This window comes from Enterobacter sp. Bisph1 (assembly GCF_000814905.1).
GTDB lineage: Bacteria > Pseudomonadota > Gammaproteobacteria > Enterobacterales > Enterobacteriaceae > Kosakonia.
In genome coordinates this window covers 57,194-114,864 of the sequence record NZ_JXAG01000034.1, presented here as the reverse complement: position 1 = coordinate 114,864, position 57,671 = coordinate 57,194, and the positions used below count along the sequence as shown (strand labels likewise).

The window sequence follows — 57,671 nt, the reverse complement described above, 5'->3', positions numbered from 1 at the left end:
CATAATGGTGGGAATAAAGCGACGATTAAGCAGTTGTGTTAGCGGATCTTTGCCATTTTCCAGCCCCACTAAGGCATCGAACATGGCGACCAACAGGCAGTGAATTTGCCCGCTAAGCTGGCGTATCGCCTGTAATACGGTCATCCTTTCTTCAAATGTAGGCTGCGCAACTGTCGCCAGCATGCGGGTAATATGTTCATCCGCCTGCTGGATCAGTGCATCCATATTAGCCAGCATTTGCGGATTGCCTAATAAATGCTTGCCTTTATGAGACAGCCACATACCGAATTCCGATTTCGATAAATAAATCAGATCTGCCCGCGGCAGCCCGGTGGCGATATTATAAATAAAATCGTTTTCCCAATGTATTAGCGAACTAATTTGTCGCTCGCGCTCAATACTGACATCGTCATATATTGCCAACAGACGGTACTGTTCCTGCTCCGGCGCTGACTTCTGGTAATCAGTAGAATAGGAGACGGTCATCGCTTCAATGGCGGTATCCATTGCCAGACCGCTAAAACAGAGGGTTTCGCTTAATAAGGCAGCCGGAATGCGCGCTTTTTTTTGCAACAAGCGATAAAGCGCTGTTTTTAGCTTCCGCGCTTCCCCGCGTCACAAGATCGATTGGCACCCCGATACGGGCGTGTACGATGCCGATTTCCCGCTGTTTCTCCAGCAGCTGGGATAAGTCTTCCTTTGCACTGCCAGGCACGCTGCGTAACCAGTAAAACATGCTGTGGCTGAGCCGGGTATTAACCTGCTCGCTATTAAGAAATTGCACCGTTTCGCTGTGTAAAATCATATAGTCATAAAAAATATTCACCAGATGGTGAATATCGTCATCGGAGAGCGCAGCCAAAACATCATGCACCTTTGGCGATGTCTGCTGGATTAATTCCTGCCACTCGGTAAGGAGTAACGAATGATTGCAGTGTTCGGCCTGTTCCATGGTTTTTTCATCCAGTGATTTTGGTTATGTACGTTTAATATATTAAGGCGAGAAGGAGGTGAAAGGCCAATAAAAACTATTTGCTGTCACACGTTCTGTATGTGCGATTTTTTTCAGCATCGAAAAGGGGAAGCGGCGGGATAAAGATGAGTGAGTAATACTCTGGATATATTTAAAAAAGCAAACGCAGACTATTTGTCAGCGATAAAAGCGCATTAGCGGGCATAATACAAGCGACCAGCGGTTAATTAGGTGCCATAAAGTCAACGGCACGGCGATATATTTAGGCCATTTTCCAACAGCGGGTAGAGCGGTATTCAGGAGATTGCCAGGCGTGCATCAAAAGAGAAAGGATGCTCTTTTACGGTTTTAAGCAGCGTATTAAAATCCGCATGTTGAGGATTGAGAATAGCGTTGTTCTCCAGTGGAATAATGCATGACGGCAGCAGCAGCGCCACCGCACTATTGGCTTCCAGCCACGCCGTACCTAAATCCATTGTTGACAGCGGCGCCGGATTTTCCTGCCAGTCTGGCGGCAGCCATTGCTTATCCAGGTATTCAACGTCTTTATCGGCCACTTCAATACTGAACAATCGGTATTGATTAAGTATGCGGTCGCTGTGCACATGGACCAGCATTTCAAGCGCAGCAAGCGAAACGGATGAGGCAACATACACAGCCGGATGTCCTTTATGATTCCAACGCCCGCCATAAAGATTTGCGCCGCTTCCCGTCCAGGCTTCACTGGCATAGCGATGCGTCACCAGACGGTAGAAAATCACGCAAATACTCCGTGTTCCAGCCTGCCCAACAGATCCGTCACCTCAAGAGCACCGCTCTCGGTCGCCAACAGCGAAATGGGCGCAACGTTACCGAGGCCACGAACGGGCGTTTCCAGCCAGTCCCACGCGTTTTTTTTGCTACCAAAAAACTGGACTGCGGCATCAACCACTCTGACTAATCGGGCGATGCGTTCGCTCTCCTCTGGGGTAAGTGTGTGACCGGCGCTTTTACGCCGCGCGACGTTGCGCTCATTGATGCCGGTGACGCGCAGGATGTCAGAGCGGGACATTTCCGTCCATTCGTGAATATCATCAAGAATGCTGACCGGCAATCCTTCGTTAAGCATCTGAACGAGTTTTAACCCTCTGTTGGCGGGGAAACCCGCAAACCGCCAGAGCGCGTTTTCAGCCGGTTTATGATCCGGGCTCCAGGTTCTCATATCGCCTCCTGAGCTAAGACATTTGTCATGGTTCAGTATAGACAAATGTCAGTATTGATTAAAGCGTAATCATGTTGCGGACTAAAAAAGATTAAAATATCAGCGAGGAAACGGTGCATCTTTCTATTTTTCATGCACAAGAAGGATGTTACTAATGACGGCGGAAGGATTAATCAACAGCACAATAACAAAAGGCCGGGATAACCCGGCCTTTTAAAGAAGTGCACTTAACGGTGCTTGCGAAAGATATTAGCGGCTACGGAAGACAATGCGGCCTTTGCTCAGGTCGTACGGGGTCAGTTCCACAGTCACTTTATCGCCCGTCAGAATACGGATATAGTTTTTACGCATTTTACCGGAGATATGCGCGGTAACAACGTGACCGTTTTCCAGTTCTACGCGGAACATCGTATTAGGTAACGTTTCAAGAACGGTACCCTGCATTTCAATATTGTCTTCTTTGGCCATCTAATCCTCGGGGGTATCACTACCATAATTTTTGAACCGGCAAGATAATGCCGAAGTTCGTGTGTTAAGTAAAGATTTGTGCTGATAAAACACAGCAAAACGACTTTTGCCAGTTACCCTCACGTCACAGCCAGGACGCGCTTAACGCGCATCGTAAAGGGGAGCAGTGGAATAAAACGAAGGGCATCCCTGATACGAACAATTCCCAAGAAGGGCGGGGCAACAGGCAAAAGCTGCTCTGAGCGACCATTATAACACTCTGATAAAAAATGTGCCGAAAACATTCTTCACCGCGATGAAAACAGCGTCCTGGGCACCCAAAAATGGGACGGCAGCGGTAGCAGGCGCATTTCGGCGAGGTATAACAGGTAATCCCGGCGCGGAATGTCGATAGCGCCAAGCGAAGCGGTATGGCTGTTCAGCACCTGGCAATCGATGAGTTTGCCGCCCCTGCGCGCAAACTCATCGCTGAAAACCAGCAGCGCCGTTTTGGATGCATTTTCACGACGGCTAAACATCGATTCACCGCAGAACAGCGCGCCCTGTGCAACGCCGTACATTCCACCCACCAGTTCATCCTCTTGCCATACTTCAATCGAGTGTGCGTGGCCCAGCTCATGCAGCCGGTGATAAGCCATTACAATATCGGGGGTGACCCAGGTTCCTTCCTCGCGATCCTGCGAACAGCCGTCGATAACCTGACCAAAGGCGTGGTTCAGGGTGACGCGATAGGGGGACGTTTTGTGAAAGCGTTTCATACTGCGGCTGACATGAAAATTTTCCGGCCACAGCACCGCTCGCGGATCGGGCGACCACCAGAGGATCGGATCGCCGGGTGAAAACCAGGGGAAAATACCGCGCTGGTAAGCCATCAATAAACGCGCCGGACTTAGATCGCCACCCAGCGCCAGCAGCCCATTGGGTTCACGCAACGCCGCTTCAGGCGAAGGAAAAGCAATAGAATGACGAGAGAGCTGCACCAGGCGCATGACTTCTGTGCTCCACAACGCGACAAGGGATCCTACTTGATATCGTCATTTTGGTCGTTTCACTTTAACGGTGCCAGTATGGCACCGGCAAAATGACGAATCTCTCTACAGACGCTGCTTAAACTGGTAATACCGACCCTGTTTCGCCATTAACGCTGCGTGATTACCTTGCTCAATTATTTGGCCGTTGTCCATCACAATTATGCGATCGAAGCCCGCCAGTCCACGCAGGCGATGAGTGACCATCAGCAGCGTCTTACCTTTCATTACTTCACTCAATAATTCAAGGATTTGGCTCTCGCTTGAGGCGTCAAGACCTTCGGTCGGTTCGTCCAGCAGCACCAGCGGCGCATCGTGTAATAACGCGCGGGCAATTGCCAGCCGACGAAGTTCACCCCCGGAGAGCTGACGTCCACCTTCGCCAAGCCATGCATTCAGGCCATTATCCTGCAGCAATTTCTCCAGACCGACGCGGCTGAGCATCGCGCTCAGGGTTTCGTCGCTTGCCTGCGGCGAGGCCAGTAATAAGTTGTCGCGAAGCGTAGCGCTGAACAGATGTACGCGCTGCGGAACCATGCTGATAAGTTTGCGTAGATCGGCCTGCGCGAAATGCTTAAGCGGGCGTTCGTTAAGACGAATCTCGCCTTGCTGCGGATCCCATGCACGCGTCAGTAACTGTAATAATGTTGATTTACCGCAGCCGGTGCGACCAAGGATCGCGACATGTTCTCCGGCCCCAATGGATAAGGTTATCGCCTCCAGCGCCCGTTGTGGCTGGTCTGGATAGGTAAACGCCAGCGCATCAAACTGGACGGCAACCTCTGCGGGTAACGATGTGCTTTGTTGTGGGAACGTGACGTCCGGCTGGCAATCCGTGATCTGTGTAATGCGGGTGGCAGAAGCAATCACCTGACCCAGATGCTGGAACGCGGCCGTTACTGGTGCCAGCGCTTCAAAAGCCGCCAGCGCGCAGAAGACAAACAGCGCAATCAGCGCACCGGGCTGGGTATTGCCGCCAATATCGGCGGAGGCAAACCACAGCATAACCAGCACCGCCGCGCCGCTAATAAGCAGCATTACCGCCTGCGACACGGCGCTAAGATCGGACTGTCGGCGCTGAGCGTCATGCCAGCTAAGCTCGGTTTTCTCTAGCTGCTGGCGATAACGCTGGCTGGCACCAAAGATAGTCAGCTCTGCCTGACCTTGTAGCCAGCTGGTTAACTGCTGGCGATACTGGCCGCGAAGGGCCGTCAAGCTTTCACCCGTCGGTTTGCCCGCGCGATAAAACAGCGGCGGCAGAATAATCAGCGTTACCAGCATAATGCCGCCCAACATCAGCGCCAGCGGTATATCCAGCACGCTTAACCCCAGCGTCACCACAATGATCACCACCAGTGCGCCAACCAGCGGAGAGATGACGCGCAAATAAAGGTGATCGAGGGTATCGACATCAGCCACCACGCGGTTTAGCAACTCGCCCTGGCGAAAACGCGCCAGCCCGGCGGGGGAGAGGGGCAAGAGTTTTCTAAAGGTTGAAACACGCAAATGTTCCAGCACGCGAAACGTTGCGTCATGGCTGACCAGGCGTTCAAAGTAGCGCCCGGCGGTACGGATAATGGCTGCGCCACGAACCCCTGCGGCGGGCAGCATATAGTTAAAGCTGTAAATCCCCGCGACGCCTACCACGGCACAGGCAGAAAGGAACCAGCCGGAGAGCGTCAGCAGGCCGATACTGGCAAGCAGGGTAACAATGGCGAGAATAACGCCAAGCAGCAGCATCCATTTATGGCGGCTATACAATGCAAGATAAGGCAGCAGTGCGCGCATTTAAATCTCCTCCTGACGATGGGCAAGAAGATCGGCAAACATCCCCTGTGCAGCCGCGAGTTCGCTGTAGCTGCCTTGTTCAATAATCTTGCCGTCCTGCATCACCCAGATAGCATCCCACGCGGCAAGATTCTCTAACTGGTGCGTCACCATCAGTGTCGTTTGCTGATGTGAAGCCTCGGTGAGTGCCTGCATCACCCGCTGCTCGCTGTGAGCATCAAGGCTGGCGGAGGGCTCATCTAATAACAGCAGCTTGCAGGAAGAGAGCAGGGCGCGGGCCACGGCTACGCGCTGCGCCTGGCCAACGGAGAGACGCACCGCCTGATCGCCAGGCTGCATCTCCAGCCCTTCTGGTAACAAAGGTAAAAATTCGCTCACCCAGGCTTTATCCAGCACGGCGTTCAGCTCAGCCTCGCTGGCATGGGGACGCGATAGCAGGATATTTTCCCGCAGGGTATTGGCGGGAAGCTGCGGGTTTTGCCCGACCCAACTTATCGCGTCGTGCCAGCTATTGGGCTCCAGATCGCTAAGCTCAATGCCATTGACGCGTAACGAACCTTCATAAGGGAGAAAGCCGGAGAGTGTATTAATCAACGAACTCTTACCGGAGCCGCTGCGACCAACCACCACGACGCGCTGGCCCGCAGGCAGGGTGAAATTGAGCGGCCCGGCGAGGGTTGCGCCTTCGGGGGATTTGATGAGCAGATCGCTTGCCGTTATCGTCACCCCTTCATCGGCTTTCAGCACGATGTCGCCGCGCTGAGGATGGGCTAGCGGCGCTTCCATAAAGGTTTTCAGGCTATCCGCTGCGCCAATGGCCTGCGCTTTAGCGTGATAAAAGGTGCCGAGATCGCGCAGCGGCTGGAAGAATTCCGGGGCTAAAATCAGCGCCAGAAAGCCGGCGAAAAGCGTAACACCGGTACCGTAATGGCCAAAATTGAGTTCGCCGAGATAGGAGAAACCAAAATAGACCGCCACTAGCGCAATGGATAATGAGGCGAAAAATTCCAGCACGCCGGAAGACAAGAAGGCCATGCGCAGCACTTCCATGGTGCGGCTGCGAAAATCCTGTGAAGCATGGCGAATACTGTCCGTTTCTGCCTCGCCGCGATCAAATATCCGCAGGGTTTCCATCCCGCGCAGGCGGTCAAGGAAATGGCCGCTCAGACGCGCCAGCGCCTTAAAGTTTCGGCGATTGGCATCCGCCGCGCCCATACCGACCATCGCCATAAACAGCGGAATCAGCGGCGCAGTACCCAGCAAGATTAATGCCGCCGCCCAGTTAATCGGAAATAGGGTGATAACAATCAGCAGCGGCACGCTGGCCGCCAGCGCCATTTGCGGCAGATAGCGGGCGTAGAAATCGTGCATATCGTCGATTTGCTCAAGAATCAGCGTCGCCCAGCTTCCCGCAGGCTTCCCCTGGATCCAGGCCGGTCCAGCCTGCTGCAGGCGGTCGAGCACTTTACGGCGGATCTCGAAGCGAATATGTGCCCCCGCATGGAAACCCACCCGTTCACGCAGCCACACAACCCAACTGCGGAGAATAAAAATCAGCACCAGTAAGATAAAAGGAAGTAGCAGGGCTTCGCGCGGGATATTCTCAATAATCATATGGTTGAGAATGCGCGCCAGTATCCAGGCTTGCGCAATAATCAGCACGCCGCTAACCACACCCAGCAAGCGGGAGAAGGTCAACCAACGACGGGAAATAATGCTTTGCTGTTTTAACCAGCGGGTCAGTTCTTGTTGACGGGTTTTATTCATTGCGCGCTTTGCAGGTAAAGTTATCGAATTTTAAGCTGGCGCAATGTTACATCGGAGAAAAAATAAAGGCGACTTATAGTCGCCTTTTTTACCTTTGTTACTGACTTGTAAAGATTATTTACTTTCAGCAAGGCCGTCGAGATAACGTTCCGCATCCAGCGCGGCCATACAGCCTGTACCCGCCGACGTGATCGCCTGACGATAAATGTGATCCATCACATCACCGGCGGCAAAAACGCCCGGCACGCTGGTCTGAGTGGCATTGCCGTGAATGCCGGACTGCACTTTGATATAGCCGTTTTCCAGCGCCAGTTGGCCTTCAAAGATAGCGGTATTCGGGCTATGACCGATGGCAACGAACAGACCTGCTACCTCCAGCGACTCGATATTATCCGCATTCTGCGTATCGCGCAGGCGCAGACCGCTAACACCCATTTGATCGCCGGTCACCTCTTCAAGCGTCCGGTGTGTATGCAGCACGATATTGCCGCTTTCCACTTTATCCATCAGGCGTTTGATAAGGATTTTTTCCGCGCGGAAGGTGTCACGGCGGTGAATCAGATGCACTTCAGAGGCAATATTCGCCAGATACAGCGCTTCTTCTACTGCGGTATTTCCGCCGCCAATGACCGCGACTTTTTGGTTACGGTAGAAGAAACCGTCGCAGGTGGCGCAAGCGGAAACACCACGGCCTTTATAGGCTTCTTCTGAGGCCAGGCCTAAATAACGTGCCGATGCGCCGGTGGCAATAATCAGCGCGTCACAGGTGTATTCACCGCTGTCGCCCATCAGGCGGAATGGACGGTTTTGCAAATCCACGCTGTTGATGTGATCAAAAATGATTTCAGTATCAAATTTGGTGGCATGCTCGTGCATGCGCTCCATCAGCAGCGGCCCCGTCAGATCGTGCGGGTCGCCCGGCCAGTTTTCCACTTCTGTGGTGGTGGTGAGCTGGCCGCCTTTTTCCATACCGGTAATCAGAACCGGCTGCAGGTTTGCGCGCGCAGCATAGACCGCAGCGGTGTAACCGGCAGGGCCTGAACCAAGGATAAGCAGCTTACTGTGTTTGGCCGTACCCATGAGATCCTCATTGTTGTTTGGCATACATTGGGCTGGATTGTAGGGAATTTACCGGCGAAAAAACAGAGCGCAGCGATTTTGTTAACGATATGTGTAATAGAAAACACCAATGGCTGACGGCGAAATCGGTGCTTGAACATAACCATTTCTACTGAAAATAGGCCTGGTATAAGGTGATAAAATGAGGATTAGAGAACGCCCCTGATGAATATCTGGCATGTTGTACTAAAAAAAGATGTTTTGCTTTGACAATCCCCTGCGCATTTGCGAAAACATCAAAGGAAGAAAAAAACAGTGTTTCACGCGTGGCCTTAAAGCACGCATGTAAATACCAATTTTACCGGGCTAATGAAATCCAGCTATGGCGTGGACAGGCACCATACGTGATATCGATAGCTGCCACTGGCAACGGTCTTCTTAATACTGCCCCTGGGATTACGTCACGCTAACTCAACATTATGCGCTGCGTAACGACGGGCAAAGATCCTGAACAGTGAAGTGCACAGGGTCCAGACAGGAGTAGGGAAGGAATACAGAGAGACAATAATAATGGTAGATAGCAAGAAGCGCCCTGGCAAAGATCTCGACCGCATCGATCGTAATATTCTAAACGAATTGCAAAAAGATGGGCGTATTTCCAACGTCGAGCTTTCTAAACGAGTGGGTCTTTCCCCAACGCCATGCCTTGAGCGTGTGCGCAGACTGGAAAGACAAGGGTTTATTCAGGGCTATACGGCGCTGTTAAATCCGCATTATCTGGATGCATCACTATTAGTATTTGTTGAGATCACTCTCAATCGTGGCGCGCCGGACGTGTTTGAGCAATTTAACTCGGCAGTGCAAAAACTTGAAGAAATTCAAGAGTGTCATCTTGTTTCAGGCGATTTTGACTACCTGTTAAAGACGCGCGTGCCTGATATGTCGGCTTATCGCAAACTGTTAGGGGAAACCTTATTGCGTTTGCCGGGCGTTAACGACACCCGCACCTATGTAGTTATGGAAGAAGTCAAACAGAGCAATCGTCTGGTTATTAAGACGCGCTAATACGGAACAGGTGCAAAATCACTATTTTTTGATTACACTCCTGTTAATCCATACAGCAACAGTGCCGGGGAGACCCGGCGCTGTTGTCCGTTTTAGCATTAAGGACCTGGAGAGCCTGTCTTGAGCCAGGAATATACCGAAGACAAAGAAGTCACACTGAACACATTAAGCAGCGGGCGCCGACTCCTGGAGGCGTTGCTGATCCTTGTTTCACTTTCAGCCGTTTGGCTAATGGCCGCGCTGTTAAGCTTCAATCCATCCGATCCCAGCTGGTCACAAACGGCCTGGCATGAGCCGATTCACAATCTCGGCGGCGTGCCCGGTGCGTGGCTTGCCGATACGCTGTTCTTCATTTTTGGCGTCATGGCCTACACCATCCCGGTGATCATCATCGGTGGCTGCTGGTTTGCTTACCGCCATCGAGCCAGCGAAGACTATATCGATTACTTTGCCGTATCGCTGCGCATGATTGGCGCGCTGGCGCTGATCCTCACCTCCTGCGGGCTGGCGGCGATCAATGCCGATGATATTTGGTACTTCGCCTCCGGCGGCGTTATTGGCAGTCTGCTAAGCACCACATTACAACCTTTGCTGCGCAGCAGCGGCGGCACGCTGGCATTGCTCTGCATCTGGGCCGCCGGTTTGACCCTTTTCACGGGTTGGTCATGGGTGACCATCGCCGAGAAAATCGGCAGCGTTATCCTCAATATTCTCACCTTCGCCAGTAACCGTACCCGTCGTGATGACACCTGGGTCGATGAAGACGAGTATGAAGAGGATGATGACCATGAACTCGGCGTTAGCGAGGCTCCGCATGAATCCCGTCGTGCCCGAATCCTGCGCGGCGCGCTGGCGCGGCGCAAACGCATTGCCGAAAAATTCGTTAATCCGATGGGACGTAAAACCGACGAAGCGCTGTTCTCCGGTAAACGGATGGACGATGATGAAGAAGAGATTACTTACAGCGCGCGCGGCGTGCCCGCGGACGCTGATGACGTGTTGTTCTCCGGCCATCGCGCGACCGAAGCTGAACAAGAATACGATCCGCTGTTCAATGGTCCCAGCGTAACGGCCCCTGTTGCTGTCGCTGCCGCCGCGACGACTGCCGCAGCGCAAACCTATGCCGCACCGGTTGAACCTGTCGTTCAGGCAGCGCCGGATGCAGAATGGGCGTATACGCAGCAACCCGCGCCGCAACAAGCTGCCCCTTATACGCCAGCGCAGCCTGCGACTTATCAGCCTGAACAATATCCTCAGGAAGCGGCATATCAGTCTGCGTCTCATGGCGAACCGCAGTGGCAACAGCCTGCGGCCCAGGAGGGCTGGACGCCGCATGCGCCTGTGACACCACAGCCGCACCAACAGGATGTTTATACCCAGCCGGAACACGATTTGCCATGGCAAAGCGAAACTCAGCCGCAGATTTCTCCCGCACCGGAACTACGCGCTGAGCCTGCGGCGGAACCTGTTGTTGAGGAGCCCAAACAGACTCGCCCGCCGCTTTACTACTTCGAAGAAGTGGAAGAGAAGCGTGCGCGCGAACGTGAGCAGCTTGCCGCGTGGTATCAACCCATTCCTGAACCTGCACAAGAAGAGCCCGTTGCCAAACCGATGGTTAATGCGACGCCTTCGATGCCTGCTGTTGAAACGACCATTGCGCCCGTTGCCGCTGGCGTGCAACAGGCTGCGGGTCAGGCCGCTGCAGCCGCTGCGGCGGCAGCGCCGGTATTTAGTCTTGCTGCCGGTGGTGCACCGCGTCCGCAGGTAAAAGAGGGGATTGGTCCACAGCTGCCGCGCCCGAATCGGGTTCGCGTTCCGACGCGTCGTGAACTGGCGTCCTACGGCATCAAATTGCCTTCCCAACGGATGGCCGAAGAGCGCGCCCGTGGAGATGAACCTCGTCAGGACGGGGATCATTTTACCGATGAAGATGCCGATATCCTTCAGCAGGATGAACTGGCGCGCCAGTTCGCCGCCACGCAGCAGGATCGCTATGGCGATGGCTTCCAGCATGAAACGCCGCAGTTCGAGGCGCAGCATGCCGTACAAAGCGAGGAAGACGCTGAGCAAGAGCAGCTGGCGCGTCAATTCGCGGCTTCGCAGCAGCAGCGATATGCGGGCGAGCAGCCTGCCGGGGCGCAGGCATTTACCCCTGAAGGTCATGACTTTTCGCCGATGAAGACGCGGGTGGATAACGGCCCGAGCGAGCCGCTGTTTACGCCGCACTCTCGCCAGCAGCCTCAACAGCAGTACCAGCAACCTGTTGCCCAGCCGCATCAGTACCAACAGCCGGTACAGCAGCCCGTTGCGCAGCCGCATCAGTACCAACAGCCGGTACAGCAGCCCGTAGCGCAGCCGCAGCAGTTTCAGCAGCCGGTACAGCAACCTGTTGCCCAGCCGCAGCAGTATCAGCAGCCGGTACAACAGCCCGTAGCCCAGCCGCAGCAGTACCAACAGCCGGTACAGCAGCCCGTAGCGCAGCCGCAGCAGTATCAGCAGCCGGTACAACAGCCCGTAGCCCAGCCGCAGCAATATCAGCAGCCTGTTACACAACAGCCTGCGCCGCAGCAAGAGAGCCTTATCCATCCGCTGTTAATGCGTAATGGCGATAGTCGCCCGATGCAGAAACCGACGACGCCGCTTCCGTCACTGGATCTGCTGACGCAGCCGCCCGCCGAGATTGAGCCGGTAGACACCTTTGCGCTGGAACAAATGGCGCGTCTGGTAGAAGCGCGACTGGCGGATTTCCGCATCAAAGCCGATGTAGTGAACTATTCACCGGGTCCGGTTATTACCCGCTTTGAGTTAAATCTCGCGCCGGGCGTTAAAGCTGCACGTATATCTAACCTCTCTCGCGATCTGGCGCGCTCGCTGTCGACCGTTGCTGTTCGTGTGGTAGAAGTTATTCCGGGTAAACCCTACGTTGGCCTCGAACTGCCGAATAAGAAGCGGCAAACCGTTTACCTGCGTGAAGTGCTGGACTGCGTGAAATTCCGCGAAAGCCCATCACCGCTAACGATCGTGCTGGGTAAAGATATCGCCGGCGATCCGGTGATAGCCGATTTGGCGAAGATGCCGCATCTGTTAGTCGCGGGTACGACCGGTTCCGGTAAATCCGTGGGCGTCAACGCGATGATCCTCAGCATGCTGTATAAAGCGACGCCGGAAGAGGTGCGCTTTATCATGATCGACCCGAAAATGCTTGAGCTCTCCGTATATGAAGGGATCCCGCATCTGCTCACGGAAGTCGTCACCGACATGAAAGATGCCGCCAACGCCTTGCGCTGGAGCGTCAATGAGATGGAGCGTCGTTACAAGCTGATGTCCGCGCTCGGCGTACGTAACCTCGCCGGTTACAACGAGAAGATCGCCGAAGCGGCACGGATGGGGCGTCCGATCCCGGATCCTTACTGGAAACCGGGCGACAGCATGGATGTTGAGCATCCGGTACTGGAAAAACTGCCGTACATCGTGGTGCTGGTCGATGAGTTCGCCGATCTGATGATGACCGTTGGTAAGAAAGTGGAAGAGCTGATTGCGCGACTGGCGCAAAAAGCCCGTGCCGCCGGTATTCACCTGGTGCTGGCGACGCAGCGCCCTTCCGTGGATGTCATTACCGGCCTGATTAAGGCTAACATCCCGACACGTATCGCCTTTACCGTTTCGAGCAAAATTGACTCACGTACCATTCTCGATCAGGGCGGTGCCGAATCGCTGCTCGGGATGGGGGATATGCTCTATTCCGGTCCGAACTCGACGTCAGCGCCGGTACGTGTGCATGGCGCTTTTGTTCGCGACCAGGAAGTCCATGCCGTCGTGCAGGACTGGAAAGCGCGCGGTCGTCCGCAGTACGTTGATGGCATCACCTCAGACAGTGAAAGCGAAGGTGGGGCTGGCGCAGGGTTTGAAGGGGGCGAAGAGCTGGATCCGTTATTCGATCAGGCTGTCAATTTTGTTACCGAAAAACGTAAAGCGTCTATCTCCGGCGTACAGCGCCAGTTCCGCATTGGTTATAACCGTGCGGCGCGTATTATCGAACAGATGGAAGCGCAGGGGATTGTGAGTGAGCAGGGCCATAACGGCAACCGCGAAGTGCTGGCGCCACCGCCGTTCGATTAATATCCTTCCGGCGTAAACGCATACTGCTGCCTCCGTTTCGAATGCTATCGAAACCGGAGGCAGTTTATTTTCTGACGCTTATCTTTTGTCGATTAAATAATCAACAATAAGGATTTTGCCTGGCCACGCGCCTAAAACGTTGAGCCTGTTTTTAAAACTAATACAGGGCCGTTGTGGCCGTTTAAAGCGCATTTATTGCGAATATTTAGTGCATTCAAGTCCGGGGAATAGTCACAAGAGAATAAACAGCTTATAAAGCCAGGCGGAGTGATCGGTGCCAATGATTTATTGCCTTTTAACGCTCTCTTACTGGCTCCTTTTCAGTTTTTTTACCAGGCAATCGCGCAACTGAATTGTTATAGTAGTCGCGGTTATCCATTGAGTCTGTTGACTGGCAGCTTGAAAAAATTTTAAGGAATCAAGATGAAAAAAATTGCCATCGCCTGTGCCTTACTTGCCAGCTTTGCCGCCAGCCAGGCGTGGGCTGATGCTTCTGGCGATCTGAAAAGTCGTCTCGATAAAGTCAGCAGCTTCCACGCCACCTTTAGCCAAAAAGTGACCGACGGTAGCGGCGCTGCGGTTCAGGAAGGTCAGGGCGATTTGTGGGTCAAACGACCGAATCTGTTTAACTGGCATATGACCCAGCCGGACGAAAGCGTGCTGGTCTCTGACGGGAAAACCTTGTGGTTCTATAACCCGTTTGTTGAGCAGGCCACGGCAACCTGGCTGAAAGACGCCACCGGCAATACGCCGTTTATGTTGATTGCCCGTAACCAGGCCAGCGACTGGCAGCAGTATAATATTGAGCAGAAGGGCGACGATTTTGTCCTGACACCAAAGGGCAATAACGGCAACCTGAAACAGTTCACTATCAATGTTGGCCGCGATGGCACTATCCATCAATTCAGCGCCATTGAGCAGGACGATCAGCGCAGCAGTTATCAGCTGAAATCCCAGCAAAACGGCACCGTTGATGCCTCGAAATTCACTTTTACCCCGCCGAAGGGCGTAACGGTTGACGACCAGCGTAAGTAAGAGGCGCGCATGAGTAACATGTCGCTCGACTTTTCCGATAATGCGTTTCAACCCCTGGCCGCGCGTATGCGGCCAGAAAATTTAGCGCAGTACATCGGCCAGCAGCATCTCCTGGCACCGGGCAAGCCGCTTCCGCGCGCCATTGAAGCCGGGCATCTCCATTCGATGATCCTCTGGGGACCGCCCGGCACCGGAAAAACAACGCTGGCGGAAGTGATTGCCCGCTACGCCAGTGCCGATGTAGAACGTATCTCCGCGGTCACCTCCGGCGTAAAAGAGATCCGTGAAGCTATCGAACGCGCGCGGCAGAACCGTAATGCCGGGCGACGCACCATTCTGTTTGTCGACGAAGTTCATCGCTTTAACAAAAGCCAGCAGGATGCCTTTCTGCCGCATATTGAAGATGGCACGATAACTTTTATCGGTGCGACGACGGAAAATCCCTCTTTCGAACTCAATTCAGCACTGCTGTCTCGTGCCCGCGTTTATCTGCTTAAGTCCCTTACGACTGATGATATTGAGCGGGTGTTAACGCAGGCCATGGAAGACAAAGGGCGCGGCTACGGCGGGCAGGATATTGTTCTGCCCGATGATACCCGCAAAGCGATTGCCGAACTGGTGGGCGGCGATGCGCGCCGGGCGCTCAATACGCTGGAAATGATGGCCGATATGGCGGAGCTTGATAGCGCCGGTAAACGGGTGTTGAAGCCGGAGCTGCTCACGGAAATTGCCGGGGAACGTAGCGCCCGCTTCGATAACAAAGGCGATCGTTTTTATGATTTGATCTCGGCGCTGCATAAATCCGTTCGCGGTAGCGCGCCGGATGCGGCTCTCTACTGGTATGCACGTATTATCAGCGCCGGTGGCGATCCTTTATACGTTGCGCGCCGCTGCCTGGCGATTGCCTCGGAAGATGTGGGTAACGCCGATCCGCGCGCGATGCAGGTCGCTATTGCCGCCTGGGACTGTTTTACCCGCGTAGGGCCTGCGGAAGGTGAGCGCGCCATTGCGCAGGCGATTGTCTACCTTGCCTGCGCGCCGAAAAGTAATGCGGTGTATACCGCCTTTAAAGCGGCGCTGGCCGATGCGCGCGATCGCCCGGATTATGATGTCCCGGCGCATTTACGTAATGCACCAACCAAACTGATGAAAGAGATGGGTTACGGCCAGGAGTATCGTTACGCCCATGACGAACCCAATGCCTATGCCGCCGGTGAGGACTATTTCCCGCAAGAAATGGCCCAAACGCGCTACTATCGTCCCTCTACCCGGGGCCTTGAAGGTAAGATTGGCGAAAAGCTCGCCTGGCTTACCGAACAGGATCATAAAAGCCCTATAAAACGCTATCGCTAGTGCGGACGTTGCGGTAAGGTTACTGCTTACACCATCGACCGCAGGCTGCGGTCGTACTCTTTTATTTCAATTCGATAAGCACAGGAAAAGCATGCTCGATCCCAATCTGCTGCGTACCGAGCCAGACGCAGTCGCTGAAAAACTGGCACGCCGAGGCTTTAAGCTGGATGTAGATAAATTACGCGCCCTTGAAGAGCGCCGTAAAGTCTTGCAGGTGAATACTGAAAACCTGCAGGCGGAACGCAACTCGCGATCGAAATCCATTGGCCAGGCGAAAGCACGCGGGGAAGATATCGAGCCTTTACGCCTGGAAGTGAACAAGCTGGGTGAAGAGCTGGACGCGGCAAAAGCAGAGCTTGAAACCCTGCTGGCGGAAATTCGCGATATCGCGCTGACTATTCCTAACCTGCCGGACGAGAGCGTACCGGTTGGCCGTGATGAACACGACAACGTTGAAGTCAGCCGTTGGGGCACGCCGCGTAAATTCGATTTTGAGATTCGCGATCACGTCACGCTGGGCGAAATGCAAAACGGGCTGGATTTTGCCGCTGCGGTAAAACTGACCGGCTCCCGTTTTGTGGTAATGAAAGGGCAGATTGCCCGTATGCACCGTGCGCTGGCGCAGTTCATGTTAGACCTGCACACCGAACAGCATGGTTATGCGGAAAACTACGTTCCTTACCTGGTCAACCAGGACACGCTGTACGGAACGGGTCAGTTGCCGAAATTCGCCGGCGATCTGTTCCATACGCGCCCGCTGGAAGAAGAGGCGGACAGCAGCAACTACGCGTTAATCCCGACGGCGGAAGTTCCGCTGACTAACCTGGTACGCGACGAGATTATCGACGAAGAGAATCTGCCGATCAAAATGACCGCCCATACGCCGTGCTTCCGTTCCGAAGCCGGTTCCTATGGTCGTGATACCCGTGGTCTTATCCGTATGCACCAGTTCGATAAAGTCGAAATGGTGCAGATTGTCCGCCCGGAAGATTCTATGGCGGCGCTGGAAGAGATGACCGGCCACGCAGAGAAAGTCTTGCAGCTGCTGGGCTTGCCTTACCGCAAAGTTCTGCTGTGTACCGGCGATATGGGCTTCGGTGCCTGCAAAACCTACGATCTGGAAGTGTGGGTGCCGGCGCAGGATACCTACCGTGAAATCTCCTCCTGCTCTAACGTCTGGGATTTCCAGGCGCGCCGTATGCAGGCGCGTTGCCGCAGCAAGTCCGATAAGAAAACCCGTCTGGTTCATACCCTGAACGGTTCCGGGCTGGCGGTCGGTCGTACGCTGGTGGCGGTAATGGAAAACTATCAGCAGGCTGACGGACGCATCGAAGTGCCGGAAGTGCTGCGCCCGTATATGAACGGTCTTGAATTTATCGGTTAATCTCCACGCCGACATCACTTCTAAAAGCGCCTGCGGGCGCTTTTTTATTTCCCTGGTATTCTCCTGCGTTTTATATCAAAAATGATCATGAATTTTTTCAACTGACAATTCTGCTTGTGGCGGGAAATATTCTTTGCTTTTCAATAGAGTGATTATTCTTTTTTTCTTTTTGCCCCTGCGCTGGATAAGTTTTACAAATCGTCGCGTTGCAAAACGTGTCAGCCCCTAACTGCGCGGATTGACAATGTTTTTGCCGGTGGCATGATGCGCACGCAAACTGAACTTCCTCACGGTTTTAATCCATGTCCACCTATACCCGGCCAGTGCTGTTATTGCTCTGCGGCCTCATGTTGTTGACGCTGGCGATCGCGACGCTGAACACGCTCGTGCCGCTCTGGCTGACCCACGAAAACTTACCAACCTGGCAGGTGGGTATGGTGGGTTCCTCCTATTTTACCGGTAATTTGCTGGGCACTTTACTGACCGGGCGTTTAATTCGCCGTCTGGGCTTTAACCACAGTTATTACATTGCCTCGCTGATATTTGCCGCCGGTTGTGTTGGCCTTGGGCTGACGATTGGCTTCTGGAGTTGGATGATCTGGCGCTTTATCGCTGGCGTAGGCTGCGCGATGATCTGGGTGGTAGTGGAAAGTGCTTTGATGTGCAGCGGCACCTCGCGTAACCGTGGGCGGCTGTTAGCGGCCTATATGATGGTTTACTACGTGGGCACAGTGCTGGGTCAGGTGATGGTCAGTAAATTGCCGACGGATCTGATGAGCGTACTGCCGTGGGCGACGGCGCTGGTGCTGGCGGCAATTCTGCCGCTGCTGTTTACCCGCATCGTTAACCAGCACAGTGAAGAGGTGGCAACCACGTCGATATGGCCGATGCTGCGTCTGCGTCAGGCGCGACTCGGTGTGAACGGCTGCATTATCTCCGGCATTATTCTGGGTTCGCTGTATGGCCTGATGCCGCTCTATCTTTCGCATCAGGGGATCAGCGATTCGGGAATTGGCTTCTGGATGGCGCTGATGGTCAGTGCGGGCATTGTTGGCCAGTGGCCGATTGGCCGTTTGGCTGACCGATTTGGCCGGCTGTTAGTCCTGCGAGTGCAGGTGTTTGTGGTGATCGTCGGCTGTTTTGCAATGTTGAGCAACGCGGCGATGGCGCCCGCGTTGTTTGTGCTCGGAACCGCAGGCTTTACCCTCTATCCGGTCGCGATGGCCTGGGCCTGTGAGAAAGTGGAGCATCATCAGCTGGTGGCGATGAATCAGGCGCTGCTGCTCAGTTATACCATCGGCAGCCTGTTAGGTCCGACGTTGACCGCTATGCTGATGCAAAGCTACTCAGACAGCCTGCTGTTTATCATGATTGCCGGGGTGTCGTTTATCTATCTGGTAATGCTGATGCGTAAAGCGGGCAAGCATCCGACGCCGGTGGCACATGCCTGAATGATCGTTCCAGGTACGCCATAAAACAAAGCCATAACCTTGCGTTGTGGCTTTGCTGCTTCTGCGGCGTTAGTACATCACTTTGTGACCGTACTGTTCGAGAATGCCTTTCACGCGCTCCATCGTTTCTTTCTTCGGCGGGTGAATGCCGTCCAGCTTATACTCTTCACCCATCGCCACCCATTTATGTTTACCCAGCTCATGATAGGGCAGCAGTTCGATCTTCTCGACGTTACCCATATCGCGGGTAAACTCGCCAAGACGATGCGCAGAGTCATCATCGTCGGACCAGCCAGGTACAACAACATAGCGGATCCACACGTTAATATTTTTCTTCGCTAAATATTGCGCGAACTCCAGGGTGCGATGGTTGGAAACACCCACCAGATTCTGATGGATTTCATCATTCATCTGCTTCAGATCGAGCATCACCAGATCGGTCACATCCAACAGTTCATCAATCACCGGATCGTAACGGCGAACAAAGCCGTTGGTGTCGAGGCAGGTGTGGATGCTCTCTTTTTTGCAGGCGCGGAACCAGTCACGGACGAATTCCGCCTGCAGAATAGCCTCCCCGCCGGAAGCCGTAACGCCGCCGCCGGAAGCATTCATAAAGTGGCGATAGGTCACCACCTCTTTCATAAGCTCTTCCACGGTAATCTCTTTACCGCCGTGCGTATCCCATGTATCGCGGTTGTGGCAATACAGGCAGCGCATCAGGCAGCCCTGGAAGAAGGTGATAAAACGGATGCCCGGGCCGTCGACCGTGCCGCAGGATTCAAAGGAGTGGATGCGACCAATAACTGACATTGCGGTGTTTTCTCCAGATGTGGCCCATCCGGGGCCTGTGGCTGCGCAGTTTCATTCCTTCTGCGCTAAGTCTGTTTTGGCAGACATCCAGCAAGTATAGATGGCTGACAAAGCACACTTCAGGTATTAAAAAGGCCCCACTGACGTGGAGCCTTTATTATACGCTTTTTACTTCGCGATTTCAGTCAATACCCTTCGTCTTAAAAGCTGCATCTTTCGTGGCTTCGTTCTGTTGCCGCCTGGATGCAACCCGGCAGGCGAATTACATGGTCTGAGTGAAAGTACGGGTGATAACGTCCTGCTGCTGTTCTTTCGTCAGGGAGTTAAAACGTACTGCGTAGCCGGAAACACGAATGGTCAGCTGCGGATATTTTTCCGGGTTGTCCATCGCGTCGAGCAGCATTTCGCGGTTCATCACGTTCACGTTCAGGTGCTGACCACCTTCGATGGACGCTTCGTGATGGAAGTAACCGTCCATCAGACCTGCGAGGTTAGTTTTACGCACTTCGTCGTCTTTACCCAGCGCGTTCGGAACGATAGAGAAGGTGTAAGAGATACCATCTTTAGCGTAGGCAAACGGCAGTTTAGCAACGGAAGTCAGAGAGGCAACCGCACCTTTCTGGTCACGACCGTGCATCGGGTTAGCACCCGGTCCGAACGGTGCGCCAGCGCGACGGCCATCCGGGGTATTACCGGTTTTCTTACCATATACAACGTTAGAAGTAATGGTCAGAACAGACTGCGTCGGGATAGCGTTGCGGTAGGTGGTCAGTTTCTGAATTTTCTTCATGAAACGTTCTACCAGGTCAACCGCCATGTCATCTACACGCGCGTCGTTGTTACCAAACTGCGGGTATTCGCCTTCGATTTCGAAGTCGATTGCCAGACCGTCTTCGTCACGAATCGGTTTAACTTTCGCATATTTGATAGCAGACAGGGAGTCAGCCGCAACGGACAGACCTGCGATACCGCAAGCCATAGTACGGATAACGTCACGATCGTGCAGCGCCATCAGTGAAGCTTCGTAGCTGTACTTGTCATGCATGTAGTGGATAACGTTCAGCGCGGTGACATACTGTTTAGCCAGCCAGTCCATGAAGTGATCCATACGATCCATCACTTCGTCGAACTTCAGCACGTCGCCTTTGATAGGTTCAGATTTCGGACCTACCTGGATTTTCAGTTTTTCATCAACGCCGCCGTTGATGGCATACAGCATGGTTTTCGCCAGGTTAGCGCGAGCACCGAAGAACTGCATTTGTTTACCCACAACCATCGGGCTTACGCAGCAAGCAATTGCGTAGTCGTCGTTGTTAAAGTCAGGGCGCATCAGATCATCGTTCTCATACTGCAGAGAAGAGGTATCGATGGAAACTTTAGCAGCGTATTTTTTGAAGTTCAGCGGCAGTTTTTCAGACCACAGAACGGTGATGTTCGGCTCCGGAGACGGCCCCATGGTGTACAGGGTGTTCAGGAAACGGAAGCTGTTTTTGGTTACCAGAGTACGGCCGTCAACGCCCATACCGCCGATAGATTCCGTTGCCCAAATCGGGTCACCGGAGAACAGTTCATCATACTCAGGGGTACGCAGGAAGCGAACCATACGCAGTTTCATGACCAGGTGGTCAATCATTTCCTGAGCGTCTTGTTCAGTGATTTTGCCCGCTTTCAGGTCACGTTCGATGTAGGCATCCAGGAAAGTGGACACGCGACCGAAGGACATTGCAGCGCCGTTCTGAGATTTAACCGCAGCCAGGTAACCGAAGTAGGTCCACTGGATAGCTTCCTGCGCGTTAGATGCCGGAGCGGAGATATCGCAGCCATATTTAGCCGCCATCTCTTTGATCTGGCCCAGCGCACGATGCTGTTCAGCAATCTCTTCACGCAGACGGATAGTCGCTTCCAGATTAACGCCGTTTTCCAGGTCGGACTGCAGAGACTGGAACTGAGCGTATTTGTCTTTCATCAGGAAGTCGATACCGTACAGCGCAACGCGACGGTAGTCACCGATAATACGACCACGGCCGTACGCATCCGGCAGACCGGTCAGAACGCCGGATTTACGGCAGTTCAGAATGTCTTTGGTGTAAACATCGAAGACGCCCTGGTTGTGGGTCTTACGGTAGTCGGTGAAGATTTTTTTCAGGGCCGGGTCCAGCTCGCGATTGTACGCTTTGCAGGAGCTCTCAACCATTTTAATGCCGCCGAACGGGATGATGGCGCGTTTCAGCGGAGCTTCAGTTTGCAGACCAACAATTTTCTCCAGCGCTTTGTTGATGTAGCCAGCGTCGTGAGAAGTGATGGTGGAAGCAACAGAGGTGTCAAAATCAACCGGCGCGTGAGTGCGGTTTTCCAGTTTAACGCCTTCCATGACTTTGTCCCACAGCTTGGTGGTCGCGTCAGTTGCGCCAGCCAGGAAGGACTCGTCGCCTTCGTACGGGGTGTAGTTTTTCTGGATAAAGTCACGTACGTTGACTTCTTTCTGCCAGTCGCCTTTGGCAAAACCTTCCCAGGCTGTGGCTAATTTTTCATTAAGCTCGGACATGTAACACCTACCTTCTTAAGTGGATTTTTTATTTACTGCCTGAAACAATCGTTAGTGATGATCGTTGCCACGCAGGTAAATGACCCAGTATGTCAACCCGACTAATAATCCTCCACCAATGATATTGCCGATTGTTACCGGAATCAGATTATCGGTGATGAAATTCATAATGGTCAGGTGAGAAAAATTTTCCGGGCTGGAACCAACAGCGGTCCAGAACTCCGGGCTTGCAAAGTTGCGAATCACGATACCCATCGGGATCATAAACATGTTCGCAATACTGTGCTCAAAACCGCTGGCGACAAACATCGCTACCGGTAAAACCATAATCATGGCTTTATCCATCAGGCTGCGTCCGGAGTAGCTCATCCATACGGCCATACAGACCATCAGGTTAGCCAGGATGCCCAGCGCAACGGCTTCAATAAAGGTGTGATGCACTTTATGGTCAGCGGTTTGAAGCACGTTTAAGCCCCAGCCACCGTTGGCGACCATATACTCGCCAGATAACCACATCAACAGGACAAACAGCAGCGCGCCCACCAGGTTACCGACATAGACGTTAAGCCAGTTGCGGCCCAGTTGGCCCCAGGTGATACGCCCGCTGGCTTTCGCCACAACAATCAGTACGGTGGAAGTAAACAGATCGGCACCGCAGATGATGCAAAGGATCAACCCCAGGGAGAAACAGACACCACCAATAAGTTTAGCAATACCGTAGGGCATTGCTCCGCTTCCGGTAGTGGCAGTGATATAGAACACGAAAGCAATGGAGATAAATACACCTGCGGTAATCGCAAGGTAGAAGGTCTTAAGCGGATGTTTAGTCGCTTTATAGACGCCAGCTTCTTCGGCAACTTTGGCCATCTCAGCTGGAAGAATAAGATCAAAAGGGTTGTCAGCTTTCACACTAACTCTCTCTTTATTAAGTCGGCGACGAGATACTAACAAAGCATTATAGAAGAGAATTTGATATGGATCATATCTCGCCTGGCTTATAGGACCGCAAAGTGCGTGGTTTCTCAACGACTGCGGAGTAACTTGTTGATTATCAATATAAAAATAAAGTTTAAGAATTACAAAAAGAGTTGAATATTTTTATGCGGTCTCCCGACAAACAGTTAATTAAAATGGAGTAATTGCCATAAGAAGTAACATTATTCGTTTGAACAGATAATTATATTTACCCATATTTAACTTTAATATTACATATGGCGATCATTGCCGAAAAATAAATAAAAAGGGGCAATGAAATTGCCCCGTAATATAGCGTAGACCGCGCATTAAGCCTACATATTGTCGTACTATTTGTTGCTATTTCGCCCAGTACGCACGTTTAGCGCGTTGTAATTTTTCGTAAGCGGCTAACAACGACTGATGGGCCGGGAAGGCTTTCAGCGAACCGTCAGCCGGCTGCAGATCGTAGAACGGTGCTTCACCGCTTAACGCCGCGCTGGCGGCTTCCACAGCCTGCGCGCCATACATACGTACGAAGGCATTCAGATATTGCAGCGGCTGGCGATCCTCTTCTTGCGCCAGCAGCAACAGCGTTTGCAGGCAGCGGTAGTAGTTCGCACGCTCGGCGCTAAAGATCGAAGCGTTGAATTCCATGGTCCATTCGGTCCAGGCCAGCGCCTGATCCAGATCGCCGCCCGCCAGCGCCAGCATCGCTTTCAGCTCACCAATACGCAGCGTGTACCAGCCGTTATCTTTCCCCGTGGCCAGGCCCAACAGTTCACGTACGCGGGTGAAGTCATCATGGCCTTCATCGTCGAGCTGGGCGATAAGGTTGAGATAATCCTCTTTTTCCCATTCGCTGCCGGGTAACGAGAGGATCGTTTCACGCAAATGGCTGCCCATGGTGTTGTTCGCCAGCCACAGATCTTCTGCCGGATAGATATCGGACATGCCCGGCACCAGAATACGACAGGCATAAACGCTTAAATGCTCATAATCTGCGATATAGACTTCTTTATCTTCCGCTTTGAAGATAGCCATCAGCGTGGCGAACTCTTCTTCGGTGGTGCCTGCAAAGCTCCAGTCGACAAACGGATAATCCGCGTCCTGCTTAAACAGATCCCAGGAGATCAAACCGCTGGAGTCGATAAAGTGCGTTTCGAGGTTGGCATGCTCGGCCACTTCTTCATCATCAAAGGTCGGCGGCGTAAAGACATCGAGATCTTTTAGCCCACGGCCCTGCAGTAATTCGGTCACGGTACGCTCAAGGGCCACACCGAAATCGGGATGCGCGCCAAACGAAGCGAAGCAGGTGCCATTAGCCGGGTTAAACAGCACGACACAGATAACCGGGTATTTACCACCCAGCGAACCATCGTAAGCAAAAATCGGGAAACCTTCCGCTTCGAGAGTGGCAATCGCTTCGACGACGCCCGGATAGCGCGCCAGCACCTCCTGCGGGATTTCCGGCAGGCTGATGCTTTCGGCAATAATGCGGTTCTTGATATGACGTTCAAACACTTCGGACAGCCCCTGCACGCGGGCTTCATTGCGCGTGTTACCCGCGGACATGCCGTTCGAAACATACAGGTTGCCGACGATATTCATCGGGATATAGACAGTCTGCTCGTCGGACTGCCGGGTAAACGGCAGGGCGCAGATACCGCGCTCATCGTTACCGGATTGCAGATCGACCAGCATACCGGCCGTTAATTCGCCCTGCGGATCGTAATACGCACGCAGGCGCGCATCGAGAATACCTTCCGGCAGGGTGTCGTCTTCCGGCAGCGGGAACCATTTTTCATTCGGATAATGGACGAAAGGACCCTGGGCAATGTCATCGCCCAGCCAGAAGTCAGCGAAGAAGTAGTTAGTGGAGAGACGTTCAAAGTACTCGCCCAGTGCCGAGGCCAGTGCGGCTTTTTTGGTGGCGCCTTTGCCGTTGGTAAAGCACAGCGCGCACTCTTTGTCGCGGATGTGCACGGACCAGACGTTAGGCACCGGATTTAGCCAGGAAGCCTCTTCGATGTTAAAGCCGAGATCGGTGAGCTTTTGCTGAAAGCGAGCGATGGAATCTTCCAGCGCGGCATCTTTGCCGGGAATAAAGGTTTGAGTCATGACAGTCACTTTTATCGTACGTAAAGCGCGCAATAATACGGGTTTTACGTGTCTGACGCTATCTTCCCCATCGGCACGGCGAAAATAAAACTTCTGTCTATGCTTAGAAAAATAATGGACTGTTCAGGCATAAAAAATGAAAGCGTTTGATTTGCATCGTATGGCATTCGACAAGGTACCGGTTGAATTTCTGGGGGAAGTGGCATTACGCAGTCTCTATACCTTTGTATTGGTCTTTTTATTCCTTAAAATCACCGGACGGCGCGGCGTGCGCCAAATGTCACTTTTTGAAGTGCTCATCATCCTCACTCTGGGATCGGCGGCCGGGGATGTCGCCTTCTATGACGATGTACCGATGCTGCCGGTCTTCGTCGTTTTTGTCACCCTGGCGCTGCTCTATCGGTTTGTCATGTGGCTAATGTCGCATAGCGAAAGGCTGGAAGATCTGCTGGAAGGTAAATCGGTGGTCATTGTCGAAAACGGCGAACTGGCCTGGGACAAACTGCATGCTGAAAATATGACCGAATTCGAATTCTTTATGGAGCTACGAATTAGCGGCGTTGAGCATCTGGGGCAGATTCGACTGGCAATTATGGAAACCAATGGCCAGATAAGCGTTTACTACTTTACCGACGAGGAGGTGAAGCCCGGGCTGTGCATTCTGCCTGAAGGCTGTAGCGAACGTTTCACCAGGGTTCCTGAGGCGGGAGATTATGTCTGTGTGCGCTGCAGTAAAATTGTCGCCCTCGAGAAAGACCAGAAGCTAGCCTGTCCCCGTTGTTCAAATCCGGAATGGTCGAAGGCGAGCCGGGCGCTTCGCGTGACATAACAGCGTTTTTATCGGAGCGGCGCGTGGCTGACAAAACATTCTGCTATGTGAGTAAGCGCACATTTTGCTAGTCGCACCCATTACCCGTTGCGGCGCGTAGCGCTGAATGATAAAACCGATATCACAGGAATAACTTATTGCTTTATAGCGTGGTGAGGGGAAATGACTCAGGTCTTTAATTTTAGTTCGGGTCCGGCAATGTTACCGGCGGATGTGCTCAAACAAGCGCAACAAGAGCTGTGCGACTGGCAGGGCCTTGGTACGTCGGTAATGGAAGTTAGCCATCGTGGCAAAGAGTTTATCCACGTGGCACAAGAAGCAGAAAAGGATTTTCGCGACCTGCTGAATATTCCCTCCAACTATAAGGTTCTGTTCTGTCACGGCGGTGGCCGCGGGCAGTTCGCGGGCGTTCCGCTGAACCTGCTGGGTGACAAAACCACTGCGGATTACGTTGATGCCGGCTACTGGGCAGCCAGTGCGGTAAAAGAAGCGAAAAAATACTGCACACCGAACGTTATTGACGCTAAAACCACTGTTGACGGTTTGCGCGCGGTTACACCGATGCGCGACTGGCAACTGAGCGATAACGCGGCCTATCTGCATTACTGCCCGAACGAAACTATCGACGGCATTGCGATTGATGAAACGCCGGACTTTGGCGATGTGGTGGTTACCGCTGACTTCTCATCAACCCTTCTTTCCCGCCAGATCGATGTCAGCCGCTTCGGTGTTATCTATGCCGGTGCGCAGAAAAATATCGGACCGGCGGGTTTGACGCTGGTGATCGTACGTGAAGATTTGTTGGGTAAAGCGCATCAGTCATGCCCGTCGATTCTGGACTACACCGTACTGAACGATAACGACTCAATGTTCAACACGCCGCCGACCTTTGCCTGGTATCTTTCCGGTCTGGTCTTTAAATGGCTGAAAAAACAGGGCGGCGTCACCGCCATGGACAGCATTAACCAGCAAAAAGCGGAGCTGCTGTACGGCGTGATCGACAACAGCGATTTCTACCGCAACGACGTAGCAAAAGCTAACCGTTCGCGTATGAACGTCCCGTTCCAGCTGGCGGACAGCGCGCTGGACAAACTCTTTTTAGAAGAGTCGTTCGCGGCGGGGCTGCACGCGCTGAAAGGCCACCGCGTTGTCGGCGGTATGCGCGCCTCTATCTATAATGCGATGCCGCTGGCTGGCGTGCAGGCGCTCACCGACTTTATGGTCGATTTCGAACGCCGTCACGGTTAATCCTCCCGTTTTAACGCACCCCCGGAGCAATGCTACGGGGGTTTTATCCTGTCTGTTGAGAGTGAAGTTTCATGGAATCCCTGACGTTACAACCCATCGCGCGGGTAGATGGCACCATTAATCTGCCTGGTTCAAAGAGTGTCTCCAACCGCGCCTTGTTGCTGGCTGCCTTCGCTCGTGGCACCACTGTTCTGACGAACCTTTTAGACAGTGATGATGTGCGCCATATGCTTAATGCCCTCAGCGCGCTGGGAGTTCACTACACCTTGTCCGCCGATCGTACTCGCTGTGAAGTCACCGGCGTTGGCGGCCCACTGCCGTCAGCGGAAAAGCTGGAGCTTTTTCTTGGTAACGCCGGAACCGCAATGCGTCCGCTGGCAGCAGCGCTCTGTCTGGGCGTCAACGATATTGTGCTGACCGGGGAACCGCGCATGAAAGAGCGCCCGATTGGACATTTAGTTGATGCGCTGCGTCAGGGCGGCGCAACGATTGATTATCTGGAGCAAAAAAACTACCCGCCGTTGCGCCTTAAGGGCGGCTTTACCGGTGGTGAGGTCAGCGTTGATGGTAGCGTCTCCAGTCAGTTTTTAACCGCCTTATTGATGACCGCGCCGCTGGCACCGAGCGATACGGTTATCACCATTAAGGGCGATCTGGTTTCTAAACCCTATATTGATATCACGCTGCATCTGATGAAGACCTTCGGCGTGGAGATTGAGAACCAGCAGTACCAGCGTTTTGTGGTGCGTGGCGCGCAGCAATACCAGTCGCCGGGTCACTATCTGGTTGAAGGGGATGCCTCTTCTGCTTCCTATTTTCTTGCGGCAGGCGCCATTAAAGGCGGTACGGTAAAAGTCACCGGTATTGGCCGTAATAGCGTGCAGGGCGATATTCGTTTTGCCGATGTGCTGGAAAAAATGGGCGCGACGGTTATTTGGGGCGACGACTATATCGCCTGTACCCGTGGCGAGCTGAATGCTATTGATATGGATATGAACCATATCCCCGACGCGGCAATGACCATCGCCACAGCGGCGTTATTTGCTCACGGCACGACGACGCTGCGCAATATTTATAACTGGCGCGTTAAAGAGACCGATCGCCTGTTCGCAATGGCGACGGAGCTGCGTAAAGTTGGCGCTGAGGTGGAAGAGGGCGAAGACTATATTCGCGTGACGCCGCCTGCCAGCCTGCAGTTTGCCGACATCGACACCTATAACGATCACCGTATGGCGATGTGTTTCTCGTTAGTGGCGCTTTCTGATACCCCGGTCACGATTATTGATCCGAAATGTACGGCCAAAACCTTCCCGGACTACTTCGAGCAGTTAGCCCGTATCAGCACGCTGGCCTAATCCTTTCTCTTACGGGCTGGTGTAAATCAGCCCGTCTCACGCGCAATTATTCTACACTCAGCTGCATACGTTTTGCTTATTCGCACGCAACAGTAACGATTGTGGCCATAGGCGCGTATAATGCGCGCGGTTAAGTAACGGTATGCCATGATTAAGGAGAGAAAGATGACGGCAATTGCCCCGGTAATCACCATTGATGGGCCAAGCGGCGCGGGAAAAGGCACGCTTTGCAAGGCAATGGCGGAAGCGTTGCAATGGCATCTGTTGGACTCAGGCGCAATTTATCGTGTGCTGGCGCTGGCCGCGCTGCATCATCATGTCGACGTTTCCTCTGAAGACATTCTGGTTCCGCTGGCGGCGCATCTGGATGTGCGTTTTGTTTCGACCAACGGCCATCTGGAAGTGATCCTCGAAGGCGAAGATGTGCGCGCTGAAATCCGTACCCAGGACGTTGCAAATGCGGCATCGCAAATTGCGGCTTTCCCGCGCGTACGCGAAGCATTATTGCGTCGCCAGCGCGCCTTTCGTGAAGCGCCGGGCCTTATCGCCGACGGTCGCGATATGGGCACGGTTGTCTTTCCTGATGCGCCGGTGAAAATTTTCCTTGATGCTTCTTCTGAAGAGCGTGCGCATCGTCGAATGCTACAGTTGCAGGAGAAGGGCTTTAGTGTTAACTTTGAACGCCTTTTGGCCGAGATAAAGGAACGAGACGACCGCGATCGTAATCGTCCTGTTGCACCGCTGGTTCCCGCTGCAGATGCTTTAGTACTGGATTCAACCAGCCTGAGCATTGAGCAAGTGATTGAGAAAGCGCTACAATATGCTCGCCAAAAATTGGCTCTCGCGTAAGCGACCGAATTCGAAGTACCTGCTGCAATGGATTGTGAGCAGGCATGTGAAACAACCCCATCCGGCATGAAGCCAGGTGGACGTTAAATTGAAGAATCCTGAAGATTATCAATATGACTGAATCTTTTGCTCAACTCTTTGAAGAGTCCCTGAAAGAAATCGAAACCCGCCCGGGTTCTATCGTTCGTGGTGTTGTTGTTGCTATCGACAAAGACATTGTACTGGTTGACGCCGGTCTGAAATCTGAGTCCGCCATTCCGGCAGAGCAGTTCAAAAACGCCCAGGGCGAGCTGGAAATCCAGGTTGGTGACGAAGTTGACGTTGCTCTGGATGCAGTAGAAGACGGCTTCGGTGAAACCCTGCTGTCCCGTGAAAAAGCTAAACGTCATGAAGCTTGGATCACGCTGGAAAAAGCTTACGAAGAAGCTGAAACTGTTACCGGTGTTATCAACGGCAAAGTCAAGGGCGGCTTCACTGTTGAGCTGAACGGTATTCGTGCGTTCCTGCCGGGTTCCCTGGTAGACGTTCGTCCGGTCCGTGACACCCTGCACCTGGAAGGCAAAGAGCTTGAATTCAAAGTAATCAAGCTGGACCAGAAACGTAACAACGTGGTTGTTTCCCGTCGTGCGGTTATCGAATCCGAAAACAGCGCAGAGCGCGATCAGCTGCTGGAAAACCTGCAAGAAGGCATGGAAGTTAAAGGTATCGTTAAGAACCTCACTGACTACGGTGCATTCGTTGATCTGGGTGGCGTTGACGGCCTGCTGCACATCACCGATATGGCATGGAAACGCGTTAAGCATCCGAGCGAAATCGTAAACGTTGGCGACGAAATTACTGTTAAAGTACTGAAATTCGACCGCGAACGTACTCGTGTCTCCCTGGGCCTGAAACAGCTGGGTGAAGATCCGTGGGTTGCTATCGCTAAACGTTACCCGGAAGGTACTCGCCTGACTGGTCGCGTAACCAACCTGACCGACTACGGCTGCTTCGTTGAAATCGAAGAAGGCGTTGAAGGCCTCGTTCACGTTTCCGAAATGGATTGGACCAACAAAAACATCCACCCGTCCAAAGTTGTTAACGTTGGCGACGTAGTGGAAGTGATGGTTCTGGATATCGACGAAGAACGTCGTCGTATCTCCCTGGGCCTGAAACAGTGCAAATCCAACCCGTGGCAGCAGTTCGCTGAAACCCACAACAAGGGCGACCGCGTTGAAGGTAAAATCAAGTCTATCACTGACTTCGGTATCTTCATCGGCCTGGACGGCGGCATCGACGGCCTGGTTCACCTGTCTGACATCTCCTGGAACGTTGCAGGCGAAGAAGCAGTGCGTGAATACAAAAAAGGCGACGAAATCGCAGCGGTTGTTCTGCAGGTTGACGCAGAACGTGAGCGTATCTCTCTGGGCGTTAAACAGCTCGCAGAAGATCCGTTCAACAACTACGTTGCAATGAACAAGAAAGGCGCAATCGTAAACGGTAAAGTCACTGCAGTTGACGCGAAAGGCGCTACTGTAGAACTGGCTGACGGCGTTGAAGGTTACCTGCGCGCTTCTGAAGCTTCACGTGACCGCGTTGAAGACGCAACTCTGGTGCTGAACGTTGGTGACGACGTTGAAGCTAAATTCACCGGTGTTGATCGTAAAAACCGCGTAGTTAGCCTGTCTGTTCGTGCGAAAGACGAAGCTGACGAGAAAGATGCCATCGCTTCTGTTAACAACAAACAGGAAGAAGGTAACTTCTCTAGCGCTATGGCTGAAGCTTTCAAAGCAGCGAAAGGCGAGTAAGATCGGGTACTCTGCATTATTTGCGCTGTCGCACGACGAAAGTCACACCGTTGCAGCGTGAACGATAAGGAGCGACTTGACAGATTACAGGATTCGTCCTGTAATCAATGACAAAGGGCGGCTACGGCCGCCCTTGTTCAAGCTAGTAAAGCTAATTTTGCGTTGAAGGAAACCGGAGGAATCATGACCAAGTCAGAATTGATTGAAAGACTTGCAAGCCAGCAATCGCATATTCCGGCAAAAGCCGTGGAAGATGCCGTGAAAGAGATGCTGGAGCATATGGCCTCTACTCTTGCCCAGGGTGAGCGCATTGAGATCCGCGGTTTCGGCAGTTTTTCCCTGCACTATCGTGCACCTCGCACCGGGCGTAACCCAAAAACAGGCGATAAAGTGGATCTGGAAGGCAAATACGTTCCACACTTTAAGCCGGGTAAAGAATTACGCGACCGCGCCAATATTTATGAATAAATTTTAGTGATTCACTAAAGTTCACTTCAACGAAAGAAGCACCTGATGGGTGCTTTTTTTGTTTTTCTGTAACCTCCACTACTGAAGCCGCTTCGCACCATTTTGCAATCGCCTTGCAAGTGAAGCGAAAGTCACGAGCCTGCGCCGCATATTCAGCAATCCCTCCCGCAAGCATTAACATCACCCGGCATACTTCCCGAGCTACAGGAGGTATGCATGACCTTACCCGCACTGGCTTTGTGCATAATCATCGGTATTTTGCCTTTACTCTGGCTGCCTGAATTGCCCGCTTTAGGGTTAATCCAGGCCCTGATTGCCATTGGTTGCCTGCTGGCATGTCTTAGGCCGCGGCAATGTCGTTATGGCGGCATCACGCTGCTGGCATTTGCATGGGGGATCCTTGCCGCTAAGCAGGCGTTGTGGCCCACCGAACATCTGCCCGGTGCAAATCGTCAGGTTGATGTGGTGATTACCGATACGGATCATATGACCCGGCATTGGGGGAAAATCACGCATCTGGACGGTAAGCGCCTGTTCCCGGCGGTTGGGATGACGTTTTACGGCCAGTATTTGCCTGAGCAGGTTTGCACCGGTCAGCGCTGGGCGATGACCATCCGTGCACGTGCTGTTCATGGGCAACTGAACGAGGGCGGTTTCGACTCGCAGCGCTATGCGCTAGCTGCACATCTGCCCCTCAGCGGCCGGTTTATTGACGCAAGCATTGTCGAATCACGTTGCACATGGCGTGCAAACTACCTGCAATCATTAACGGCGGTTCTGGCGCATCACCCGTGGCATCAAGTGATACTGGCGCTAGGGATGGGAGAGCGCTCAACGTTAGATACCCGGGTCAAAGACATTATGCGACAAACGGGAACGGCGCATTTAATGGCGATATCCGGGCTGCATATCGCCCTTGCGGCGATTCTCGCCGGGATCATTATTCGTGGCGGACAATTTTTCTTCCCTTGCCGCTGGATTGATTGGCGTTTGCCGTTGCTGATTGGCGTCGGATGTGCGGTAGGGTACGCCTGGCTGACCGGACTGCAACCGCCGGCGTTTCGCACGGCGATTTCTCTAAGCGTATGGGCCGCATTACGGCTCTCCGGTCGGTTATGGTCCCCCTGGCAGGTCTGGCTTTGCTGCGTGGCCGCTATTTTATTCCACGATCCGCTGGCAATTCTCTCCTACAGCCTGTGGCTCTCCGCATTTGCGGTCGCCGCGCTGCTGTTCTGGTATCAATGGCTGCCGTTGCCGACGAAGCCGTATCCGCGGCTGGTTAAGGGGAGTATTAACTTATTTCATCTCCAGCTTGGGATGACGTTGTTGCTGCTTCCGATGCAGATAGTGATATTTCACGGTATCAGCCTGAGCGCGCTGGTGGCCAATTTGCTGGCCATTCCGTTAGTCACTTTTGTTACCGTACCGCTGATTCTACTGGGCATGTTGCTGCACCTGACGGGGCCATCCGCCATAGAGATGGCCTGCTGGTATCTGGCGGATAAGACCCTGCATTTTTTGTTTGCCTTTCTTAACGGGCTGCCCGACGGCTGGCTCAATGTGGACAGACGCTGGCAGTGGCTCTCGTTGCTGCCTTGGCTGGCGCTTATTGTCTGGCGTATTCATCTGTGGCGGCGAATACCGGCGCTGTGTCTGGCGGGCCTGGCGCTGTTACTGTTTCCGCTCTGGCGTAGCGAACGTCCTGGCGACTGGTCCGTGCATATGCTGGATGTCGGGCAGGGGCTGGCAATGGTGATTGAGCGGAATGGCAAAGCGATTCTCTATGATACAGGAACGGCCTGGCCGGGCGGCAATAGCGGACGGCAGCTCATTATTCCGTGGCTGCGCTGGCGGGCTTTACAACCCGAAGGCATTATTCTCAGTCATGAACATCTCGATCATCGTGGCGGGCTGGATTCACTGCTGGAGGTCTGGCCTGCGTTATGGATCCGCAGCCCGTTAGGGTGGGCCAATCATCAGCCCTGCTTTCGCGGCGAGCAGTGGCAATGGCAAGGGTTAACCTTTACGGCGCATTGGCCGCTTCCGGGTACACAAACAAAAGGAAATAACCTGTCATGCGTGGTGAGAGTCGACGATGGTCAATACAGTATGCTGCTGACGGGGGATATTGAAGCGGCGGGTGAGATGGCCATGCTAAGCCGCTACTGGACGCATTTGCAGTCTACACTTGTGCAGGTGCCGCACCACGGCAGCAACAGTTCTTCTACATTGCCCTTCGTGCAGCGCGTGGGCGCTGAGGCTGCGCTGGCGTCCGCGTCACGTTATAACGCCTGGCGGCTGCCGTCGAAAAAGGTCGTTGAGCGCTATCGGCAACAGGGCTATCGCTGGTATGCCACACCGCACCAGGGGCAGATAACGGTCGCGTTTTCACCGCAGGGCTGGGAAATCCATAGTTTACGAGATCAACTTTTACCGCGTTGGTATCATCAGTGGTTTGGCGTACCCAGCGATAACGGGTAGAATATGCGGCTATTTCAACAAGTGCTGGTTTTTTGAATGCATAACGACAAAGATCTCTCTACGTGGCAGACATTCCGCCGACTTTGGCCAACTATAGCGCCTTTCAAAGCGGGTCTGATCGTGTCGGGGATAGCGTTGATCCTCAACGCAGCCAGCGATACCTTTATGCTATCGCTGCTCAAACCGTTACTGGACGATGGGTTTGGTAAAACTGACCGCTCTGTGCTGCTGTGGATGCCGCTGGTGGTTATTGGGCTGATGATCCTGCGTGGTCTCACCAGCTATATCTCAAGCTACTGCATTTCATGGGTTTCTGGAAAAGTGGTGATGACCATGCGTCGTCGCCTCTTCAGCCATATGATGGGTATGCCGGTTTCATTTTTTGATAAGCAATCTACCGGCACGCTTTTGTCGCGCATTACTTATGATTCTGAACAGGTTGCTTCCTCTTCCTCCAGCGCGTTAATCACCGTTGTGCGTGAAGGTGCGTCGATCATCGGTTTGTTTATCATGATGTTCTGGTACAGCTGGCAGCTCTCGCTGATCCTGATTGTGCTGGCACCGATTGTGTCGATTGCCATCCGCGTGGTGTCTAAACGTTTTCGTAGCATCAGTAAAAATATGCAAAACACGATGGGGCAGGTCACCACCAGTGCGGAGCAGATGCTGAAAGGGCATAAAGAAGTGCTGATGTTTGGCGGTCAGGAAGTCGAAACCAGCCGTTTTGATAAGGTCAGCAACAAGATGCGTTTGCAGGGCATGAAAATGGTTTCAGCCTCCTCCATCTCTGACCCCATCATCCAGCTTATCGCCTCGCTGGCGCTGGCGTTTGTGCTGTATGCCGCCAGCTTCCCAAGCGTGATGGATACCTTGACCGCCGGTACGATTACCGTAGTTTTCTCTTCAATGATTGCGCTGATGCGTCCGCTGAAATCCCTGACCAACGTCAATGCGCAGTTTCAGCGCGGTATGGCGGCCTGTCAGACGTTGTTTGCCATCCTCGATAGCGAGCAGGAAAAAGACACCGGTACGCGGGTGGTTGACCGTGCGCGTGGCGATATTGAGTTTCGCAACGTCACTTTCACCTATCCGGGACGCGAAACGCCGGCATTGCGCAATATCAATCTGACCATCCCGGCGGGTAAAACCGTTGCCCTGGTCGGGCGCTCCGGTTCGGGTAAATCGACGATGGCGAGCCTGATCACGCGTTTTTATGATATCGATGAGGGGCAGATCCTGATGGATGGCCATGACCTGCGTGAATACAAGCTCACGTCGTTGCGTGATCAGGTTGCGCTGGTTTCGCAAAACGTCCATCTCTTCAATGATACCGTGGCTAATAATATCGCCTACGCGCGTACCGAGACGTACAGCCGTGAAGAGATTGAGCAGGCGGCGAAAATGGCCTACGCCTACGACTTCATCAATAAGATGGATGACGGGCTGGATACGATCATTGGCGAGAACGGCGTGCTGCTTTCAGGCGGTCAGCGTCAGCGTATTGCTATTGCCCGTGCGCTGCTGCGTAACAGCCCAATCCTTATCCTCGATGAAGCGACATCGGCGCTGGATACTGAATCCGAGCGCGCGATTCAGGCAGCCCTCAATGAGCTGCAAAAGAACCGCACGTCGCTGGTGATTGCTCACCGCTTGTCGACTATCGAACAGGCTGACGAAATCGTCGTTGTCGAAGATGGGCGCATCGTTGAACGGGGTAGCCACGCAGATCTTCTGACGCAGCGTGGCGTCTATGCCCAGCTTCACAAAATGCAGTTTGGCGAATGATTGCCCGCATCTGGTCCGGTGAATCTCCGCTGTGGCTGGTATTGCTACCGCTCTCATGGCTTTACGGCCTGGTGAGCGGTGCCATTCGTTTCGCCTATCGTCTTGGTTTAAAGAAATCCTGGCGTGCGCCCGTTCCGGTGGTGGTGGTTGGTAACCTGACGGCAGGGGGCAACGGCAAAACGCCGGTGGTTATTTGGCTGGTGGAGCAACTTCAGCAGCGGGGCATTCGTGTTGGCGTTGTATCCCGCGGCTACGGCGGCAAAGCAGAGCGTTATCCGCTGCTCCTCGAACCTGTTACGACAACGGATCAAGCAGGCGATGAGCCAGTGCTGATTTACCAGCGTACCGGGGCACCGGTTGCGGTTTCGCCAGTCAGAAGCGATGCCGTTAAAGCGATTCTTGCCTCGCATCCCGTTCAACTCATTATTACCGATGATGGCCTGCAGCATTACAAACTGGCGCGGGATAAAGAGATTGTGGTGGTCGATGGCGTCAGGCGTTTTGGCAATGGCTGGTGGCTCCCCGCAGGGCCGATGCGCGAGCGCGAGTCACGCTTAACGAGCGTGGATGCGGTCATTACCAATGGCGGCGTGGCTAAAGCGGGGGAGATCCCGATGCGTTTGCGCCCGGGGCTGGCAGTAAATCTGCTGACGGGCGAACGTCGTGAGGTGTCTCAACTGAACGCTATTGTCGCCATGGCGGGTATCGGCCATCCGCCGCGATTTTTTGCTACGCTTGCTGAATGCGGAGCAACGCCGCTGAAGTGCGTGGCGCTTGCCGATCATCAGGCGTTATCCCTTAATGATGTCACCTCTTTGGTGCAGCCGGGGCAGACGCTGGTGATGACGGAAAAAGATGCGGTGAAGTGCCGCGCGTTTGCCCAGAATAACTGGTGGTATCTGCCTGTGGATGCGCAGCTTGAAGGCGAGCAGGCGGAAAAATTACTGCAGGAATTGCTCACTCTGGCGCGCTGAAGGTTGTCACACCGGCTGCGCCCTGTTACGTAAACAGGAACTTCCATGTCTGTGCCGCAACTCTCCCTGACCGCCGCTCGTCATCTACACCTCGCCGCGCAGGGGCTTTTAAGAAAACCTTCCCGTCGCGCCAGACCGGCCGATATTCTCTCGACCATTCAACGGATGTCCCTGCTGCAAATCGACACCATTAATATTGTCGCCCGCAGCCCTTACCTGGTGCTTTTCAGCCGCCTGGGCTCGTACCCGCAACACTGGCTGGATGATGCGCTACGCAGCGGGGAATTAATGGAGTACTGGGCTCATGAAGCCTGTTTCCTGCCGCGCAAAGATTTCGCCCTGGTGCGCCACCGCATGCTGGCTCCCGATAAAATGGGCTGGAAGTATCATGCGGCTTGGATGCAGGAACATGCGGCTGAGATTGAAGAGCTTGTGGCGCACATTACGCAAAATGGCCCTGTACGTTCCGCTGACTTTGAACATCAGCGCAAAGGTGCGGGCGGATGGTGGGCCTGGAAGCCCCACAAGCGTCATCTGGAGGGATTATTTACCGCTGGAAAAGTGATGGTGGTGGAGCGGCGTAACTTCCAGCGTGTGTACGATCTCACGCAGCGGGTAATGCCGCAGTGGGACGATAGCAATGACTTGTTGTCCCAGGAGAACGCGGAATATCGCATGTTGGAGAATAGCGCCAGAAGCCTGGGCCTTTTTCGCGCCCAGTGGCTGGCGGATTACTACCGTCTGCGGAAGCTGGCATTACCGTTAATGCTTGAACAGATGCAGGATGCAGGCACGATATCCCCGGTTAATGTGGAGAAACTCGGCCCCTGCTGGCTACATGCCTCGTTATTGCCGCTGCTCGAACAGGCGCAGGCTAACAAGCTTACCGCCACGCACAGCGCGGTACTGTCACCTTTTGATCCTGTGGTTTGGGATCGCAAACGCGCCGAACAGTTCTTTGATTTCAGCTATCGTCTGGAGTGCTATACGCCCGCGCCAAAGCGTCAATTCGGCTATTTTGTCCTACCGCTATTGCATCGCGGACGGCTGGTGGGGCGCATGGATGCCAAAATGCACCGCAAAGAGGGGATACTGGAGATCATCTCGCTGTATCTGGAAAACGGCGTCAAGCCCTCGCTTACGCTGGAGAAGGGTTTAATCAGTGCTATTAGTGAATTTGCCCGCTGGCAAGACGCACAAAGGATCGCCTTTTCGCGTCTGCCTGAGGGGCTGTTTAATGCTTATCGCAGCGGGCTGGAAATAGACGCGGCATAAGCATTGGTATGATAAGCTTTATCCGTTAATCGTCGGTGCGTCAGGAGGAAAAATGGATCACCGTTTACTTGAAATTATTGCCTGCCCGGTGTGTAACGGGAAACTTAATTACACCCAGGATAAACAAGAGCTGATTTGCAAAATCGACAGGCTTGCTTACCCGGTGCGGGAAGGCATTCCTGTCTTGCTGGAAACCGAAGCGCGTTCTTTAACTGCGGAAGAGAGCCATCCATGAGTTTCGTGGTCATTATCCCGGCGCGTTATGCCTCCACGCGTTTACCGGGTAAACCGCTGGTGGATATCAACGGTAAACCGATGGTGGTGCATGTCCTTGAGCGTGCACGTGAATCCGGTGCCGAACGTATTATCGTGGCCACGGACAACGAAGAGGTGATGCGTGCGGTGCAGGCGGTGGGCGGTGAAGTCTGCATGACGCGCGCCGACCACCAGTCCGGAACCGAGCGCCTTGCAGAAGTGGTCGAGAAATGCGGTTTTAGCGATGATACGGTGATTGTGAACGTGCAGGGCGATGAGCCAATGATTCCTCCGGCCATTATTCGCCAGGTCGCTGAAAATCTCGCTGCGCGCGATGTTGGTATGGCGACGCTGGCGGTGCCTATTCACAGCGCGGAAGAGGCGTTCAACCCGAATGCGGTGAAAGTGGTAATGGATGCTGAAGGCTATGCGCTCTACTTCTCGCGCGCGACCATCCCCTGGGATCGCGACCGTTTCGCCCAGTCCCGTCAGACGATTGGCGACACATTTTTGCGCCATATCGGGATTTATGGCTATCGCGCCGGTTTTATTCGCCGCTATGTTAACTGGCAGGCGAGTCCGCTGGAGCAGATAGAGATGCTGGAACAGCTGCGCGTGTTGTGGTACGGCGAAAAAATCCATGTCGACGTCGCAAGCGTGGTGCCCGGTACCGGTGTGGATACGCCAGACGATCTCGAACGTGTGCGCCAGGAACTGCGTTAATCCTTCTCTCCCCTCCGCCCGGAGGGGATTTGCCGTTTGTTGCTAAATTCTCACGCTGTTTTGATCTCATCAGGATGACATCTGCGCTATCGGCGCTCATTATAAAAGCAGTCATTTTTGTGAGGGCAATGTGCTATGGAACAATTGCGCGCTGAACTGAGTCATCTGTTGGGCGAAAAACTAAGCCGCATTGAGTGCGTTAGCGAAAAGCCGGATTCCGCACTCTGGTCGCTGTATGACAGCCAGGGAAATCCGATGCCGCTGCTGGCGCGTAGCTTCTCAACGCCCGGCCTTGCGCGCCAGCTGGCCTGGAAGATGTCGATGCTCGCCCGCGGCGGCACAGTGCGTATGCCCGTTGTCTATGGCGTAATGACCCACGAAGAGCATCCGGGGCCGGATGTGTTACTGATTGAGCGGTTACGCGGCGTATCGGTTGAAGCCCCCACGCGGACGCCGGAGCGCTGGGAGCAGTTAAAAGATCAAATCGTCGAAGCGTTGCTCGCATGGCACCGACAGGATAGCCACGGCTGTGTCGGCACCGTGGACAGCACCCAGGAAAATATCTGGCCCTCCTGGTATCGCCAGCGGGTAGAAGTGCTGTGGACCACCCTCAACCAGTATCAAAACACCGGGCTTACGATGCAGGATAAGCGCGTGCTGTTTCGTACCCGTGAATGTCTGCCGACGCTGTTCGAGGGTTTTAATGATAACTGCGTACTGGTGCACGGCAGTTTTAATCTGCGCAGCATGTTGAAAGATGCCCGCAGCGATCAGCTGCTGGCGATGGTCGGGCCGGGAATTATGTTATGGGCACCGCGCGAGTACGAACTGTTTCGCCTGGTGGATGGAGCGCAGGCTGAAGGCTTGCTCTGGCACTATCTCCAGCGCGCGCCGGTGGCAGAATCCTTTCTCTGGCGGCGCTGGCTCTATCTGTTGTGGGATGAAGTGGCGCAACTGGTCAGTACGGGGAAATTTAACCGCACCAACTTCGATCTCGCGTCGAAATCACTCCTCCCCTGGCTGGCCTGAATCACCTTTCAGCCACTGCCAAAGGCGTCCTAATGTTTCGTAGCTCACCCGGTCGCTGTGCATCAGCCATACCGGAGAGGGAATAATGCGCTCCCAGGGATTGAGCGGCGAGGTAATCGCCAACTGATTCGCCGGTGCCGGGAGCGGATGCAGGCCCGCGCGCTGGAAGAAAATCATTGCCCGCGGCAAATGCGACGCCGAGGTCACTAGCAGGAAAGGTGTATCGCCGATGGCCTGCTTCACCGCGGCGGCTTCGCGTTCGGTATCTTTCGGGCTATCGAGGGTAATAATGTCGCTACGCGGCACGCCCAGGCTTTCGGCCACCCGCGCGCCCGCTTCTGCGGTGCTGACCGGGTTAGTCACCGCCGCCGCGCCGGTAAAAATCAACTTCGCGCCGGGGTTTGCTTGCCACAGACGAATCCCTTCATTGAGGCGCGGCAGGCTGTTACTGATAAGATTTGAACTGGGCGCCCAGGCGTCATTCCACGTGTACCCCCCGCCAAGCACCACAATGTATTTCACCGGCTGTGTGCCGCGCCAGGTAGGATAGGTGTTTTCAATCGGCGCTAACAAACGATCCGCCACCGGCTGCAGGCTTAACAGCAATAACACCAGCCAACCGAGGCTGATAAAGATTTTACCGGTTTTTTGCCAGCGGCTAAACCAAATGAGGGCAATACCGATTCCCATCAACAAAAGCAGCACCGGCAGGGGCAGCATCATGCCGCCAATGTATTTTTTGAGGGTAAAAAGCACCGAATCCGTCTCCTTTTTGAGCATACAGCAGGCGATTTCAGCCGATCTTACACCAGATGGGTTCATTATCCGCACGGCTGTGACAAAATAGCGCTTTTGTCATGAGCGTGGAGCGGCCATGAAGGATCGCAATTTCGACGATATCGCGGAGAAATTCTCGCGCAACATCTACGGCACCACCAAAGGCCAGCTGCGCCAGGCGATCCTGTGGCAGGATCTTGATGTGCTGCTCGCACGCATGGGCAGCGAGCCGTTACGCGTGCTGGATGCTGGCGGCGGGGAAGGGCAGACGGCGATTCGCATGGCGCAGCTGGGCCACCATGTCACGCTCTGCGACGTGTCGAAAGAGATGATAGCGCGCGCTCAGGCTGCGGCAGATGAAAAAGGTGTGAGCGGTAACATGCATTTTATACAATGCGCGGTACAGGATATTGCTCAGCATTTGGAATCGCCGGTCGATCTGATATTGTTCCATGCTGTGCTCGAATGGGTGGCGGAACCGCTGCCCGTATTGCAAACATTGTGGTCGGTTTTGCGTCCGGGTGGCGCGCTGTCATTAATGTTTTACAATGCCGACGGCCTGTTGATGCACAATATGGTGGCAGGGAATTTTGACTATGTGAAAGTCGGTATGCCAAAGCGTAAAAAACGTACCCTCTCCCCGGATTTTCCGCGCGCCCCTGCGGATGTTTATCGCTGGCTTGAACAGATTGGCTGGCAGGTAACCGGTAAAACGGGTGTCCGCGTGTTTCATGATTATCTGCGCGAAAAACATCAGCAGCATGACTGCTTTGACGCGTTGCTCGAACTGGAAACACGCTATTGCCGCCAGGAGCCTTACATTAGCCTTGGCCGCTATATACACGTGACAGCGCTTAAGCCGCAAATGGATGGAAGGATTAACCATGAGTGAATTTTCCCAGACAGTCCCCGAACTGGTTGCCTGGGCCAGAAAAAATGATTTCTCCATCTCGCTGCCGGTCGACAGACTCTCTTTTTTGCTGGCCATCGCCACGCTCAACGGTGAGCGGCTTGATGGAGAAATGAATGAAGGCGAGCTGGTCGATGCCTTTCGCCATGTGAGCGATGCGTTTGAGCAAACCAGCGAAACCATCGCACAGCGCGCCAATAACGCCATCAATGATATGGTGCGCCAGCGTTTGTTAAATCGCTTTACCAGCGAGCTGGTGGAGGGTAATGCCATCTACCGTCTGACGCCGCTGGGTATTGGCATTACCGATTACTACATTCGTCAGCGCGAGTTTTCCACGCTGCGTCTCTCCATGCAGCTATCGATTGTCGCCAGCGAGTTAAAACGCGCCGCCGATGCCGCACAGGAGGGAGGCGATGAGTTTCACTGGCATCGCAACGTCTATGCGCCGCTGAAATATTCCGTTGCCGAGATTTTCGATAGCATCGATCTGACGCAGCGACTGATGGATGAGCAGCAGCAGCAGGTCAAAGACGATATCGCGGCGCTGTTGAATAAAGACTGGCGCGCGGCGATTTCCAGCTGTGAATTGCTGCTGTCGGAAACCTCCGGCACCCTGCGCGAACTGCAGGATACCCTCGATGCGGCAGGAGATAAGCTGCAGTCTAATCTGCTGAGTATTCAGGATGCCACGCTGGGTCGAGACGATCTCGAGTTCCTCGATCAGCTGGTTTTTAATCTGCAAAGTAAACTGGACCGCATCGTCAGCTGGGGTCAGCAGGCGATTGACCTGTGGATTGGCTACGATCGCCACGTGCATAAATTTATTCGTACCGCTATCGATATGGATAAGAACCGCGTCTTCGCCCAGCGTTTGCGCCAGTCGGTACAAACCTATTTCGACGCGCCGTGGGCGCTGACCTTCGCCAGCGCCGACCGGCTTCTGGATATGCGCGATGAAGAGATGGCGCTGCGCGATGAAGAAGTAACGGGCGAACTGCCGCCGGATCTGGAGTTCGAAGAGTTCAACGAAATTCGCGAGCAGCTTGCGGCGCTGATTGAGCAGCAGCTGGCGATTTATAAAACCAAAGGTGTGCCGCTGGATCTCGGCCTGGTGGCGCGCGAGTATCTGGCGCAATATCCGCGCGTGCGTCATTTCGACATCGCGCGCATCGTGGTAGACCAGGCGGTACGTCTGGGCGTAGCGCAAGCAGATTTCACCGGCCTGCCGCCGAAATGGCAGCCGATTAATGATTACGGAGCCAAGGTACAGGCGCATGTCATCGACAAATATTGAACAAGTGATGCCGGTTAAACTGGCGCAGGCGTTGGCTAACTCTCTGTTTCCGGCGCTGGACAGCGCGTTACGCTCGGGACGACATATCGGTCTGGACGAGCTGGATAATCACGCATTTTTAATGGATTTCCAGGAGTATCTGGAAGAGTTTTACGCACGCTATAACGTGGAGCTGATCCGCGCGCCGGAGGGTTTTTTCTATCTGCGCCCGCGTTCCACCACGCTGATTCCGCGCTCGGTGCTCTCCGAGCTGGATATGATGGTCGGCAAAATCCTCTGTTATCTCTATCTCAGCCCGGAACGTCTGGCCAATGAAGGGATCTTCACCCAGCAGGAGCTGTATGACGAGCTGATGTCGCTGGCGGATGAACCGAAGCTGCTGAAACTGGTTAACAACCGCTCAACGGGCTCCGATCTCGACAGACAAAAGCTGCAGGAAAAGGTGCGCTCCTCATTAAACCGCCTGCGCCGTCTGGGCATGATCTGGTTTATGGGTAACGACAGCAGTAAGTTCCGTATCACTGAATCCGTGTTCCGCTTTGGTGCCGACGTGCGCTCGGGCGACGATCCGCGTGAGGCGCAGCTGCGCATGATCCGCGACGGTGAAGCGATGCCTGTCGAAAACCATCTGCAGCTCAATGATGAGCCAGAAGATAATCAGCCGGATAGCTCGGAGGAAGAGTAATGATTGATCGCGGTAAATTTCGTTCGCTAACGCTGATTAACTGGAACGGCTTTTTTGCCCGCACCTTTGATCTCGATGAGCTGGTTACGACGCTCTCCGGCGGCAACGGGGCCGGGAAATCCACCACCATGGCCGCGTTCGTTACGGCTTTGATCCCGGATTTGACCCTGTTGCACTTCCGTAACACCACTGAAGCCGGTGCGACTTCCGGTTCCCGTGATAAAGGCCTGCACGGCAAGCTAAAAGCCGGGGTCTGTTATTCGGTGCTGGATGTGATCAACTCCCGCCATCAGCGGGTGCTGGTGGGGGTACGCCTGCAACAGGTTGCCGGTCGCGACCGCAAAGTAGATATCAAGCCCTTTGCTATTCAGGGGCTGCCAACCTCTGTCCAACCGACGCAGCTGCTGACGGAAACATTGAATGAGCGTCAGGCGCGCGTGCTGTCGCTGCAGGAAGTTAAAGATAAGCTCGATACCATGGAAGGGGTGCAGTTTAAGCAATTTAACTCCATCACCGATTATCACTCCCTGATGTTCGATTTAGGGATTGTGGCGCGCCGTTTACGCTCCGCCTCGGATCGCAGCAAGTTTTATCGTTTAATCGAGGCTTCGCTGTACGGCGGGATCTCCAGCGCCATCACGCGCTCGCTGCGCGACTATTTGCTGCCGGAAAACAGCGGCGTGCGTAAAGCGTTCCAGGATATGGAAGCGGCGCTACGCGAAAACCGCATGACGCTGGAAGCTATCCGCGTAACGCAGTCCGATCGCGATCTGTTTAAACATCTCATTAGCGAAGCCACTAACTATGTGGCGGCGGACTATATGCGCCATGCCAACGAACGGCGGGTGCATCTGGACAAAGCGCTGGAGTTTCGTCGCGACCTGTTTACCTCGCGCCAGCAGCTGGCGTCGGAGCAGTATAAGCATGTCGATATGGCGCGCGAACTCGCCGAGCATAGCGGCGCGGAAGGCGATCTGGAAGCCGATTACCAGGCGGCCAGCGATCACCTGAATCTGGTGCAAACCGCGCTGCGTCAGCAGGAAAAAATTGCCCGCTACGAAGCGGATCTCGACGAACTGCAGATTCGCCTCGAAGAGCAGCACGAAGTGGTGGCTGAGGCAGCCGAACGTCAGGAAGAGAATGAAGCGCGCGCCGAAGCCGCCGAGCTTGAAGTTGATGAACTGAAAAACCAGCTCGCCGACTATCAGCAAGCGCTGGATGTGCAGCAAACCCGCGCCATTCAATACAACCAGGCTTTACAGGCACTGCAGCGCGCCAAAGAGCTGTGTCATCTGCCGGATTTGACGGCGGAAAGCGCCGATGAGTGGCTGGAAACCTTCCAGGCGAAAGAGCAGGAAGCCACGGAACGCTTGTTATCGCTGGATCAAAAAATCAGCGTGGCACAGGCCGCTCACAGCCAGTTTGAACAAGCGTATCAACTGGTGGCGGCGATTAATGGCCCGCTGGCGCGTAATGAAGCCTGGAGCGTGGCGCGCGAGCTGCTGCGCGATGGTGTTAACCAGCGTCATCTGGCGGAGCAGGTGCAGCCCCTGCGTATGCGGCTCAATGAGCTGGAACAGCGCCTGCGCGAGCAGCAGGATGCCGAACGTTTACTGGCGGATTTTTGCAAACGCCAGGGCAAAACTTATGACGCAGAAGAGCTCGAAACCCTGCATCAGGAGCTGGAAGCGCAGATTGCCGCCCTCTCTGAAAGCGTTGCTGCCGCAGGTGAACAGCGAATGGAGATGCGTCAGGAGCTGGAGCAACTGCAGTCGCGCATTCAGTCGCTGACCAAACGCGCGCCGGTATGGCTGGCGGCGCAGAACAGCCTGACGCAACTGTGCGAGCAGAGTGGCGAGCAGTTCGAATCCGGCCAGCAGGTGACTGAATACCTGCAACAGTTGCTGGAGCGCGAGCGTGAAGCCATCGTTGAACGCGATGAAATCGGCGCGCAGAAACGTACCGTCGATGAAGAAATCGAGCGCCTCAGCCAGCCGGGCGGGGCGGAAGACAACCGTCTGAATGCGCTGGCGGAACGTTTTGGCGGCGTACTACTGTCAGAAATTTATGATGACGTCAGCCTCGAGGACGCGCCGTATTACTCCGCGCTGTACGGGCCGTCGCGTCATGCGATTGTGGTACCGGACCTGTCGCTGGTCGCCGATATGCTGGAAGGGCTGGAAGAGTGCCCGGAAGATCTCTATCTGATCGAAGGGGATCCGCAATCCTTCGACGACAGCGTATTTGCCGTTGATGAGATGGAAAAAGCGGTGGTGGTGAAAATCGCCGATCGCCAGTGGCGCTATTCGCGTTTTCCAACCTTGCCGCTGTTTGGTCGCGCCGCGCGCGAAAGCCGTATCGAAAGTCTGCATGCGCAGCGTGAAGCGCTGGCGGAACGTTTTGCCACCCTCTCGTTTGATGTGCAGAAAACCCAGCGCCTGCATCAGGCGTTCAGCCGCTTTATCGGCAGCCATCTGGCGGTGGCCTTTGAGGCCGATCCGGAAGCGGAAATGCGCACCCTTAGCAGCCGCCGTGGCGAGCTGGAGCGTGCGCTCAACAATCATGAAAACAACCACCAGCAAAACCGCGTGCAGTTCGAACAGGCGAAAGAGGGCGTTGCCCAACTGAACCGCCTGCTGCCGCGCATTAATCTGCTGGCTGACGACAGCCTCGCCGATCGTGTCGATGAAATTCAGGAGCGGCTCGATGAAGCGCAGGAAGCCGCGCGCTTTATGCAGCAGTTTGGTAACCAGCTGGCGAAACTTGAGCCGGTGGTTTCCGTTCTGCAAAGCGATCCGGAGCAGTTTGAACAGTTAAAAGAGGATTACGCCGCCTCGCAGCAGGTGCAGCGAGATGCTCGCCAGCAAGCCTTTGCCCTCGCGGAAGTGGTGCAGCGCCGCGCGCACTTTAGCTATTCTGACGTCGCGGAGATGTTTAATGGCAATAACGATCTCAACGAAAAATTGCGTCAGCGTCTGGAGCAGGCGGAAGCCGAACGCACCAAAGCGCGTGAAGCGATGCGCAGCCACGCCGCGCAATATGGCCAGTTCAATCAGGTGCTGGCGTCGTTAAAGAGTTCGTTTGACACCAAAAAAGAGCTGCTCAACGATCTGCAAAAAGAGTTGCAGGATATCGGCGTGCGCGCCGATAGCGGCGCAGAAGAGCGGGCGCGTATTCGTCGTGACGAACTGCATGCGCAGCTCTCCGGCAACCGCTCGCGTCGCAATCAGCTGGAAAAAGCCCTGACCTTCTGTGAAGCGGAGATGGATAACCTGTCGCGTAAACTGCGCCGACTGGAGCGCGATTACCACGAGATGCGTGAGCAGGTGGTGACGGCGAAAGCGGGCTGGTGTGCGGTAATGCGGATGGTGAAAGATAACGGTGTTGAACGCCGTCTGCACCGTCGTGAGCTGGCCTATCTTTCCGCGGATGAATTGCGGTCGATGTCGGATAAGGCCCTCGGTGCGCTGCGTCTGGCGGTTGCGGATAACGAACATCTGCGCGATGTGCTGCGTATGTCTGAGGATCCGAAACGTCCTGAACGTAAGATTCAGTTCTTTGTCGCGGTCTATCAGCATCTGCGTGAGCGTATCCGTCAGGATATTATTCGCACTGACGATCCCGTTGAGGCCATTGAGCAGATGGAGATCGAGCTTAGCCGCCTGACGGAAGAGTTGACCTCCCGCGAGCAGAAACTGGCCATTAGTTCACGCAGCGTAGCGAACATTATTCGAAAAACTATTCAGCGCGAACAGAACCGTATCCGCATGCTTAACCAGGGGCTACAGAGTGTCTCCTTCGGCCAGGTCAATAGCGTGCGACTGAACGTGAACGTGCGTGAAACCCATGCGACGCTACTGACGGTGCTTTCGGAACAGCATGAGCAGCATCAGGATCTGTTTAACAGCAACCGCCTGACCTTCTCTGAAGCGCTGGCGAAGCTCTATCAGCGCCTTAACCCGCAAATCGATATGGGGCAGCGCACACCGCAAACCATTGGCGAAGAGCTGCTGGACTACCGCAACTATCTGGAGATGGAAGTGGAAGTTAACCGTGGTTCCGATGGCTGGCTGCGTGCGGAATCCGGCGCGCTGTCGACCGGCGAAGCGATCGGTACCGGGATGTCGATTCTGGTGATGGTGGTACAGAGCTGGGAAGATGAAGCGCGTCGACTGCGTGGTAAGGACATTTCTCCTTGCCGTCTGCTGTTCCTCGATGAGGCCGCGCGACTCGACGCCCGCTCCATCGCCACGCTGTTTGAGCTGTGTGAGCGTCTGGAGATGCAGCTGATTATCGCGGCGCCGGAAAATATCAGCCCGGAAAAAGGCACCACCTATAAACTGGTGCGTAAAGTCGTGCAGAATCACGAACATGTCCATGTGGTGGGATTGCGAGGGTTTGCCCCACAGCCTCCACAAACGCTTCCCGACACGGTGGATGCCTCATAAAATAGCTTTCTAAGCAAGGGTGACAGTAATGTCACCCTTTTAGTTTGCAAAGCTATTGCCTGGCGTCGTTTAATCTTTAAACTTCTTTACGTTAGGCCAGGCAAATGCATTTTAGTCTTCATATACTCAAACAAGGGTGACGCATCCGTCACGAGCAATACAAGAGAAACAGGGGGCAAGGGATGTTGCTTAAAAAATCGTATGGTCGTCGAATGTCGGCGCTGAGTTTGTGCCTGGCATTTGCATTCGCTCCACTGTTTAGTGTGCAAGCTGATGAGCCAGAAATCGTACCGGTAGATAGCTCGGCGACGCCGGGTGACCAGCCGACTGTGCTGGCGCAGCCGCAGGAACAATCTCCTGCGACGGCAATGTTAATTGGGGTAAAACCTTTCCCGTCCGGTGTCTCGGTCGCCGACGAGCGGGCAAAATTACAGGCGCTGTTACCGGCCAGCTGGACGCCGGTGTATATGGATCAGCTGGCTGCGCTGTATGCGGCGCGCGGCGAAAAAGCCATGTGGGATAACCGCGAAGCGGTACAGGCGTTTCAGCAGCAGCTGGCGGAAGTGGCGATGGCCGGATTCCAGCCGCAGTTTACCGCCTGGGTTGAGTTATTAACCGATCCTGCCGTTTCCGGCGAGGCGCGGGATGTGGTGTTGTCTGACGCCATGCTGGGCTATTTGCAGTTTGTCTCCGCCATTCAGGTGAAAGGGCAGCGCTGGCTCTACAGCGCCAAACCTTACGCCCCATCAACACCCGCTATTTCGGTGATTAACCAGTGGCAACTGGCGCTGGATAACGGTACTTTGCCTGCTTTTATCACCAGTCTTGCGCCACATCATCCGCAGTATGCTGCTATGCATCAGTCGCTGTTAGCGTTGGTGGCAGATGCGCGTCCGTGGCCGCAAATCAGCAGTACGGTAACGCTTCGTCCGGGACAATGGAGCAATGATATTCCGGCGCTGCGTGAGATCCTGCAGCGTACCGGTATGCTTGATGGCGGGCCGGATATCGTGTTGCCCGGCGATAATGTTGCCGTTAGCCCTTCCGCTCAGCCCGGCAAAAAAGCGCAGCAGAAACGTGCGGCCTATGATCAGAAACTGGTAGAGGCGGTAAAACGCTTCCAGACCTGGCAGGGGTTACATGCTGATGGCGTGATTGGTCAGGGTACCCGCGACTGGCTGAACGTTAGCCCGGCGCAGCGTGCCGGATTGCTGGCGCTGAATATTCAGCGTTTGCGCCTGCTGCCGAACGCCCTTTCAACGGGCATTATGGTAAATATTCCCGAGTATTCCCTGGTCTATTACCTCAACGGCAGCAAGGTGCTGGCATCGCGCGTGATTGTGGGTCGCCCGGATCGTAAAACGCCGATGATGAGCAGCGCGTTGAATAACGTGGTGGTTAACCCGCCGTGGAACGTACCGCCGACGCTGGCGCAAAAAGATATTCTGCCCAAGCTATGGAACGATCCGGCTTACCTTGAACGCCATGGTTATACCGTTATCCGCGGCTGGAACAGTAAAGAGGCGATTGATCCCTCAATGGTAGACTGGGCGACGATTACGCCGACGAATCTGCCTTTCCGTTTCCAGCAGGCACCGGGGGCGCAGAATTCGCTGGGGCGCTATAAGTTCAATATGCCGAGCTCGGACGCCATCTATCTCCATGACACGCCGAACCATAACCTGTTTCAGAAAGAGGCGCGGGCATTAAGTTCTGGCTGCGTGCGGGTCAACAAAGCGTCAGAGCTGGCGAATATGCTGTTGCAGGATGCGGGATGGAACGATACGCGGATTTCCGATGCGCTAAAACAGGGCGATACGCGCTATGTCAATATTCGTCAGAATATCCCGGTCAACCTCTACTATCTGACCGCCTTTATCGGTGCCGACGGGCGTGCGCAGTATCGTACAGATATTTACAATTATGATCTGACGGCGCGATCGGCTGCACAAATCCTGGCGAAAATTGAACAATTAATCCGATAAATGAAGCAGTTTGCTGCAGCGTGTTGTCGTAATAACGGGTAAAAAATGGGCTCTGCAGGTGAATGAGCCCATTTTATCCGCGGGCTGGCAGCCTTGACGCGGCCTCTGTGGCCCGGTAAGGTGCCACTCGTGCGCTAAAAGTGCATAAATTATGTTCAACATTGCTTCTTTGTAGACTTAATATCATGGATAAATTTGACGCTAATCGCCGCAAATTGTTGGCCCTGGGTGGCGTTGCGCTCGGCGCAGCTATGTTACCCACGCCAGCTTTTGCCACTCTTTCCACGCCGCGGCCGCGTATTTTGACGCTAAGTAATCTTAATACCGGCGAATCCATTAAAGCTGAGTTCTTCGATGGCCGGGGCTATATTCAGGATGAATTAGCAAAACTTAATCATTTCTTCCGTGATTATCGTGCGAACAAGATTAAAACCATCGACCCACGTTTGTTCGATCATCTGTTTCGTTTGCAAGGATTGCTGGGAACACGCAAACCTGTGCAACTGATCTCCGGTTACCGCTCTCTCGACACTAACAATGAACTGCGCGCCCATAGCCGCGGAGTGGCGAAACAGAGCTATCACACCAAAGGTCAGGCCATGGATTTCCATATTGAAGGGATTTCACTGAGCAATATTCGCAAAGCTGCGTTATCTCTGCGCGCGGGTGGTGTAGGATATTACCCCAGCAGCAACTTTGTGCATATTGATACCGGGCCGATAAGGCACTGGTAAAACTCAGGCAGAGCTACAGGAGCAGTATGAACTATCGTATTATTCCGGTTACCGCTTTCTCCCAGAATTGTTCCCTTATCTGGTGTGAGCAGACCCAACTTGCCGCCGTGGTCGATCCCGGTGGTGACGCTAAAAGAATTATTCAGGAAGTGGATGATTCTGGCGTAACGCTGACGCAAATCCTGCTTACCCATGGTCACCTTGATCATGTTGGTGCGGCCGACGAACTGGCGCAGCATTATGGCGTGCCGATTATCGGCCCGGAAAAACAAGATGAGTTCTGGCTGCAAGGCTTACCGGCGCAAAGCCGTATGTTTGGCCTTGATGAGTGCCAACCGCTGACGCCGGACCGTTGGCTAAACGAAGGCGACAGCGTAACGGTAGGTAAAATTACGCTGCAGATACTGCACTGTCCTGGCCATACGCCGGGCCATATTGTCTTTTTCGACGCACCATCGCGGCTGCTGATCTCCGGCGATGTGATTTTTAAAGGCGGCGTCGGGCGCAGTGATTTTCCGCAAGGCAATCATGCGCAGCTGATTGATTCAATCAAACACAAATTGCTGCCGCTGGGCGACGATGTCACTTTTCTGCCAGGGCATGGACCGATGTCGACGCTGGGGCATGAGCGATTGCATAATCCCTTCCTGCAGGACGAATTGCCGGTCTGGTAAAAGACAAAAGGGTCGCTTCGGCGACCCTTTGTGTTACTGCCGTTGCTTACAGTACGGCAACGATCGCTTCGCACAGCGGAGACATATTGTCCGGCGTCATGCCCGCGACGTTAATGCGTCCTGAAGCCACCGCGTAGATACCAAACTCTTCACGCAGACGCAGCACCTGCTCTTTCGTCAGGCCGCTGAATGAGAACATCCCGTTCTGCTTAGTGATAAAGTTGAAATCGCGGTTTGCCCCTTTCTCCTGCAGCGTATTAACGAACAGCAGGCGCATACGCTGAATGCGTTGGCGCATATCTGTCAGTTCCTGCTCCCAGATGGCGCGCAGCGCGTCATTGCTGAGGATTGTGGCGACCACCGAAGCGCCATGGGCCGGCGGGTTAGAGTAGTTGGCGCGAATCACCGCTTTCATCTGGCTGAAGGCGCGATCGGCGCTTTCAGCGTCGGCGCAGACCAGCGTACAGGCGCCCACGCGCTCATTGTACAGGCCAAAGTTCTTCGAGAACGAACTGGCAACCAGCAGCTCTTTGTGCAGCGCGACAAACGCGCGCAGCCCTTCGGCATCTTCTTCGAGGCCGCGCGCAAAGCCCTGATAAGCGAAATCGAACAGCGGCAGCCAGCCTTTCTCAACGGAGAGCTTCGCCAGCGTCTCCCACTGTTCCAGCGTCGGATCGATACCTGTCGGGTTATGGCAGCATCCGTGGAACAACACCACATCACCAGCCTGCGCATTGCTCAGGCTGGTCAACATGCCATCAAAATCCAGCGCATGGTTTTGCGCGTCGTAATAAGCGTATTCACACACTTCCAGACCGGCGGAGTTAAACACGCCTTTATGGTTCGGCCAGCTTGGATTGCTTACCCAGACACGTTTTACCGCGGTGTTTTTTGCGAGGAAATCCGCCGCGACGCGCAGCCCACCGGTACCGCCAGGGGTTTGTGCGGTGCGCGCACGTTTGTCATTGATAATCGCGCTGCCTTTGCCAAATAGCAGTTCCTGAGTGCAACGGGCGAACTCAGGAATGCCGTCAATACCGAGGTAGTTTTTGGTCGCTTCATTCTCCAGCAGATAAAGCTCCGCTTTTTTCACACTGGTCAGCACCGGGGTCTTGCCGGTTTCATCTTTGTAGACACCGATACCGAGGTTGATTTTATTTGGACGTTCATCGGCGCGAAACAGATCGGCCAGGCCCAGAATGGGATCGGCAGGGGCAGCGGTTATATTCTCAAACATGACGAGGTTCCATTTTGATGACAGAAGGGAGATCCGTTATCAGGTTAACGGGTGACACGAGAATTGCCAACCGTTTGCGAAAAAAAGGACGAAGCTTTTCAAAAGGCATCGTTTTTTATCCCGCAGCCATAAAAAAACAGGGCCAAAGGCCCTGTTCGATATGCATATAACAGTCGGGGGTGACTGATTAGAACTGGTAAGTCAGGCCAACAGCCGCCTGGTCATCGGTACCGATGCCGTAAGTTTTCGCGCTGTAATCATTCTGATCCAGCATGTTAAAGCGGTAGTCGAAGAACACGTTCATGTTTTTGTTGAAGTAGTAAGTCACACCAGCCTGAACATATTTAGCCAGGTCAGCTGTGTTTTCAGCACCGTTCAGGTTTTTGCCTTTGCTCTGTACATAGGAAATTGCCGGGCGCAGACCAAAGTCGAACTGGTACTGGGCAACGATTTCAAAGTTCTGGGTTTTGTTAGCTGCTTCCCAGTAGTCAGGTACTGTATCGCCTGGCGCAGTAGCAGCCTTGAGAGCAGCCTGACCAGCGGCACTGTTAACGATGGTCATATTACGCGTTTCAGAGTAAACGGCAGCCAGGTAGATGCTATTGGCATCATATTTAGCACCAACAGCCCATGCTTCAGCACGATCACCGTTACCATCTGCTTCCTGAGCGGAGGTACGTTTGGAGTTGCTATAGGCAGCAGAAGCACCAAAGCCTGCGCCAAAATCATAGGCTAAAGAATAGCCAACACCGTCGCCGTTTTGGGCTGGGCGGCTGTGGCTGGACTGGTTTTTGCCCTGGTACTGAACAGCAAAAGCAAGACCATCAACCAGACCGAAGAAATCAGTATTGCGATAAGTCAGAACGCCGGTAGCACGGCTGGTCAGATAGTTATCGGTGTAAGCACCGCCCCAGGTTTCGCCGGAGAAGTACGGGGCCATATCTGTATAAGACTCAACGTCATAGACAACACCGTAGTTACGGCCATAGTCCAGAGAGCCTGCGTTAGCGACTTTCAAACCAGCAAATGCCAGACGGGTGTTACCCGCTGCTTGCTCGCCTTCAGCTTTGCTGGCATTAGTACGGTATTCCCATTGACCGTAACCAGTCAGATCGCTATTGACCTGAGTTTCGCCTTTAAAGCCAATCTGGCCGTAAGTAGCATCGCTGTTAGAGCTACCTTCACCAGTTGTGGTGAATACGTGGCGACCTACTGCTTTACCGTACAGATCAACTTTGTTGCCGTCTTTGTTATAGATTTCTGCAGCGTTTGCTGCACTGGCCGCCAGCAGAGCAGGGATAACCACTGCCAGAATATTGCGCTTCATCATTATTTATTACCCTCATTGGTTTTTATGAACACCTGCCACTGCCGCCAATATTTTCCGTCAATAAAAATTTACGGAACTATTGATGAGAGTTTGGTGTCTTTCTGTGTCTGAGAGGCATCTTTCCAAACATAAGATCGTTTCGCTAGCCGGAAAGTGCTACAAATGTCGTAAAGAGGTAACAAAAAGAAATATTGTGTAAGAAAATATGTATTTCAGGGAACTTTGTGAACCACCTCAAACTTCCACACTCACTGCTGATAAAACAAGCACATTCATTATTAATTATATGAATTACTTATACTTTATTAAGCTAACGGCTTTTCTTATCGCCCAAACCTCCTGGCGATGAATTTTCTTATATCTACATTTAGCCGTCCAGATAGCTGTGCTAAATTAAGCCAAATGTGCTAATTAACCGGTCGAAATATTTCGCAATAAGTCAAAGGAGTGATTTTGTGAAGAACCATTTCGTGGGTAAAAAAGCGCAAAGAAAAGTAATGTGGCCGCGCTTCGCTTAAGCGCTGTTAACGAAAATGAACAGGTGGGAAGTACGGTGAAAAAAAGCCAGCGTCACCGCTGGCTTTACTGTTTTTAGAATGTCGCGTTGCGCGGGGTTCGTGGGAACGGGATCACGTCACGTACGTTCTGTACGCCGGTGACGTAAGCAATCAGGCGTTCAAAACCCAGCCCGAAACCGGCGTGCGGAACGGTGCCGTAACGACGCAGATCGCGATACCACCAGTAATCTTCTTTATTAAGCCCCATCTCCGCCATACGCGCATCCAGCACGTCCAGACGCTCTTCACGCTGCGAACCACCGATAATTTCACCGATGCCCGGCGCCAGCACGTCCATTGCCGCCACGGTTTTACCGTCGTCGTTAAGGCGCATATAGAACGCTTTGATCTCTTTCGGATAGTTTTTCACTACCACCGGTGCTTTAAAGTGTTTCTCAGCGAGGTAACGTTCATGCTCAGAGGCCAAATCAACGCCCCAGTACACCGGGTTTTCGAACTTCTCGCCGCATTTTTCTAAAATAGCGACCGCATCGGTGTAATCCACCTGCGCGAAGTCGGCAGAGATAAAACGCTCCAGCCGGCCAATGGCATCTTTATCCACGCGCTCTGCGAAGAATTGCAGATCGTCCAGGCGCTCTTCCAGCACCGCTTTAAAGGCATATTTCAGCATCGCTTCGGCCAGGCGGGCGTTATCGTCGAGATTGGCAAAAGCCATTTCCGGCTCCAGCATCCAGAACTCTGCCAGATGGCGGCTGGTGTTGGAGTTTTCGGCGCGGAAGGTCGGGCCAAAGGTATAGACTTTCGACAGCGCACAGGCATAGGTTTCGGCGTTGAGCTGGCCGGAAACCGTCAGGAAAGCCTCTTTACCAAAGAAGTCTTTGTCGTAATCAACTTTGCCTTCCGCGGTGCGCGGCAGGTTTTCCATATCCAGCGTCGAGACGCGGAACATTTCGCCCGCGCCTTCGGTATCCGAGGCGGTGATCAGCGGCGAAGAGACCCAGAAGAAGCCCTGCTCATCAAAGAAACGGTGCAGCGCCTGCGCCAGCGTATGGCGTACGCGCGCCACCGCGCCAATCAGGTTGGTGCGCGGGCGCAGGTGCGCAACTTCACGCAGGTACTCGATGCTGTGACGTTTTGCCGCCATTGGGTAGGTATCAGGATCTTCAACCCAGCCGGTGACTTCAACAGAGGTGGCCTGAATCTCAAGGCTCTGGCCTTCGCCAGGCGATGCGACCACTTTACCGGTTACCACTACGGAGCAGCCGGTGGTCAGGCGCAGAACGTCCTGATTGTAATTGGGCAGAGAATTATTAATAACGGCCTGTACAGGATTAAAGCAGGAGCCGTCATAAACGGCGAGGAAGGAGATACCAGCTTTAGAATCTCGGCGGGTGCGCACCCATCCACGAACGGTGACTTCACTGTCAACGGCAACGCGGCTATGGAATACGTCGGCTACAGGCACAACGCTCATAATATTCTCTCTGTTAATAGTCGGAAAAAATAAATACTTGTCCGCCTGATAAGGCGGGATATCTATGTTACCTGGCGTTCGCCATCAGACAAGCAGAATTCGCAAGAACCCTTAATAAATTATTGGTAAAAAGAAGGGAGCCCGCAGGCTCCCGGTGATTAACTGGCTTTTTTGACCTGCGGAAGGTCAAAGGCTTCGCGTAGCGCGCGCACAAATGCTTTGTCGTGGCAGATGGTTTTTCCGGGACTATCGGATAATTTCGCTACCGGCTTTCCGTTACACTCAACCAGCTTGATAACGATATTCAGCGGCTTCACGCCGGGGATATCGCAGGTCAGGCGCGTGCCGATACCAAAGCCCAGCTTGACGCGATCGGCAAAGTGGCAGTAAAGATCCAGCGCCTTATCCAGATTGAGATTGTCAGAGAACACCAGCGTCCTGGTCAGGGGATCGATACCGAGTTTTTGATAGTGGGCAATCGCTTTTTCACCCCATTCCACCGGATCCCCCGAGTCATGACGCAAGCCCTGATAGCGCGTGGCAAACTCCGGGCCGAAGTCGCGCAGAAACGCATCCATGGTAATACAGTCGGTTAAGGCGATGCCTAACCGATCCGGATATTCATCGAGCCAGGCGGCGAGCGCCGCGCGCTGGCTGGTGGCCAAATCGGGACTTATCTGCTGGTGCGCCTGAAACCACTCATGGGCCTGGGTGCCTACCGGCGTCAGCGACAAACGGCGGGCCAGATCATAATTGCTGGTGCCGATAAACCACGACTCTTGCTGCAGTCGTTCAACGATTGCCTGCTGTACATCGCGGGAGAAACGGCGACGGGTACCAAAATCCATCAAACGGAAACCGGACATATCCACCTGCGCGGTGCGGGTAGCGAAATCCGCCAGTTTCGTTTCCAGATGCAGCAGAGCCTGTTCGACGCCCATCTGTGGCGAACGGCAGCGGTGTACCACTTCACTGATCACCGCCAGCAGCGGCACTTCCCACATGATCACTTCGCGCCACGGACCGGAGAGGCTGATATTCAGCTTACCGTTATCGTTGCTGACGGTGACCTGCCGCGGGTCGTAACGGAAATTACGCAGCCAGTTCAGGTAATCAGTTTGAAAGAAGGGGAGGCCAGACAGCCAATGAAACTCGTCATCTTGCAGACGCAACGACTGCATAGCATCGACGTGTTCGCGGATCGCATCGGCGTAAATACCGAGGAGATCGTCACCGCGACAGCGGAATTCGGCCGTGACGTGCACATCATAATAGTGATGGAACACCGCTTGCTGCATGTGCAGCTTGTAGGCATCGGTATCCAGCAGCGTTTGCAGACCAGAGAAAGCGAGTTGAGACATGGTGCGCAATAGCATCCTCTCACAGGAGCGTTTAGTACAATAAACAAAGCAGGTAGTCGCTG

At 53.9% G+C, this 57,671-nt stretch carries 42 protein-coding genes and 1 pseudogene (1 of these 43 cut by a window edge); 26 read left to right on the top strand and 17 right to left on the bottom strand.

Annotation, left to right across the window (positions count from 1 at the left end):
- The 8 genes and pseudogenes from RW65_RS08935 to trxB all read right to left on the bottom strand — a co-directional run.
- A pseudogene (locus RW65_RS08935) lies at positions 1-952 on the bottom strand (diguanylate cyclase); it reaches 438 nt to the left of the window's first position.
- A gap of 317 nt (positions 953-1,269) precedes the next feature.
- Positions 1,270-1,734: an RES family NAD+ phosphorylase gene (locus RW65_RS08930; RefSeq protein ID WP_039056372.1), complete on the bottom strand. Its 465-nt coding sequence runs from the start codon at positions 1,732-1,734 to the stop codon at positions 1,270-1,272.
- Positions 1,731-2,174: an Xre family toxin-antitoxin system antitoxin gene (locus tag RW65_RS08925; protein WP_039056371.1), complete on the bottom strand. Its 444-nt coding sequence runs from the start codon at positions 2,172-2,174 to the stop codon at positions 1,731-1,733. The genes RW65_RS08930 and RW65_RS08925 overlap by 4 nt, the downstream gene beginning before the upstream one ends.
- Positions 2,175-2,423: 249 nt before the next feature.
- A complete protein-coding gene (infA, locus tag RW65_RS08920) occupies positions 2,424-2,642 on the bottom strand; it encodes a translation initiation factor IF-1 (protein ID WP_001040187.1) in 219 nt (72 codons plus the stop codon).
- 287 nt (positions 2,643-2,929) lie between these two features.
- Positions 2,930-3,631: a leucyl/phenylalanyl-tRNA--protein transferase gene (gene aat, locus RW65_RS08915; protein ID WP_039056370.1), complete on the bottom strand. Its 702-nt coding sequence runs from the start codon at positions 3,629-3,631 to the stop codon at positions 2,930-2,932.
- A gap of 105 nt (positions 3,632-3,736) precedes the next feature.
- Positions 3,737-5,458 carry a heme ABC transporter ATP-binding protein/permease CydC gene (gene cydC / locus RW65_RS08910; protein WP_039056369.1) on the bottom strand — a complete coding sequence of 574 codons (1,722 nt, stop codon included), beginning with the start codon at positions 5,456-5,458 and terminating at the stop codon, positions 3,737-3,739.
- Complete coding sequence (cydD, locus tag RW65_RS08905; protein WP_039056368.1) at positions 5,459-7,225, bottom strand: heme ABC transporter permease/ATP-binding protein CydD; 1,767 nt, start codon at positions 7,223-7,225, stop codon at positions 5,459-5,461. It abuts the gene before it with no gap.
- A 114-nt stretch (positions 7,226-7,339) separates the two neighbouring features.
- Positions 7,340-8,305, bottom strand: coding sequence for a thioredoxin-disulfide reductase (gene trxB, locus RW65_RS08900; protein ID WP_039056367.1), 966 nt, complete (start codon positions 8,303-8,305; stop codon positions 7,340-7,342).
- 549 nt (positions 8,306-8,854) lie between these two features.
- Here trxB and lrp point away from each other — a divergent pair.
- From lrp to RW65_RS08870, 6 genes are all read left to right on the top strand, one after another.
- On the top strand, positions 8,855-9,349 hold the full coding sequence (lrp, locus tag RW65_RS08895) for a leucine-responsive transcriptional regulator Lrp (RefSeq protein WP_002439523.1): 495 nt from the start codon (positions 8,855-8,857) through the stop codon (positions 9,347-9,349).
- Between the two features lie 120 nt (positions 9,350-9,469).
- A complete protein-coding gene (ftsK, locus tag RW65_RS08890) occupies positions 9,470-13,468 on the top strand; it encodes a DNA translocase FtsK (RefSeq protein WP_039056366.1) in 3,999 nt (1,332 codons plus the stop codon).
- 423 nt (positions 13,469-13,891) lie between these two features.
- Complete coding sequence (gene lolA, locus RW65_RS08885; protein ID WP_039056365.1) at positions 13,892-14,503, top strand: outer membrane lipoprotein periplasmic chaperone LolA; 612 nt, start codon at positions 13,892-13,894, stop codon at positions 14,501-14,503.
- 9 nt (positions 14,504-14,512) lie between these two features.
- Positions 14,513-15,856, top strand: a complete 1,344-nt coding sequence (locus RW65_RS08880) for a replication-associated recombination protein A (RefSeq protein WP_039056364.1) — start codon at positions 14,513-14,515, stop codon at positions 15,854-15,856.
- 91 nt (positions 15,857-15,947) lie between these two features.
- Positions 15,948-17,240 (top strand): serine--tRNA ligase, encoded by a 1,293-nt coding sequence (gene serS / locus RW65_RS08875; protein WP_039056363.1) that lies wholly within the window; start codon positions 15,948-15,950, stop codon positions 17,238-17,240.
- 302 nt (positions 17,241-17,542) lie between these two features.
- Positions 17,543-18,691: an MFS transporter gene (locus RW65_RS08870; RefSeq protein ID WP_039056362.1), complete on the top strand. Its 1,149-nt coding sequence runs from the start codon at positions 17,543-17,545 to the stop codon at positions 18,689-18,691.
- Between the two features lie 69 nt (positions 18,692-18,760).
- Here RW65_RS08870 and pflA read toward each other — a convergent pair whose 3' ends face one another.
- The 4 genes from pflA to ycaO all read right to left on the bottom strand — a co-directional run bounded on the left by pflA (position 18,761) and on the right by ycaO (position 25,121).
- Positions 18,761-19,501 carry a pyruvate formate lyase 1-activating protein gene (gene pflA, locus RW65_RS08865; protein ID WP_039056361.1) on the bottom strand — a complete coding sequence of 247 codons (741 nt, stop codon included), beginning with the start codon at positions 19,499-19,501 and terminating at the stop codon, positions 18,761-18,763.
- 262 nt (positions 19,502-19,763) lie between these two features.
- Entirely contained in the window at positions 19,764-22,046 is a 2,283-nt protein-coding gene (gene pflB / locus RW65_RS08860) for a formate C-acetyltransferase (protein ID WP_039056360.1), read from the bottom strand.
- Positions 22,047-22,097: 51 nt separating this feature from the next.
- A complete protein-coding gene (focA, locus tag RW65_RS08855) occupies positions 22,098-22,955 on the bottom strand; it encodes a formate transporter FocA (protein WP_039056359.1) in 858 nt (285 codons plus the stop codon).
- A gap of 405 nt (positions 22,956-23,360) precedes the next feature.
- Positions 23,361-25,121 (bottom strand): 30S ribosomal protein S12 methylthiotransferase accessory factor YcaO, encoded by a 1,761-nt coding sequence (gene ycaO, locus RW65_RS08850; protein ID WP_039056358.1) that lies wholly within the window; start codon positions 25,119-25,121, stop codon positions 23,361-23,363.
- A gap of 136 nt (positions 25,122-25,257) precedes the next feature.
- Here ycaO and RW65_RS08845 point away from each other — a divergent pair, with 136 nt between their 5' ends.
- From RW65_RS08845 to RW65_RS08785, 13 genes are all read left to right on the top strand, one after another.
- Entirely contained in the window at positions 25,258-25,950 is a 693-nt protein-coding gene (locus tag RW65_RS08845; protein ID WP_039056357.1) for a DUF421 domain-containing protein, read from the top strand.
- 162 nt (positions 25,951-26,112) lie between these two features.
- The gene (gene serC, locus RW65_RS08840) at positions 26,113-27,198 is read left to right on the top strand and encodes a 3-phosphoserine/phosphohydroxythreonine transaminase (RefSeq protein ID WP_039056356.1); all 1,086 of its coding nucleotides are present in this window, start codon (positions 26,113-26,115) and stop codon (positions 27,196-27,198) included.
- Positions 27,199-27,269: 71 nt separating this feature from the next.
- Entirely contained in the window at positions 27,270-28,553 is a 1,284-nt protein-coding gene (aroA, locus tag RW65_RS08835; RefSeq protein ID WP_039056355.1) for a 3-phosphoshikimate 1-carboxyvinyltransferase, read from the top strand.
- Positions 28,554-28,718: 165 nt separating this feature from the next.
- Entirely contained in the window at positions 28,719-29,402 is a 684-nt protein-coding gene (gene cmk, locus RW65_RS08830) for a (d)CMP kinase (protein WP_039056354.1), read from the top strand.
- A gap of 113 nt (positions 29,403-29,515) precedes the next feature.
- A complete protein-coding gene (gene rpsA / locus RW65_RS08825; RefSeq protein WP_039056353.1) occupies positions 29,516-31,189 on the top strand; it encodes a 30S ribosomal protein S1 in 1,674 nt (557 codons plus the stop codon).
- A gap of 183 nt (positions 31,190-31,372) precedes the next feature.
- Positions 31,373-31,657 (top strand): integration host factor subunit beta, encoded by a 285-nt coding sequence (ihfB, locus tag RW65_RS08820; RefSeq protein WP_007374142.1) that lies wholly within the window; start codon positions 31,373-31,375, stop codon positions 31,655-31,657.
- 216 nt (positions 31,658-31,873) lie between these two features.
- Positions 31,874-34,138 (top strand): ComEC family protein, encoded by a 2,265-nt coding sequence (locus tag RW65_RS08815; protein ID WP_039056352.1) that lies wholly within the window; start codon positions 31,874-31,876, stop codon positions 34,136-34,138.
- A 36-nt stretch (positions 34,139-34,174) separates the two neighbouring features.
- Complete coding sequence (msbA, locus tag RW65_RS08810) at positions 34,175-35,923, top strand: lipid A ABC transporter ATP-binding protein/permease MsbA (protein ID WP_039056351.1); 1,749 nt, start codon at positions 34,175-34,177, stop codon at positions 35,921-35,923.
- Complete coding sequence (gene lpxK, locus RW65_RS08805) at positions 35,920-36,897, top strand: tetraacyldisaccharide 4'-kinase (RefSeq protein ID WP_039056350.1); 978 nt, start codon at positions 35,920-35,922, stop codon at positions 36,895-36,897. Before msbA ends, lpxK begins: the two co-directional genes overlap by 4 nt.
- 45 nt (positions 36,898-36,942) lie before the next feature.
- Positions 36,943-38,172, top strand: coding sequence for a winged helix-turn-helix domain-containing protein (locus RW65_RS08800; RefSeq protein WP_039056349.1), 1,230 nt, complete (start codon positions 36,943-36,945; stop codon positions 38,170-38,172).
- Positions 38,173-38,224: 52 nt separating this feature from the next.
- Positions 38,225-38,407, top strand: coding sequence for a Trm112 family protein (locus tag RW65_RS08795; protein WP_039056348.1), 183 nt, complete (start codon positions 38,225-38,227; stop codon positions 38,405-38,407).
- Positions 38,404-39,150 carry a 3-deoxy-manno-octulosonate cytidylyltransferase gene (gene kdsB, locus RW65_RS08790; protein ID WP_039056347.1) on the top strand — a complete coding sequence of 249 codons (747 nt, stop codon included), beginning with the start codon at positions 38,404-38,406 and terminating at the stop codon, positions 39,148-39,150. The genes RW65_RS08795 and kdsB overlap by 4 nt, the downstream gene beginning before the upstream one ends.
- 135 nt (positions 39,151-39,285) lie before the next feature.
- Positions 39,286-40,179: a YcbJ family phosphotransferase gene (locus RW65_RS08785; protein ID WP_039056346.1), complete on the top strand. Its 894-nt coding sequence runs from the start codon at positions 39,286-39,288 to the stop codon at positions 40,177-40,179.
- Here the strand turns inward: RW65_RS08785 and elyC are convergent.
- Positions 40,156-40,935, bottom strand: a complete 780-nt coding sequence (elyC, locus tag RW65_RS08780; protein ID WP_039056442.1) for an envelope biogenesis factor ElyC — start codon at positions 40,933-40,935, stop codon at positions 40,156-40,158. The two genes, RW65_RS08785 and elyC, sit on opposite strands and share 24 nt — an antisense overlap.
- A 118-nt stretch (positions 40,936-41,053) precedes the next feature.
- Here elyC and cmoM point away from each other — a divergent pair, with 118 nt between their 5' ends.
- The 7 genes from cmoM (at position 41,054) to RW65_RS08745 (ending at position 51,689) form a co-directional block, all read left to right on the top strand.
- A complete protein-coding gene (gene cmoM, locus RW65_RS08775; RefSeq protein ID WP_039056345.1) occupies positions 41,054-41,848 on the top strand; it encodes a tRNA uridine 5-oxyacetic acid(34) methyltransferase CmoM in 795 nt (264 codons plus the stop codon).
- Entirely contained in the window at positions 41,841-43,163 is a 1,323-nt protein-coding gene (gene mukF, locus RW65_RS08770; protein WP_039056344.1) for a chromosome partition protein MukF, read from the top strand. Before cmoM ends, mukF begins: the two co-directional genes overlap by 8 nt.
- Positions 43,144-43,848, top strand: coding sequence for a chromosome partition protein MukE (gene mukE / locus RW65_RS08765; RefSeq protein WP_039056343.1), 705 nt, complete (start codon positions 43,144-43,146; stop codon positions 43,846-43,848). Before mukF ends, mukE begins: the two co-directional genes overlap by 20 nt.
- Positions 43,848-48,296: a chromosome partition protein MukB gene (gene mukB / locus RW65_RS08760; protein WP_039056342.1), complete on the top strand. Its 4,449-nt coding sequence runs from the start codon at positions 43,848-43,850 to the stop codon at positions 48,294-48,296. The genes mukE and mukB overlap by 1 nt, the downstream gene beginning before the upstream one ends.
- Before the next feature lie 182 nt (positions 48,297-48,478).
- Positions 48,479-50,281 (top strand): L,D-transpeptidase, encoded by a 1,803-nt coding sequence (gene ldtD, locus RW65_RS08755; RefSeq protein WP_039056341.1) that lies wholly within the window; start codon positions 48,479-48,481, stop codon positions 50,279-50,281.
- 185 nt (positions 50,282-50,466) lie between these two features.
- A complete protein-coding gene (gene mepK / locus RW65_RS08750; protein ID WP_039056340.1) occupies positions 50,467-51,015 on the top strand; it encodes a peptidoglycan L,D-endopeptidase MepK in 549 nt (182 codons plus the stop codon).
- A 26-nt stretch (positions 51,016-51,041) separates the two neighbouring features.
- Complete coding sequence (locus tag RW65_RS08745) at positions 51,042-51,689, top strand: MBL fold metallo-hydrolase (RefSeq protein ID WP_039056339.1); 648 nt, start codon at positions 51,042-51,044, stop codon at positions 51,687-51,689.
- A gap of 46 nt (positions 51,690-51,735) precedes the next feature.
- Here RW65_RS08745 and RW65_RS08740 read toward each other — a convergent pair whose 3' ends face one another.
- The 4 genes from RW65_RS08740 to pncB all read right to left on the bottom strand — a co-directional run bounded on the left by RW65_RS08740 (position 51,736) and on the right by pncB (position 57,609).
- Positions 51,736-52,926 (bottom strand): amino acid aminotransferase, encoded by a 1,191-nt coding sequence (locus RW65_RS08740; RefSeq protein WP_039056338.1) that lies wholly within the window; start codon positions 52,924-52,926, stop codon positions 51,736-51,738.
- Positions 52,927-53,113: 187 nt separating this feature from the next.
- Complete coding sequence (locus tag RW65_RS08735) at positions 53,114-54,256, bottom strand: porin (RefSeq protein ID WP_039056337.1); 1,143 nt, start codon at positions 54,254-54,256, stop codon at positions 53,114-53,116.
- Positions 54,257-54,847: 591 nt separating this feature from the next.
- A complete protein-coding gene (gene asnS / locus RW65_RS08730) occupies positions 54,848-56,248 on the bottom strand; it encodes an asparagine--tRNA ligase (RefSeq protein WP_039056336.1) in 1,401 nt (466 codons plus the stop codon).
- A gap of 158 nt (positions 56,249-56,406) precedes the next feature.
- Positions 56,407-57,609, bottom strand: coding sequence for a nicotinate phosphoribosyltransferase (gene pncB / locus RW65_RS08725; protein ID WP_039056335.1), 1,203 nt, complete (start codon positions 57,607-57,609; stop codon positions 56,407-56,409).
- Between the last annotated feature and the right edge of the window lie 62 nt (positions 57,610-57,671).

What these genes read in the sequence shown, in the direction of transcription:
- rpsA (WP_039056353.1), top strand. Translation starts at nt 29,516, where the DNA reads ATGACTGAATCTTTTGCTCAACTCTTTGAAGAGTCCCTGAAAGAAATC.
- kdsB (WP_039056347.1), top strand. Translation starts at nt 38,404, where the DNA reads ATGAGTTTCGTGGTCATTATCCCGGCGCGTTATGCCTCCACGCGTTTA.
- serC (WP_039056356.1), top strand. Translation starts at nt 26,113, where the DNA reads ATGACTCAGGTCTTTAATTTTAGTTCGGGTCCGGCAATGTTACCGGCG.
- infA (WP_001040187.1), bottom strand. Translation starts at nt 2,642, where the DNA reads ATGGCCAAAGAAGACAATATTGAAATGCAGGGTACCGTTCTTGAAACG.
- RW65_RS08795 (WP_039056348.1), top strand. Translation starts at nt 38,225, where the DNA reads ATGGATCACCGTTTACTTGAAATTATTGCCTGCCCGGTGTGTAACGGG.
- mukE (WP_039056343.1), top strand. Translation starts at nt 43,144, where the DNA reads ATGTCATCGACAAATATTGAACAAGTGATGCCGGTTAAACTGGCGCAG.
- RW65_RS08925 (WP_039056371.1), bottom strand. Translation starts at nt 2,174, where the DNA reads ATGAGAACCTGGAGCCCGGATCATAAACCGGCTGAAAACGCGCTCTGG.
- RW65_RS08880 (WP_039056364.1), top strand. Translation starts at nt 14,513, where the DNA reads ATGAGTAACATGTCGCTCGACTTTTCCGATAATGCGTTTCAACCCCTG.
- cydC (WP_039056369.1), bottom strand. Translation starts at nt 5,458, where the DNA reads ATGCGCGCACTGCTGCCTTATCTTGCATTGTATAGCCGCCATAAATGG.
- cmoM (WP_039056345.1), top strand. Translation starts at nt 41,054, where the DNA reads ATGAAGGATCGCAATTTCGACGATATCGCGGAGAAATTCTCGCGCAAC.
- lrp (WP_002439523.1), top strand. Translation starts at nt 8,855, where the DNA reads ATGGTAGATAGCAAGAAGCGCCCTGGCAAAGATCTCGACCGCATCGAT.
- mukF (WP_039056344.1), top strand. Translation starts at nt 41,841, where the DNA reads ATGAGTGAATTTTCCCAGACAGTCCCCGAACTGGTTGCCTGGGCCAGA.
- lpxK (WP_039056350.1), top strand. Translation starts at nt 35,920, where the DNA reads ATGATTGCCCGCATCTGGTCCGGTGAATCTCCGCTGTGGCTGGTATTG.
- ihfB (WP_007374142.1), top strand. Translation starts at nt 31,373, where the DNA reads ATGACCAAGTCAGAATTGATTGAAAGACTTGCAAGCCAGCAATCGCAT.
- RW65_RS08745 (WP_039056339.1), top strand. Translation starts at nt 51,042, where the DNA reads ATGAACTATCGTATTATTCCGGTTACCGCTTTCTCCCAGAATTGTTCC.
- RW65_RS08870 (WP_039056362.1), top strand. Translation starts at nt 17,543, where the DNA reads ATGTCCACCTATACCCGGCCAGTGCTGTTATTGCTCTGCGGCCTCATG.
- RW65_RS08845 (WP_039056357.1), top strand. Translation starts at nt 25,258, where the DNA reads ATGAAAGCGTTTGATTTGCATCGTATGGCATTCGACAAGGTACCGGTT.
- trxB (WP_039056367.1), bottom strand. Translation starts at nt 8,305, where the DNA reads ATGGGTACGGCCAAACACAGTAAGCTGCTTATCCTTGGTTCAGGCCCT.
- cydD (WP_039056368.1), bottom strand. Translation starts at nt 7,225, where the DNA reads ATGAATAAAACCCGTCAACAAGAACTGACCCGCTGGTTAAAACAGCAA.
- serS (WP_039056363.1), top strand. Translation starts at nt 15,948, where the DNA reads ATGCTCGATCCCAATCTGCTGCGTACCGAGCCAGACGCAGTCGCTGAA.
- asnS (WP_039056336.1), bottom strand. Translation starts at nt 56,248, where the DNA reads ATGAGCGTTGTGCCTGTAGCCGACGTATTCCATAGCCGCGTTGCCGTT.
- RW65_RS08735 (WP_039056337.1), bottom strand. Translation starts at nt 54,256, where the DNA reads ATGATGAAGCGCAATATTCTGGCAGTGGTTATCCCTGCTCTGCTGGCG.
- RW65_RS08815 (WP_039056352.1), top strand. Translation starts at nt 31,874, where the DNA reads ATGACCTTACCCGCACTGGCTTTGTGCATAATCATCGGTATTTTGCCT.
- RW65_RS08800 (WP_039056349.1), top strand. Translation starts at nt 36,943, where the DNA reads ATGTCTGTGCCGCAACTCTCCCTGACCGCCGCTCGTCATCTACACCTC.
- mukB (WP_039056342.1), top strand. Translation starts at nt 43,848, where the DNA reads ATGATTGATCGCGGTAAATTTCGTTCGCTAACGCTGATTAACTGGAAC.
- RW65_RS08785 (WP_039056346.1), top strand. Translation starts at nt 39,286, where the DNA reads ATGGAACAATTGCGCGCTGAACTGAGTCATCTGTTGGGCGAAAAACTA.
- lolA (WP_039056365.1), top strand. Translation starts at nt 13,892, where the DNA reads ATGAAAAAAATTGCCATCGCCTGTGCCTTACTTGCCAGCTTTGCCGCC.
- msbA (WP_039056351.1), top strand. Translation starts at nt 34,175, where the DNA reads ATGCATAACGACAAAGATCTCTCTACGTGGCAGACATTCCGCCGACTT.
- ldtD (WP_039056341.1), top strand. Translation starts at nt 48,479, where the DNA reads ATGTTGCTTAAAAAATCGTATGGTCGTCGAATGTCGGCGCTGAGTTTG.
- mepK (WP_039056340.1), top strand. Translation starts at nt 50,467, where the DNA reads ATGGATAAATTTGACGCTAATCGCCGCAAATTGTTGGCCCTGGGTGGC.
- pflA (WP_039056361.1), bottom strand. Translation starts at nt 19,501, where the DNA reads ATGTCAGTTATTGGTCGCATCCACTCCTTTGAATCCTGCGGCACGGTC.
- aat (WP_039056370.1), bottom strand. Translation starts at nt 3,631, where the DNA reads ATGCGCCTGGTGCAGCTCTCTCGTCATTCTATTGCTTTTCCTTCGCCT.
- ycaO (WP_039056358.1), bottom strand. Translation starts at nt 25,121, where the DNA reads ATGACTCAAACCTTTATTCCCGGCAAAGATGCCGCGCTGGAAGATTCC.
- pncB (WP_039056335.1), bottom strand. Translation starts at nt 57,609, where the DNA reads ATGTCTCAACTCGCTTTCTCTGGTCTGCAAACGCTGCTGGATACCGAT.
- cmk (WP_039056354.1), top strand. Translation starts at nt 28,719, where the DNA reads ATGACGGCAATTGCCCCGGTAATCACCATTGATGGGCCAAGCGGCGCG.
- aroA (WP_039056355.1), top strand. Translation starts at nt 27,270, where the DNA reads ATGGAATCCCTGACGTTACAACCCATCGCGCGGGTAGATGGCACCATT.
- RW65_RS08740 (WP_039056338.1), bottom strand. Translation starts at nt 52,926, where the DNA reads ATGTTTGAGAATATAACCGCTGCCCCTGCCGATCCCATTCTGGGCCTG.
- pflB (WP_039056360.1), bottom strand. Translation starts at nt 22,046, where the DNA reads ATGTCCGAGCTTAATGAAAAATTAGCCACAGCCTGGGAAGGTTTTGCC.